Source organism: Paraburkholderia sp. UYCP14C, assembly GCF_004197395.1.
GTDB lineage: Bacteria > Pseudomonadota > Gammaproteobacteria > Burkholderiales > Burkholderiaceae > Paraburkholderia.
The window spans coordinates 1-53,262 of sequence record NZ_SELS01000057.1 but is presented as its reverse complement, the minus strand read 5'-3'; the positions used below and the strand labels follow the sequence as shown (position 1 = coordinate 53,262).

Sequence of the window (53,262 nt, the reverse complement as noted above, 5' to 3'; positions counted from 1 at the left end):
CCGCCCGCTGTCTACCAGCTCGCGCCCCGGATTCCGACCAGCTACTTTCCATAATCAACAACTTGGCATAATCGGCCATAGGAGACGCTCGGAGATAGGAGCGGTGCGTCGGCTCCAGGTTGGTTTGCTGCCATTCGCGACCCGGCGTCGGCTAATGGCTCTACTCACATCAATGAACGAGTCTTCCCGACCCAGGGTGTGTGGAAACACGCGCTGAACCACAATACGATGCGCGGATCTTACGCCACCTGGCGCGCTTGACTGTCTTCGGGGCCAATACGGCAAAGCTGCTCCGTTAAACGGCGCGGATATCGTCTCGCAGGCTCTTCTGGATCTGTTTTAGGACGTGCGGAGTGCTCACACGCCCGCCAACCGCATTGCCTTCATCGTCTTCTTGAACCCCAGGATTCTCAGCACCCGCATAAGGTTGTAGGCAAGCACGTTCAGGCTCATCTCGGTACCTACATTGGGCAGCCTGCGCGTCAGGAAGTGTGTGAGCCCATCCAGTGCTTGAACGTGCCAAAGACGTGTTCGACGTTCCTGCAGTTGATTCTGGACGACCGCGCGAAGCCTGACGGCGCGTGAAGTCTCGTTCACTCTTTCTTTGAAGCTTCGCCTCACGGCTGCCGTCCGGGTCCAGACCGGACCAAAGTGCTGAGGGATCTGCTCGTGGATGTCATCCATACGGGCAATGCCGAGTTCATTTGACGTTCCTCATGAAGGAACGCCTTTCCAAATAAGTAACACCGCTTAAGTAAAAACCCGTATAATGGTTTCCGCGGGTTGCCCCTGTGCGCACCCACGAACCACTACAGAAATCTCATATGAATTTGCTCATCAAAATGGCCTTCGCCGTTGTCCTTATCGCTCCGGTGCTGTCGCGTGCTGCCGACTCGCTTACGCACGCGCAGGTACGCGCGGAGTTGATTCAACTGGAAAAGGCAGGCTACAACCCTGCCGATGAAAGCGACTACCCGCAGAACCTGAAGCACGCACAGACTATCCTGGCGCAACAGAACGAAGCTAACACTGCGTACGGTTCGGATCCCGTCGGTGCATCGCAATCCAGCAGCAAGACGCAGTCGGGCGAAAAGTGAAGAGCTGCCCTGAATCAGGCAGTTTTCTTGTTTTCAGGAACTTGAGCTCTAACCCAGAAACAGGTGGTTAAAGAGGTCATTCCATTTGTTGCGCTCGGCCGCTGACATCGCAGGATCGACAGGCGTTATCTGGCTGTTCTGGAACGGTGACGGGATATTCCGATGCGTCGGGATGTAGTCCATATTCGCCAGAATGTTTTGCGCGTCCATCGAGAGCATGTAATCGTAGAGCAACATGCCCGCGGCCGGATGCGGTGCATGTTTGAACAGAGCAATGCCATTCGCTCGCGCAACGGCTGGCTCCAACAGAAACCAGTCGATAGGTGCATTTTTGCGCTTCGCCTGCATAGGCATGTAGTTGTAAGTCTCAAGCGCAAGCGGTACTTCGCCTGAGGCGACCATATTGTTCAGCAATGAGTTACCGTTGCGGACAGATACGCCATTAGTGGCAATCAATTCCTTGAAGAAGGCGATGCCTTTTTCGGTACTCATCTGCTGACAAACGGTTGCAAACCAGTCGGCGCTCTTCGACTCGATGCCGAGTTTGCCCTTCCATTTGGGCAACAGCAGATCCTCAAAGGAAGAGGGCAGATCTTCTTTTTTGATGGCGTTCGTATTGTAAGACTGAACCCAGACGGACAGCAGAGTAGGCGCCCACATGCGATGTTCGGGCACCGATCCTGGAACCAGGTCTGCGAACATGGGAGATGAGACAGGCTGTAACAGGTTCTCCTGTCGCAGATTATCGAGGAACGAAGAGCCGACATGCACGTTATCCGGCATATAGCGACCGGCTCGCGCTTCTGAAACGGCGCGTTGCACGACTTGCGCATCGCCGGCGCGCCAGATGTTGACCTTGACACCGTACTTTTTCTCAAACGGACTGAATAACGGCTCGAGGTCCGATTTCGCGATCGTGGTGTAAAAATTCACCTGCCCTTCTTTTTTTGCTGCTGCGAGAATCCGGGCTGCGCGATCCGATCCGCTATAGTCGGCCAGTGCAAGATTCGGCGAAATTACCTCGGTCGATCTGGCAGGGAACGACACGAATGCCGCGCTCGATGCGAGGCCCAAACTGGCTTTCAATATGGTACGTCGGGTAATCATCCTGTCTCCATGCTTGAAATAAGACGCCCCGGATGTGGCAGCATTCGGGACGGTCGTTTACGCATGCTCGCGTATCACTGATTCAGACCAATCGTGCTCGGTTATGCGCGGGCTTTGATCCACGTAACCCGTGATTTTCGGTGGACGCATGATCGAAGGAGGGCGCGGATACGTTCGCAGGAAAGCGCGACGTAATCCGATCGCTTCAATCACCCACTCATTTCCTCAAGTTGTCCGATCTGACAACGGAAATTCCTTCCCCGAATTCGGAAACGGCGCACGTCAATTTGACGCACGCTGAATCCCACTATGTGTAAATTAGTAATTTCCCTATGGCCGTCTATAATATTTGTAGGCTGATCTGAGAAGTCCGACGTTTACACCTCAGAGGTAGGACCATGAAACTCCTGATCAATGCTTTTTGCGCCGCTTTCATCCTCGTCCCAATGGTGTCGCATGCAGCCGAGTCCGTCACGCGCGCCCAGGTGATCAAAGAACTTGAACAACTGGAAGCGGCGGGCTACAACCCCGGTGTGGCCGAGGACAGCTATCCGGAGAATCTGCAGCAAGCGCAGGCAGTCCTTGAGCGGCAAAAGTACGGCCGGAACTGACCGCGTAGGACCCGAATACGCTATTGCTTGAGGGACGTCGCGCGCCTGGTCATACGAAACACCGACGCCGTTCCATGGCGTTTTGTACATCGCCATCACCGAGCAATCGCACCGATATCGGCCACGAGAGGCGGCCCGGTATTTGCACGTGCTCGTTCAGTCGGAAAGCTCCATGCATTAATGGAAAGAGGAATTCCTCCAGAAGCAGCCCGATTGTTCCAGCAGCAGACCCTCGTCGTGCAGCGCTTCCATTTCAGTTCGCCGATACACGGGGATATAGAGCATTTATTGTTTATTGCCCCAACTGTTACGTGATTTCAATTCTCTACCAGAATTCGACCATTTCTCTCCATGATCTTATTCGTGGAATTTCAGTTCCGCTATGCGGACCGGCGAACCAGTTTCGATGAATTAAATCTACTTGCCGCTAATATTGATGTCAATCAGGATTCGCGGTTTATCGGGTTAACCCCGTTCGGAATGGCTCGAACAGGTAGTCAGATACGAAATGTTCTGCACTTCGAATCGACTTGCTCGACGTCGCGTAGTAACAATGCTTGGTGGATGACTTGTGTCAGCGACTCTGAACGTCCCGGCTCTGAACGTCCCGTTTATCGGAAATAAAAAGGGGCGCCAAAGGCACCCCCAAACAACACCAGTAGAAGTATCAGGAATCAGGCTGAGGTGCTCGCCGCGAGTGGGGCACGCTTCTTCGGGTCACGTTGTTCGGGATACACGTATGGCCCGAGACGCATGATCGAGACCACGGCGATCGAAACAAAGACTGAAAACGTCCAGAGGGCGATCCGGTAGGAGTGGGTGAGGTCGAACGAGAGCCCGGATGCGAAGATCATGATGCCGGCGCCCCATCCCCACGCCATCCACATCGCACCACTGACGCGTCCAAACAGGCGCAGGTCGAAGTAGCGGCTGACGATGAACGTGATGATGTCTGCTTCCGCGCCGATCGAAATGCCGATCAGTCCGGCAGCAATCATTGCTGTATAAGAGGTTGCACCCGAGGCGAGAATGAGCACACCGACAAGCGTGAGCGCGAACGACATCGCGGCACAATAGGGCGCGTGAACCCGATCCATCAACCAGCCAGCGAACAGACGGCCAACCGCCGATGTAGAACCGGCGATCGACAGCATCGTTGCAGCAGCCATGACCGTCTCGCCGCGATCGGTCATCATCGGTACGAGCTGAGAGAGCAACGCGAGCAGCACACCGGACACACAGATGATTGAAAGTCCCAACAGACGGAACGTGTGATCGTTGAGGAAAAGTGTCCAGAGCGACGGTAGTTCGTGTCTCGCTGCATGGGTTTTACGCACAAGCTCTTCGTCGACGCCTGGCGGCATCTTGACGAGAAAGTAGAGCGCGGGAACGGAAAACACGGCCATCAACGCAGCGACGCCGAAGTAACCGGCACGCCATCCGAAGTGCATCAGCAGGTAACCCGCATAGTGCGGCATGAACATCGCGCCGACTGCCGTACCGCCGACCATCAAACCGAGCGCCAGACCACGCTGATGATCGAAGCGGGCACAAATGACTTTCGCATAGGGCAGCGCGTTCGTGCTGGGCGCGAACAGACCGACCGCAAGGAATGCCAGTGCGAATATCCATGGAGATGCCGGCAACACACCCACGAGCGCCGTGGACAGCGCAAACAGGATCAGAAATAGCAGGGTAGGACGACGCACCCCCATTTTGTCGATGAGCGAACCGAGAAGGATCGTTCCCGGTCCCATCGAAAACTCGAAGACAGTCAGGCCGAGGGACACCTGTGCGCGGCTCCAGTGATTCTCGGCCGCGATCGCCTTGATAAACATGCCGAACATGAATGCCGACAACACACCTGCACCGACAGAGAGACAGATCGCACCGCCGACTACCGTCCACCATCGATTAATGTCGCGTTTCAACATATTCTCCTTGCTACGCGCCGAGTGCGGAAAGCAGATCGTCCAGATAACCGGCGTTGGTCGGCAGAACCATCATCGTGCTGTAAGGGCGCAGCGTATCGGCCGTGCTGCCAGAAGCCTTCCCGGAGGGGCTGATCACGACGGACACAGTGACGCCATTCATGCGGTATCTCTTCGCCGCGACCGCAATCGCTTGAGCATCGTCACCTTCACGGCCCGCAATCACGACGGTATCAGGCGTACCGAGCCATTCGTCTAGCGCTTCAGGGTTTAGGTCGGCGTCCGCATCCGAGCATTGCAAAAGTGCAGCGAAATCGCTCGCCATCGAGAATTCCACATCGGCATAAGTGCGGCAGCTTGCGACTTCTGGATCGTTGTCCGTCAGTGCGATCACGCGAATGCGCCGTGGCGAGGAATTCGAAGTCTGGATTCTGTAACGCACTTCGGATGGGGTCTGGTAATCAGGCATAGCTTACTTGCGCAGATCGCTCGTGATGTGAATGGCACCGCCCGTGAGAGTGGCGACGCGCAGCAGTCCGGTCGAAGAAGAAATCGCGAGACGATCGAACGTCCGGATTTCCGTGCGGGACGGTTCAACTGCAACCGCAGCATTGAAGGAAGGGCGTGGGGGTTCGCTCTTGATGCGAACCCCCGCGCCGCTGCTTAGAAGCGATGTCGCAGCGTGAGCTTCACTGCGACCTGGGTCGGTGTGGTCGAGGCACCGAGCGATCCGATTGTTGCGACCGCCGCCTTGCCGGTCGAATCTTTACCTGCAGCTTCCTGCCAGACCCCGGCAAGCTGGATATCCGTGGCCTTGGACAGGAAGTAATCCGGACCCGCAATGACCTGGTGATAGTGTGCCGATCTGCCGGGCGCACGCACTGTCGTATAGTCGTAGGCAGCAGCGACCATCAACGTCGGCACGAGGCGATAACGGATGTTGGCTTCATAGCTGCTGAGCGTAGCCGAGCCGGTATTAGGCGTCGTAGAAGTCTTCAGCATGTCGCTGAAGATCGTGCGTGTGTAGATCAAACTGACCTGACCGCCAGTACCGAACCTGTAGCCAATACCTGCTGCGAAGATCTCCTGTGAATTCGCCGACAAAAAGCCACTGAATGAAGGCGATTTGCCCGGCGACGTGAATTTCGGATCAGCGGGTCCTACCGTGCTGTCGTAGACCGAGACAGCAGGGTTGTTGATATTCTCGTATGCAATCACGCCGAGAACAGGACCCGAAGCGTAGGTCATAGCCAGTTGATACCGGCGATTTGTCGCAAAGTTACCCGGCGTCCCGCCCGGTGCGAATACCCCATCGAATTTGAAACCCGCGAAAGTGGGCGAGATATAGCGAATCGAACTGTCCCACCGGAAATTCGCGTTCAGGTTATCGAAATCGCCCTGGTGGCTCCCGATCCACGCCCAGATGCCCGTTGCTCCCAGGGGCTCGCCCACATCATCATGCATCGCGTCGTATTGTCGGCCCATCGTTAGTCGGCCGTACGGCGTTTGCAGACCCATCCATGCGGATCGGCCGAAGAGACGTCCACCTTGCGAAAGCGTGCCTGCCGATGCGTCGAAACCGTTCTCCAGATCGAACACCGCCTTCATACCGCCACCAAGATCCTCTGCACCACGGAATCCCCAGCGGCTGCCGTTGGTTTGACCTTTGACCATGCCAAAGACCGAACCGCCACCCTGATTGTTAATGTAGTTGACCCCTTGGTTGATGACGCCGTACAGCGTCACCGAGCTTTGAGCGTGTGCAACGCCGACGAGAGCGGGGAAGACTATCAGCGGAAGTAATTTTGTTCTCATGTGTCTCCAATCCTGACTTTAAATGACAACCGATCTATATCCGGCTGTTCCTTGCATGCAAACAAGCCGTAGTCTGTCGAAACAAATCGCACAACCAATACAGAAATGCCATTTGTGCCGGCACGGGAATGACTACGGCACTGCATTTGAGATGTGACGCGGCGCTGACTGGATGCCGGTCGGACTTCAAAGCGCTAACATGTCGCCTCAAAACAGAACTACTGCCATTCGAGGCGAGGATCAGACAGGCGGAGCAACTTCCCCGCCCCGGCATTCATTACGTGCCGTTGAACACGCTATCGAACAACGCCTGGTTTTTAGCCTGGTTGTCGATGATGTCCTTGTTCGAAATGACCTGCATCGCCACGTCCGGCAGCTTGCGCTTGACCGTCGTATTCGTCACGGCCATATCGTGTGCCGCATACATGGCCTGACCATCCGTGAGCAGGAAGTCATAGAACAGGACCGCTGCGTTCGGATGCCTGAGCATGTGCGCGACGCCGACGCCGTTCGGCTGGGTGATAGCCGGTCCGATTGAGAACCAGTCGATAGGCGCACCTGCCTCCTTCATGGACTGGACTTTGTAGTTGTAGATGCCGAAAGCCATCGGCACGTCACCCGAGGCGACCAGATTCGCTACGAGCGTATGGCCGCGACGCACCGACACGCCGTTTTTGGCAACGATCTGCTTGAACAGGTCGATACCCGGTTGACCGCCGAGGTTGTGCACGGTTTGCGCGAACCACGGCAGCGAGTCCTGGCCTTCCACGCCGAGCTTGCCTTTCCACTTCGGCTCGAGCAGTTCTTGGTACGTCTTCGGAAGATCGGCCTTTTTGATCAGGTTCGTGTTGTACGCGACGGTGAACACGTTCAGGCGCGTCGCCGTCCACGCGTTGTTGTCCTGAATCGCGGCGGGAATCAGCGATTTCAGAACGGGCGAGCTGACCGGCTGCAACAGCTTTTCACGATACATCGCTTCGAGCTGCGGGCCGTTGGTTTCGAACACGTCGGCTTCGTAGCGGCCGGCACGGCCTTCCGAAATGGCGCGTTGCAGAATGCCGGAAGCGCTTGCGCGCCAAACAGTGACGTGTACGCCGTATTTCTGCTCGAACGCCTTGATGACCGGATCGAAATCATCGGGCGGCAGGGACGAGTACACCGTCAGTTTGCCTTCCTGCCTGGCCGCAGCGACCAGTTTTTGCATGCGATCCGCGCCGCTGTATTGTGCGACGGGTTCGCTCGATACATAACCGGCCGCGAGAGCCGGACTGGAACCGATGAACGTCAGCGTGGCGCTGAGCAGCCCAGCGATTGTTGCAAGGCGGAACATCTTGTTCATCACCTCTCTCCGAAGTGTTTGTTATCGCCGGGTACGTCGAAATGACATACCCAGCTTTTCAGCCGTGGCGATTTAACGGGTCAACGACAGAGATTCACCGACAGGGCTTGCGAGCGGCGGCAGCGTTTCGAGTTCCTTCTCGTACGCGCCGTCCATCTGCATCGCGAGGCCGATCTTTTCCAGCTCCGCCGAGAACGTCGAACGGATGACGGGATTTTCGTCCGCGTAGTCGATCTGGCAGCCGCCGATGCGACGCGAAATCCACGCCTTCGGCACGCCTTGCGAATTGCGCTGCGATACGACTTCGTGCTTGAGGGCGAGGTAACGCGACGGATTCGGGTTGGTGTTGAAGTGCTGGTGGAACTCGCCGTTGGCCGGCGTGATCAGCGAACCGGCTTGCCAGTCGTAGCGCTTCGGCTCTTCGCCTTCACGCCACATCATCGAGTAGCCCGAACCGCTCATGATGATCACGTGCGCGCCTGGGCCGTGCGAGTGCGCTTTCTTGTACGTCGAGGTCGGGAACTGCGAAATATGGCTATTCTGCGATCCGCGCGCCATGTTGAAGCGGATGTGACCGCCGCCGGCACCACGTTCAGCGGCACTGATGAGCGGCAGGTTCACCGCGTCAGCGACGAAGTTCGTGTCCATTAGCAGACCCTTCTGTTCGCCGCCGTTAGCGAAGTAGTCGGGCTCGCCGTTGAAACGGTTCTTGAAATCGTACGCGGTGCCGAAAATGAAATCGATGTCTTCGAGCGCGTTGATCGTGGGAGGGCCGTTCGTGACCGCGACGAAACGCGCGGCATCCTTGCCAGACGTGTTGTAGTGCGTATGCCAGCAGTTCAGCGGGATGGCGAAGAGGGCGCCCGCCTGCCATTCGAACGTGACTTCCGCGCCTGCTTCGTTGCGAACGGTAGTCGATCCCCGGCCGCTCAGGACGTAGATCATTTCTTCGAACAACTGGCGCTGCGGTGCGAGCGATTTGCCCGGCGGAATTTCGCAGACGTAGCAGTCGTTCGACGTGCGCGACGCTTCGTGGTTGATGTAAACACCCTTGCCGCCGCGACGCGCCCAATCCTTCAGATCGACCGTACGGAGGTCCGGGATGTAGTGACCGTCGATGATGTCCAGGCCTTGCTCGGCAATCCAGCGCGTATATGCCGTTTCCTTCTCGGTAGCGAATTTCTTCGCCATGTCCTCGGAAACAACTGCGTTCTTGCTCATTTACTTCTCCATTCAATGCTTGTTCTTACACGACAAGATAGCCCGCAGACCCGCAAGCTAACCGATTGAGGCACTCCTTAGACGGTTGCCGTGTTCTTCAGGTACTCGCGAATCTTCTCGGCTGTGAGCGTCACGGCCGGATCGTATTCCGGCGCGTCTTCGAGTTGCTGCAGATCGTTGAGGCCGCTCTTCCAGAAAATGCGGTTGATCGCGGAAATCAGGCGCACGGGGCGATCCGGATCTGCGTTGAAGTGCTGGTGCGCGGTGCCAGGCGGAATATAGATCACGTCGCCGGCTTCCCATTCGAAGCGCTTGACTTCACCGACCGGCTTCCACGCGTACTGATCGACGATTTCGACGTCGTAGTCCTGGTGCAGGTCATAGCCGCGACCTTCGAGCACGTACAGGCACTCTTCCGCCAGATGACGGTGCTTGCCCGACTTGCTGCCCGGCGGGATGATCTGCATGTACGCGTCGACCGTCTCCATGCGCGTGTTCATGCCTTCGTTCAGCAGGTGCTTGAGCAAGCCTTGACGCGACATTTCCCACGGCATGTTCTCAGGCCGCACGATCTTTGCGCGCTTGGCGTTACGCTCCGAGGCTTGTTCGGCGTTTTCCAGCAGGCCCTTGTAAAGCGCGCTATTTTCCTCGCCGGCCAGCCAGTTTCCCGATTCGCTCCATGCCATGATCAGTAGCCTCCTTCCGGATGATTGAAATCAGTTTCTTCCATGCGTGCGACGAAACCGGCACCGGTCGGAGACGGCTCGTCAGGGCGGGGTTCTACAGTCTTCTGGAACAGCATGTTCATGAACATGAACATCGGCTTCGTCTTGATGACGAGCGCACGCGCGGGTTTGTCCAGGCTGCGGTTGAAGTGCTGGTGCACGCAGTTGTTGTGCACGATCGCGATGTCGCCGGCTTCCCAGTCGTAGCGGATGCCGTCGTGCACTTCGTAACCGATGCCGTCGAGAATGTAGAACGCCGCTTCGTTCACGTGGCCGTGCTTCTGCGAATGACCGCCAGGCGAGTATTCTTCGAGGTGGATGTGGAACGTCTGCGTGATGCCGTTCTTCGGCTGCACATAGTGGCGGCTGAAGGTCTGGGGTCCCTTGCTGAACTTGACTTCTTTACCTTTGCGCACGCGCGGAACGGAACGCAGACGCTCCAGTTCTGTATTCAGGTTGTACGCGCCTTCGATGCCACGGACGAATACGCGATTCTTCACATTACCAGCGGCGCTGTGATGCGATTCTTCAGCGCGCTGATCTTCCTCATACATCGCGTTCGGGTCGATGTTTGCTTCAGACATAGTGCCTCCTTGTTGATACAGCGAAGTTATTGCGGGTTCAACGCGATACAGCGGGCCGGGTCGATGGTGACCCAGATCTTCGCGCCAACCGGCTCGCGATGCGACGGATGCGCACGTGCGAGCAGAATCTGTTCACCGACTTTGATCTGCAAATCAAGCGTTTCGCCAAGGAATACTTTTGAATAGACGGTACCTTCGAATACATTGCCATGTTCGATCGTCGGCTTGCTATCGAAGATTTCAAGGTTCTCCGGGCGCAACGACACTACGGCTTTTGCACCGACGGTCATGCCCTCACTGTGGTCCACCGTGATCGAACCGATCGCCGAATCAACGGTCAACTTCTGACCCTCCGTGGTTCGGACCGTGCCGTCGACAAAGCTTGTCGTCCCGATGAAATCCGCCACGAACCGGTTGGCCGGTTGCTCGTAGATGTCGCGAGGGCGCGCCTTCTGGACGATGTGGCCGTCTTTCATGATCGCGATTTCGTGCGACATGGCGAGCGCTTCTTCCTGATCGTGCGTGACGTAGATCGTCGTGACTTTCAGCTCGCGTTGCAGACGCTTGAGTTCGAAACGCATCTTGTCGCGCAGCTTTGCGTCGAGATTCGACAGCGGCTCATCGAGCAATAGCAGTTTCGGCTCCATCACGATCGCGCGGGCGAGTGCCAAACGCTGCTGCTGACCGCCGGACATCTTCGTTGCATCACGATCCGCTGCATGGTCGAGGCCGACTGCGGTGAGCGCGCGCATGACCTTGTCGGCAATCTGCTGTTTGGTGAATTTCTTCGTGCCGACTTCGAGCGGAAAGCTGCAATTCTTGAACACGGTCATGTGCGGCCAGATGGCGTACGACTGAAACACCATGCCAAACTGACGTTTGTTCGGCGGCACGAAGGTCTTGCGATCAGCATCGAAGACGGTCACGCCGTTCGCAGTGATTTTTCCGCCATCGGGTTTCTCAAGACCCGCGATCGAGCGCAGGGTAGTGGATTTACCGCAGCCGCTCGGGCCGAGCAGCGTGAACAGCTTGCCTTCAGGAACCTCGAAACTCACATTTTCGATGCCCGCGACCTTCACGCCGTGACTGTCGAGATACACCGTGTTCAGATTCTGAATATTCAGCATTGTCGTCTCAATAATTTGTGTTACGGCGAACTCAGACCGATTTCACGCCGAACTTGCTGCCCACCCACTGCGCGAACGAGACGAGCGCGAGCAGACCGATCACGAACATGACGCTCAATGCCGACAGTTCGACGTATTGCCCGTTTTGCCACAGTTCCCACACCACGACGGAAATCGTTTCGCTACCGGGGCTGTACAGAAGGATGGAAGCGGACAGTTCACGGATCGACACGATGAACACGTAAATCCAGCCGCCCATCAAACCCGGCTTGAGCAGCGGTAAAACGATACGAAAGAACGTCGTGCCCCAGCCAGAGCCACACATTTGCGCCGATTCTTCGAGTTCCTTTGACAGCTGAACCATCGAGGTTTGCGTATAACGCATCCCGTAGGGCATGAATCGTGTGACATATGCGATCAGGAGAATCCATAACGTGCCGTAGATTCCGATGTTCACGTTAAGGAAGAAGATCATGAATGCGAGACCCAACACGAGACCCGGAAAAACCATCGGAAGCGTTGCAAGGTTATCCAGCAGCCAACGGCCTCGAATCTTCGTTTTGATCACGATCCAGCACACGATGGCGGAAAGCAGCATCACACCCGTTGCGCACGAAAACCCGAGAAGCAAACTGTTGCCGACGGCTTCCTTGAGTTCCGGATAGCTGAATATGTAGCGGTACGAATCGAGCGTCAGGTGACGCAGAGCTTCCATGGACGGCGGCGCGTAAAACTTTTGGAAAGACGACCACAGCAGTACGAGCAGAGGCAGCACCACGATCACGAGCGCATACAGCACAAAGATCGCCGCGGTGAGGTAGCGCCATGCTCCGAGGTCGATTGCGCGTGCACGGAACGCTTTGCCGGTGACCGTCGTGAATTTGCCGCCTTTGGCAAGCAGGCGGCTCTGAATAAAGATGCCGACCGAAGTGATGAGCAGCAGGATGGTTGAATACGAAGCGGCCAGTCCAGTCGGCGTTGGATATTGCTGCAATGCCTCGTAGATCGATGACGTGAGCACCTGAATCTTTACCGGCAATCCGATCAGCGCAGGCACCTCGAACGATTCGACGGCCCGAACGAAGAGGATCAGCACTGTCGAGACGATTGCAGGCACTGCAAGGCGGAATGTGATGCTGAACGTCGTCTTGAACACGCTTGCGCCGCTCATGATGGCGGACTCTTCCAGCGACGGGTCCATGCCACGAAACGCTGCCGACATCAGCAGGAAAGCCATGGGGGAATATTGCAATCCATCGATCCAGATCATCCCGCCCATGCTGTAGATGTTGAACGGCGGATGCGAAAGACCCAACCCGTGCATCAGCGCAACGTTCAGCACGCCGATTTTCGGGCTAGCGAGCAGAATCCAGGCAATCGTGAAGAGGATAGCCGGATTGATGAGCGGAACGACCGTCACGACCGAAAAGAATTGGCGCAAAGGTGTATTGGTGCGCTCGTTGATCCAGGCAAGACCCGAGCCGATAACGAACGAAACGAGTGCGGCACCAATGGCGAATTCCACCGAATTGGCGAAAGCCGACCAGGAGTCGGCGCTGCCGAACGCAATCCGGTAATTGTTGAGGGTAAATACCGAAGGCGTATCTGCACCTTGCGGCGTCATGAAACTCTGCCAAAGCAGGAAACAAAGCGGAATCAACGCCAGTATCGCGACGATGAGGATTGCGCTGCCGACCACCAGCCATTTTGAATCGAGCCGCTTCCAGAATCGGGGCGGCGTATTGGTGACATCAAGTTGAAGCTCCACCAACTCTCTCCTCGCGTAACTTCATTTCGTGTGTTCCTATATACGGAACGGCGTTTCTATATACAGGTCAGCATGCGTATTGGGCGCGCCTGGTTGATATTTGTCAAGTTATAGAGGGTGCGGGTTAGCCCTAAGATGGACAGTTTTAATGGTTCCAGAGTGGCTTTGTTCGTTGTGCAACCGATCAGCGAGGCCATTCTCTCAAAGGGCCGATTCTTATATGTGGATGTGCGTTCCATTTTTGAGCTACTAACGTCGCGTTAGCTACGGTATGATCGCTGCACATACGCAACACAAACCGGAGACGCTTATGTCGAACGATGCAACCGTTCATTCGCTTGACGACCACCTATACGGTTACGATCCTGACCATGAGCACGGTGACGATGCTGATCATGATCACGACCACGATTTTCCAGAGTCCGAAACGAATCAGGAGGCCGTATGGCTGCTTGATAACGTCGTTCTGAACAGCGTAGGTATCGACATCGGTTCGTCGGGTACGCAGCTTGTCTTCTCACGCATCCACATGCGGCGCATCGCTGAGGAGCTTTCAAGCCGTTACATCATCGTGGGGCGCGAACCGATCTATCAGAGCCCGATTTCGCTCACGCCGTATCTGAGCGAGACGCAGATGGATACTCAAGGGCTCGAGCGCATCGTGGCTGCGGCGTACAAGGAAGCCAATCTCGGTCCGGACGACATCGATACGGGTGCGGTAATCCTGACCGGTGAAGCGCTACGTCGCGAGAACAGTGAAGGCATTGCAGATATGCTCGCCGAACAGGGCGGCGAATTCGTCTGCGCGACTGCCGGGCATCACATGGAAGCAATGCTGGCCGTGTATGGTTCGGGTGCGGCCAAGTATTCGCACGAGCATAAAAAGCGCGTGCTCAATGTCGATATCGGCGGCGGCACGACCAAGCTCGGTCTGGTCGATTCCGGCAACGTGATCGGCACGGCGGCAGTCCACCTCGGTGGACGATTGATCGTGACGGACCAGGAAGGGCGCATTACGCGCCTCGACCCGGCAGGCAAGGAACACGCACGGGCAGCGGGATTCGCCTGGGAAATCGGTAGTCAAACGACGCGCGAGCAGCTTGAACGGGTTGCCGACTGGATGGCACAGACGCTTGTGCGTGTACTGGGCGAGCGCTTCACCGCGGATGATCTGAATTCTCTGTTCCTGACCGATCCGATTGCTGATTTGGGCAAGCTGGATGGTCTGATCTTCTCGGGTGGTGTAGGCGAATATGTGTACGAGCGCGAATCGCGCGACTTCCTGGACCTCGGGAAACTTTTCGGCTCTGCGGTGCGTCGGCGCTTGCGAGAAAATCAAGTGCCCTGGCCGCTTCTGCCTGCCATCGAGTGCATTCGCGCGACCGTTCTCGGCGCTTCCGAATACAGCATCCAGTTGAGCGGCAACACCACTTTTATTTCGAATCCGCGCAATCTGCTGCCGCGCAAGAATATGCAGGTCGTGCCGATCGAAGAACGCATGCCCGAAGTGATCGACCCGGCGGCGGTCGTCGAGTCGCTGCGCAAGAGCTTCCAGCGCTACGACCTGAAAGAGGGTGAGCAGGACGTGGCAATCGTGGTGCGCTGGGCGGGGCCGCCGGAATATTCGCGTCTGGCTGCGCTCGCGCGCGGGCTGATTGACGCAAATCCATCGACCGTCGCTGCCGGCAAGCCGCTATACGTCATCGCTGATGGTGACATTGCCAATTCGCTCGGCAACCTGCTGCGCGAAACACTGGAAGGAAACGACCTTTTCGTGATCGATGGCGTTTCGCTGCGAGGGCTCGATTACGTCGATCTGGGCCGCATCCGTATGCCGTCGCGCACCGTGCCTGTGACGGTCAAATCACTCATGTTCAGCGAAGACCCGAGCCTGCACGGTAAGTCCGATACGTCCGAATGGCATACGCACGAGGATGGCACCGTACATCGTCATCATCACCACGTAACCGCAGGCAAGCATCAACATCACGACCATGCACACGCACACGGCCATCACCATCATCACGATCATGACCATAGTCACGGCGCTGATCACGGGCATCACCACCATGCGGATCACGCGCATGACCACTCGAGCAGTCACGACTAAGCGCTGAAGCAACACACGCCGTCACACGTGCAGATGCTCGTGTGGCGGCGCACTCTCTTCCATCAGCGGCATCAGATGCAGGTTGCTGTTGCGCACGCCACGCTGTGACGCAAGCGACCATGCGAACTGCTGAATCGTATCCACTTCGCCGCGCAGCACGATCACTTCCAGGCAATTGTCGTGATCGAGATAAATGCGACTGCTGCTAACGATCAGCGCGTGTTGTGCGTGATACGCATCCGATAGGCGCTGCGCGAGCTCGCGTACGCCGTGCTCAAAGACGATGGTCAACGTGCCGACACATTGCGCGTGGGCATCGGCCAACAATTCCTTTGAACGATGGGCGCGCAGGATGTCACGTAGCGCCTCTGAGCGGCTGTTGTAGGCGTGCCGCTTCATCGTGTCGTCTAGCCTCGCGAGCAGGAAATCGTCGATCGTAATCGTGATGCGTTGCATGTCGGCTATCCATTTCGCGGACGTTGTGTCTTGACACCACCTTAGCATAGCCCTCATTATTCTCACAGATCGTTCCGGATAAAGATATTTGGTTCCCATATACGGAACAAGCATTTTTCGACAAGAGTATGAGGATTCTTTGGATAAGTATGCGTGATGTGCGGTTCGCGTATGACGATCTTTCGGTGGAGACGTGAATGATGAGATTCCTGAAGTTCCTGTTCAACGATGCCGGCGCGAATATTCGAGGCCGAATCGCTGCGATGTATGCGCTGCTGGCCGTCTTCAATGTCGGAGCGTGGGCGTGGGCATTCATCGCGTTTCACGGCCAGTCGGTACTGCTCGGTACGGCCTTTCTTGCCTACAGCTTTGGGCTGCGTCACGCGGTCGACGCCGACCATATCGCCGCCATTGACAATGCGACCCGCAAGCTCATGCAGGAAGGGCAGCGGCCGGTGACGGTTGGTTTCATGTTCTCTCTGGGTCATTCAACCATCGTCATCGCTGCAACCGCTGCGATCGCAGCTACGGCCATGGCGTTGCAACATCGCTTCGAGGCGTTTCAGGAGATCGGCGGCGTGATCGGCACGCTGGTATCGGCCGGATTCCTGTTCGTGATCGCCGCAATCAATCTCATCGTGCTCAAATCCGTGTTCGCTACATTTATGCGCGTGCGCCGGGGCGAGCGTTATGACGAAGAAGATTTGAACCTGCTGCTCGCCAATCGCGGCCTGCTCGCGCGCATTTTCAAACCGATGTTCCGCCTGATTACGCGCGGCTGGCATATGTACCCGCTCGGGGTGCTCTTCGGACTCGGCTTTGATACGGCATCCGAGATCGGATTGCTCAGTGTTTCGGCTACCCAGACGTCACACGGCGTGCCTATCTGGTCGATCATGGTATTTCCCGCACTATTCATGGCAGGAATGTCGCTCATTGACGCGACCGACAGCATCCTGATGCTGGGCGCGTACGGCTGGGCGTTCATGAAGCCGATCCGCAAGCTCTACTACAACATGACGATCACGTTGGTCTCGGCGGTTGTCGCAATCGGCGTTGGCGGGGTAGAAGCACTAGGCCTGATCGCGGACAAGTTGCATCTGAACGGCGCGTTCTGGGACGGAATCGGTGCGATCGGAGATAACTTCGGGATGCTCGGCTATGCAATTATCGGATTGTGCGCGTTCATCTGGCTCGCTTCTACAATCGTCTACAAATGGCGGCGTTTCGATGAAGTAGAAGTGTAATCACGATTGGCGGAAAGGAACAATAAACGCCTTCGTCGTGGAATCGACCGTCATTGGCTTGATGGCAGCACTTGGCGCAGTCGGTTCGACCGCGCTGGCTCAAAACAGGGTAACCCTGTACGGTGAAATCGATGCTAGCGCCGTCTGGGTGAACAATGTCGGCGGTGGGCATGCATTTCAGTTGGCATCAGGTCTGATCGACGGCATTTTTTGCGGCATGCAAGGTTCTGAGGACTTGGGCGGTGGTGGAAATCAACGAAACGTGGCAAGCGGGCGCTGCGCTGTCACCTTGCGGCATGTACACGTACACGATAGGTACGGACGCGCATTGGAATCAGGCTGCACTGCAAGCCGATTACACGCTGTCGAAGCGCACTGATTTATACATTGAAGCGATCTATCAGTGTGCTTCGGCCGGAGCACCGGCGGTCATCAATTCGATCATGGCTTCGAGCGGGAGCAGCCAGTTGTCGATCGCGGCGGGCATTCGCCATCACTTCTGAGATCTCGACGCAAAAACGGGCAGCATCCGCAGCCTGTTTTCGTTCCGTCAGAGCGGCATGTAGAACACGGCCACGTAAACTAGCGCTACGGCCGACATCAGAATGTACGGATTGAGCTTGGTGAAATAGACGACGCAAGCGGCAATAGCCGTTGTCGCCCATGCGAGCGTAGTCGCGTGCATGGATTGCATCACCGCGATAGCCCCAGCGAAAATCAGACCAACGGCGACAGGTGCCAGCCCGCGCTCGATGGCGCGACGCCAACGCGTACCTTCGCTCTTATGCCAGAACAGCGTCACGGTCACGAATACCGTCGATGATGGGATATACATAGCGAGCGTCGCAACGATCGCGCCTACAAAGCCTTCCAGATGCCAGCCGATCAGCGCGGAAATGAGGGTGGTCGGCCCAGGGGATACTCGGGAGATAGCAAACAGGTCAGCGAATTCCTGACCCGAAAGCCAGTGGTAGACCGACACGCTTTGAATCTGGATATCGGCAATGATGGTCTGGCCGCCGCCGAACGACAACGCGGAAAGCGGCGCGAACAGAAGAATGATTCGCAGCAGGACGTTATCCATTTAGTTTTCCATAGCAGCGCAAAGAATACTGAGTGGCGCGAGTACTAGCACGACAGGCACGGTAGGCCAATGCAGCACACCGACCGCGACGAACGCGACGACGGCAAACACGTAGCGCAGCAGCTTGCGCTCGATGCGCACCGCGACCTTGGCGCCCATCGAGAACGTCGCGCCGACGCCGGCAGCGGCAATACCGAGCAGCAGGAAGTGCGTGAGCGGATAGCCCGAGAGATGCGTATAGAGCACTGCCAATACGAGCACGACGACAAGGGCCGGCGCAATCATGCCGAGCGCGCCGACAAGCGCGCCGAGCGGCCCGCGCAGACGCTGGCCGACATATAGCGAGACATTGACCGGATTCGCGCCGGGCATGACTTGCGACAGGGTCATACCAGCGACGAAGGCATCGTTATCCAGCCATTTGCGTTCCTCCACGACGGCGCGATAGGACCACGCGGCAGTGCTGCCGCCGAACGACATCACGCTGATCCGCACGAAGGTTGTGAATATGTCCCATAACGCGATTTTTTGCGCTGCGGATGAGGCAGCAGATTCTTCGATGGTAGACATGGCACGAAGTAGACAAGGGGTTGAGTTATGTTCCATATAAGGGAACTGCGTTCTGATGTAGCTCCTATTTGTAGCATGCTGTTCAGATGCCCGGCAATCGGTTTTTGCGCGATCTCTGCGCTCGTTGGGTTACGGAAAATAAAAAAGCGCCGTGCCTATGGGGACACAGCGCCTTGAGGGTAGAAGTTATCGTGAATAAAAAAGGGCACCAAAGGCACCCTAATCAACACCGGGAGATGTATCGGGAATCAGGCTGAGGTGCTCGCCGCGAGTGGGGCACGCTTCTTCGGGTCACGTTGTTCGGGATACACGTATGGCCCGAGACGCATGATCGAGACCACGGCGATCGAAACAAAGACTGAAAACGTCCAGAGGGCGATCCGGTAGGAGTGGGTGAGGTCGAACGAGAGCCCGGATGCGAAGATCATGATGCCGGCGCCCCATCCCCACGCCATCCACATCGCACCACTGACGCGTCCAAACAGGCGCAGGTCGAAGTAGCGGCTGACGATGAACGTGATGATGTCTGCTTCCGCGCCGATCGAAATGCCGATCAGTCCGGCAGCAATCATTGCTGTATAAGAGGTTGCACCCGAGGCGAGAATGAGCACACCGACAAGCGTGAGCGCGAACGACATCGCGGCACAATAGGGCGCGTGAACCCGATCCATCAACCAGCCAGCGAACAGACGGCCAACCGCCGATGTAGAACCGGCGATCGACAGCATCGTTGCAGCAGCCATGACCGTCTCGCCGCGATCGGTCATCATCGGTACGAGCTGAGAGAGCAACGCGAGCAGCACACCGGACACACAGATGATTGAAAGTCCCAACAGACGGAACGTGTGATCGTTGAGGAAAAGTGTCCAGAGCGACGGTAGTTCGTGTCTCGCTGCATGGGTTTTACGCACAAGCTCTTCGTCGACGCCTGGCGGCATCTTGACGAGAAAGTAGAGCGCGGGAACGGAAAACACGGCCATCAACGCAGCGACGCCGAAGTAACCGGCACGCCATCCGAAGTGCATCAGCAGGTAACCCGCATAGTGCGGCATGAACATCGCGCCGACTGCCGTACCGCCGACCATCAAACCGAGCGCCAGACCACGCTGATGATCGAAGCGGGCACAAATGACTTTCGCATAGGGCAGCGCGTTCGTGCTGGGCGCGAACAGACCGACCGCAAGGAATGCCAGTGCGAATATCCATGGAGATGCCGGCAACACACCCACGAGCGCCGTGGACAGCGCAAACAGGATCAGAAATAGCAGGGTAGGACGACGCACCCCCATTTTGTCGATGAGCGAACCGAGAAGGATCGTTCCCGGTCCCATCGAAAACTCGAAGACAGTCAGGCCGAGGGACACCTGTGCGCGGCTCCAGTGATTCTCGGCCGCGATCGCCTTGATAAACATGCCGAACATGAATGCCGACAACACACCTGCACCGACAGAGAGACAGATCGCACCGCCGACTACCGTCCACCATCGATTAATGTCGCGTTTCAACATATTCTCCTTGCTACGGCCGAGTGCAGAAAGCTTTGCTACGAGCGGCGTCAAACGCCGCTACCGCCAGATTTTGCAAGGATCGAGCGAATACCGCATGCCCCACCGGGGCAATCTCAACGGTGATAGCCGAGAGTTGCAGATATGCCGTCGGCGGCGCCGATCAAATGAGGCACCGCTGCACGCAGCGCCTTCTTCGTGAGACGTTGCGCAGGTCCGCCGAAACCGATCGCTGCGACCACATTGCCCGTAGTGTCACGCACGGGCGCAGCAATGCCGCGCATGCCGACTTCCGATTCCTCGTCATCGATCGCATAACCGTCGCGACGCACTTCCTCGAGCGTTTTCAGAAACACTTGCGTATCCGTGTTCGTCTTGGGCGTTTGCGCAACGAGTCCCTGCCTGATCGCGCGCGAAACGATATCCGGTGTGCTGAACGCGAGCAGTACGTGCCCTTCCGCTGTATAGCAGGCAGATTTGCGCACGCCGATATACGAGCGCATACGGATTGCCTGTTCGCTCTCCAGGTTGAACATGTAAACGACGCTCGTATCATCCAGAATCGCAAGGTGTACGGTTTCGTCGGTCTGTTTGCGCAACACGTGCAAGAACGGCAGCGCCTGTTTTGTCACGTCGAAACGTCGGCGCACGAGGCCGCCAAGGGTGAACAATTGGACGCCGAGGCGATAACGGCCGTTATCCGGGTTCTGTTCCAGCATTCCCTCAGCGAGCAACGCAGCGCACAGGCGATGCACGGTGCTCTTTGCGAGGCTCATGCGCTTGGACAATACGCTGATGCCCAGCTCGGGCTCCTCTTCGGAAAATAACTTCAGTAGCCGCAATGCCGCCGTGACCGATGACAGCCTGCGCGGTCCATCCTGTTCCGCTTCCGTTTCATTGTTCAGCATGGCTTTCGCGTCCAATTTACCCATCCTCCAAATCTCGCGCCCCATAGTCACGGACCGCAATCTTCTATTTATAAGCGCGACCGGACGTATTCCGGCGGCGCTCTCTCCCGACACATGCGGACTAACCCTAGGCCCGTCCCGTTTGCCTTGACTTTTGCATCTGATCAAAGGGAAACTCAATTCGTTCCATTATAACACGTATGGTTCCGTATATAGGAACATATTTTTGGGCGTAGGAGTTAAGGGTAGCACCACTTGTGCCGAATCCCAAAACTGATGTAGTGCACCCGATAGCCATAAAAATCTAATCAAGGAGACAGGCAGTGAGAGGCATCAGGATTATGGGCGCGGCGCTGGCCATGTGTTTCATGCTGGGCTCGGCCGCAGCGGTCGCCGCAGGCTTGCAGACCGTTCATGTGGGAATTGCGGATGCAAGCAGTGATGTCGTGTTCTTCATTGCCGACAAGAAAGGCTACTTCCGCGCCGAAGGCATCGACGCGAAATTCATTCCGTTCGATTCCGGAGCGAAAATGGTTGCCCCGCTCGGTTCCGGGCAACTGGAGGTCGCCGGCGGCTCTCCGTCCGCAGGGCTTTACAACGCCGTAACGCGCGGCATCGGTATCAAGATCGTTGCGGACAAGGGATCGACCCCGCCGGGCTATGGTTATCAGCCGTTGCTCGTGCGTGCGGATCTCGTCAAGAGCGGTCGTTACAAGACGCTTGCAGACCTGAAAGGCATGAAGATTGCCGGTAGCGCAACCGGCAGCGCTTCTACCTCCACGATGAACGAAGCGCTCAAAAGAGCAGGTCTTAAACCGGGTGACGTTGAGCGCGTCTATCTCGGCTTTCCTCAGCACGTGATGGCGCTCGAAAACAAGGCCGTTGACGCATCTCTGACAACCGAGCCTTCCGCTACGCAGGCTGTTCGCAGTGGTGCGGCCATCCGGGTGATGGGCGATGACCAGATTTACCCGAATCATCAGCTTGCCGTCCTGCTCTATTCGGACACGTTCATCCACGCTCATCCGGACACGGCCAAGGCGTTCATGCGTGCCTATCTGCGCGCGGCGCGCGATTACAACGATGCGCTCAAGGAAGGCAAGATCGCGGGCCCGAACGCGGACGAGGTGATTTCGATCCTGACTCAGTACACGTCAATCAAGGATGCCTCGCTCTATCGCAGCATCGTTCCTCAAGGCACGAATCCCGATGGCAAGCTCAACATCGCGAGCCTTGAGAATGACCTGTCGTACTTCAAGAGTCACGGCGACGTGAAGGGTAACGTCACGGTGTCCCAGCTCGTCGATCCGTCATTCGCGGAAGCAGCAGACGCGGCGCTTGGCCCGTACCAGCCGCGTACGAAATAACAGGAACGTGTTTTATGGCAACGATTGATTCACGCACGATAGAAGACGTGTCCGTGAAGATCCGGCTCAGCAATCTCACGAAATCGTTCGAGACGGCAGGCGGCACGGTGACGGCGCTCGACAATATTTCGCTCGAAATCCCTACCGGCTGTTTTTTCATGATCGTTGGGCCATCCGGTTGCGGCAAAACTACGCTGCTGCGTATCCTTGCGAATCTCGAATCTCCTACGAGCGGAACGGTCGAAATCACGTCGCCCGCTGAGAATCGGCCGGGGAATTCGATGGTTTTCCAGGGCGATTCGCTATTTCCGTGGATGACGGTGTTCAACAATGCAGCTTATGGGCTGACGCTTCGCGGTGTGCCAAAGGCGCACATTCGCGAGACGGTTGACTACTACCTTGATCGCACAGGCCTTACCCGGTTTGCGAAGGCTTATCCTCATCAACTCTCGGGCGGTATGCGGCAACGCGTTTCGATCGTCCGTGCGTTCGCGAACGATCCGGACATCCTGTTGATGGATGAACCATTCTCGGCGCTCGATGAACAGAACAAGCTTCTGTTGCAGGAGGAATTGCTTCGCATCTGGGATGAAACGCGAAAAACGGTGCTGTTCATCACACACAGCGTGGACGAAGCGGCGACGTTGGGGGACCGCATCATGATCATGACAGCGCAGCCTGGTCGCGCGAAACGCATCATTAACGTTCCTTTCCAGCGGCCACGTTCGGTGCTTGAACTGCGTGCACAACCGGACTACGGGGAATTTGTTTATTCAATCTGGGCCGAATTGCGCGAGGAAGTCGAGCGCGTGCGTTCGCGCGACCTCGGTGTGAGAGCATGAGTACTATTTTGAGCACTACGCCGTCAAAACGACGCAAAGTAAGTAAGGTGCAACGCGATCGAATGATCAGTATTGCGTCGCCCATTTTGCTACTGCTGCTATGGCAGGCCGCAGCGCAGACGGGTCTCATTGATGTGCGCTTCTTCCCTGCGCCCACGCAGATCTTCAGCACCTTTATCGCGCTCGTCAAGGACGGCTCGCTATGGGTTAACACCTCAGCGACGCTTCTGCGTCTCTTGTGGGGCGGATTGATCGGCGGCATTCCTGCACTGCTGCTCGGTGTTGCAACCGGTCTGTCGAAGCCGCTGCGCGCCGTATTCGAACCTCTGATTGCTGCAACCTATCCGGTTCCGAAGAGCGCGATCTTTCCGCTGCTAATGCTGATTTGCGGTCTTGGCGAAGCGTCGAAAATCGCGATGGTCGCCATTGGCGTCTTTTATCCGATGCTCATCAATACGACTACGGGCGTGCTCGAAATCAACAAGATCTATCTGGACGTGGGCCGCAACTTTCGCGCGAATCCATGGCAGGTATTTCGTACTATCGCACTGCCCGGCGCCGTGCCGCACATCATGAGCGGTATCAAGCTGGGTTTCGGTCTGGGCCTCATGCTGATCGCCATTGCCGAAATGATCGGCTCGAAAAGCGGTCTAGGCTACATGATCTGGAATGCGTGGGAATTGCTTTCGGTCGAACAGATGTATGTGGGCTTGATTGTTATTGCCATCCTCGGCTACGGCATCTCGCTGCTGCTGAACGAAATTGAACGCAAGCTGATTCCTTGGAAGTGAACATGATGAGTGAATATATGCAGCAGAAAAGAGAGCTCGTCGACGCAATCCTGATGCTCGAACGCGCCGAAGTGATCGACTTCAACGGTCACTTTAGCTGGCGTCTTCCGGGCCTGGACCACATGTTGATCAATTCGGGCGCATCGGTGCGTAGCGCATTGACCGTGGATGACATCGTGACGATCGATTTCGACGGCAACCTGATTGAAGGCGATGCAGTCCCGCCGATGGAGTTCCACATTCACTCGGAGATCTATCGCCAACGTCCCGACGTCAATTCGGTCGTGCATACGCACCCTACCTGGTCCACGCTCTTCAGCATGACCGGTAATGCCGTGAAACCGGTGATCATGCAGGCGTCGGTGCTCGGTGAGATTCAGCAGTTCCCGAAGACTGCTTCGATCAACAAAAAACCTCTCGGTGAAGAACTGGCGGAATGTCTCGGCGCACACCGCGTCGCCATGCTCAAATCGCACGGCGCGGTGATCGCGGCCGAAGGCATTCTTGAAGCGTTCGTGCTCGCGTTTTATCTCGAAGAGAACGCGCATCGTCAGTATCTTGCGCAACAAATCGGTGAGCCGATGGTTCTTTCGCCAGAACAGGTCGAAACGATCGGTCGTAACCTGTGGAAACCGAATCTGCTGCAAAAAGTGTGGGCCTATCATGCCGGCAAGCTCCGCGCGTAATGGAATCCGGCGTCAAACATGCACCGCGAACGCATACCGATCTATGTGATGACCGGCTTTCTCGGCAGCGGGAAGTCTGCGCTGCTTGCACGCTGGATGAAGGAAGTGCCGTTTTCGAACGCGGCACTTATCGTCAACGAAATTGGTGAAGTAGACCTTGATCATGCGACACCTGGATTTGCAGCCGATACGTCGACGCTGCTCGCAGAAGCGTGCGTATGTTGTAACGGACTGCCGGCGCTGAACGAAGCACTTGAAACGCTATTCTGGGCACGACTGCATCGCAGCATCCCACGCTTCGGAATGGTGGTGATCGAAACGACCGGGCTGGCTGATCCGGGTCCGCTTATCGCGTCACTGACACTGAATTCGCTCGTGAAAGAGCGCTATTGCATCGCCGGTACGTTCACGACGATTGCGGCGCATCACGCGGCCACCAAGCTCGCACGCTTTGACGAGGCGCGTGCGCAGTTGCGGGCTGCAGATGTGGTGATCCTCACTCATACGGATCTTGCAGACCAGGTAGAAGTCGATGCTACGGAATCGCTAATAGCCGACCATTACGCTGGCTCGCACATTCTGCATTCGGCTAACGGCAGTCTCCGGCTACATGACGCGCTCACGCCGATTTTTCGGCCTGCGAAGCGCGCTGAGCGCGCCGTCGTTCCTGACGTACCTCTTTCGCGATTGACTCGTACGCATGGGGCGATTACACATTTCGTCGCGATGGACGACGTGCCGGATAGCAGCGCACTGTGTACGCGCTTACGCGAACTGACATCGCAGTACGGCGAATCGCTTTTGCGGTTAAAGGGTTGCGTGCGGCTAAGAAATGGACGTTCGCCCGTCATAGTGCAATTCGTGCTCGGCGACAGGTTCGCGCAGATCGCGGAGGCGACATCAGCTATGGCAGGCGTGAAGAGCGGCCTGACCTTGGTCGTGAAGAGAAAGTAGAGGTCGTGCACTGACAAAGCTATTTGACGCCGCGGGGGAGGGCATGCGCCAGGCATCTTTTGAATGTGCCTGGCGCATCTATTTCATTCGCCATCCGTTTCGATCACGATCATGCCATCGTCGACGTGCGTCTTGTACGTCTTGAGGGGAATCATGCACGGCGGCGCGACAACTTCGCCGGTCTTGATATTGAACGAACCGTTGTGGAAATCGCATTCCACGGTGTCGCCATCGATATAGCCTTCTGACAACGAGCCCGGACCATGCGTGCAGGTGTCGTTCGTTACGAAATATTCGCCCTGGATGTTGAATACGGCGAGCGTCAGGCCGTTCTTTTCGACCTTGATCGCTTTTCCTTCAGCTACGTCTGCTGCGTGGCAGAGGTGAGCAAATGCACAAGCGTGACTCATAGGGAATCTCCATCGTTGACATGTTGTGGGTCCAATGATAACTTTGTTCTTGTGTTGTGAACAGCGTTCTGTATAAAAGAACGCAAGACGCAAGCAGATTGCAAGCGTCACTAAACTGCGTCGCGCGAGAAAACAGCAACCTTGAGGGACATACCATGTTGAGAAAAGAACAAAACGATCTCGTCACACAAACCGGTCCCGGCACGCCGATGGGCGAACTATTCCGTCGTTACTGGCTGCCGGCGCTTCTGTCGGAAGAGCTGGCGCAACCGGGCGGCGAACCGGTTCGCCTGCAACTGCTCTCGGAACGCATGCTTGCGTTCCGGGATTCGGAAGGCAAGCTGGGCTTGATCGATGAGTTCTGCGCACACCGTGGCGTGTCGCTATGGTTCGGCCGTAATGAGGAAGGCGGTATTCGCTGTCCGTACCACGGCTGGAAATACGACGTGACCGGTCAGTGCACCGAGGTGCCGTCCGAAGCGAAGGAAAGCGGCTACGCGCAAAGGATCAAGCTGAAATCGTATCCGCTCGTCGAACAGGGCGGCGTCATTTGGGTCTACATGGGGCCGGCCGATCAGCAGCCGCCTCTGCCTGCATGGGAATTCTCGACCGTGCCGACATCCCAGTCGTTCATGAGCAAGCGGATCCAGGAATGCAACTGGTTGCAGGCACTCGAAGGCGGCATCGATTCGAGTCACGTTTCGTTCCTGCACAGCGGTAGCCTCAACTCCGATCCACTGTTCAAGGGCGCGAAGGGCAACCAGTACAACCTGAACGACCTCTCTCCGGTGTTCGAGGTTCTCGAAGCGCCGGGCGGTCTGGCAATCGGCGTGCGGCGCAATGCGGAGGACGATCAGTATTACTGGCGCATCACGCCGTGGGTCATGCCTTGCTTCACGATGGTTCCTCCGCGCGGCGACCACCCGGTGCACGGCCACTTCTGGGTGCCGATCGATGATCACCATTGCTGGGCCTGGAGCTTCGATTACCATCCCACGCGCGATCTGACGCAAGCAGAAGTGCAGGCGATGAAAGACGGCAAGGGCATTCACGTGCGCTACGTGCCGGGCAGCAACTACGTTCCCGAGCAAAACAAGACGAACAACTATCTGATGGACCGGGCAGCACAGAGGGCAGGCACGACGTACAGCGGTGTCGAAGGCATCGCCATGCAGGACGCTTCGCTTCAGGAGAGCATGGGGCCGATCCAGGATCGTACGAGAGAGAACCTGGTGGGCACCGACAACGGCATCATCATGATGCGCAGCCGAATTATGAAGTCTGCACGTGCACTCGTCGAAAACGGCACGCTGCCGCCGGGCCGTGATCCGGAGTCGCAGAAGGTTCGTTCGGTCGCCATTCTACTCAAGCGTGAAACGCCGTTCAGCGAAGGCGCACGCGAGGCGATGATCGCGGAAGAAGGCAAGAAGCACCAATCGATCTGAGTTTGTAGTTCCGCTGTTCAAATGGGTATTCGTTCGATCCGTGAAAAATCTGGCGGTAACGGCGTAAGAAGCCGCGGTTCTTTCGTGTAAGCCACCAGCAAATAGGCGAAAAGTGCGAATACTTCGACATGAATGAGACTCTCGTGAATAACCAGAAACATCGCATCACGCTCGCGGGTACTGATCAGTCGTTCGAATGTGCCAACGATGACGTGCTGTTGCGATCGGCACTTCGTAACCACATCGCATTTCCGTACGAGTGCAACGTAGGTGCGTGCGGTAATTGCAAATTCGAACTGATCGAAGGTGACGTTGACGCCAAATGGCCCGAGGCACCTGGTTGGACAGCGAAGGATCGGGAGCGCCGTCGTTATCTCGGCTGTCAGAGCGTGCCGCGAGGCGATTGCACAATCAAGTTGCGTCCCAATCAGCACTACGCGCCCATCCATCAACCGAAGCGCGTGACGGGTACGCTCACATCGCGCCGCCCCGTTACGCACGACATCGGAGAGTTCCGTTTCGAGCTTTCGGATGACATGCGATTCGAACCAGGACAATACGCACTACTGGCGCTCCCCGGTGTTCACGGTCAACGAGCCTATTCGATGAGCAACATCGTTCACGGCTCGGATGCAAAGGTCCTCGATTTCCAGGTGCGCCGCGTACCGAATGGTCAGGGTAGTAATGCGCTCTTCGACAAACTGGCGACGGGCGAGCAGATCGAGATCGATGGCCCCTACGGTATGGCTTATCTGCGTCGGCACGTGAAGCGTGACATTCTGTGTCTCGCCGGCGGTTCGGGCCTTGCCCCGATGATATCGATTGCGCGCGGCGTGGCCGCAGACCAGGAAATGCAGGACGTCAAACTGCACTTCCTGTACGGCGGTCGTACGCCGCGCGATGTGTGCGGACGTGACATGCTCGAAGCGCTCGAGCGTTTCGGCAAGCATCTTCATTTCGACGCGGCCGTTTCGGATGCGGGTGGCGACCCATGGGACGGTCACACTGGCTATGTGCACGAACTGGCCGAGTCGTTGTTCGGTGACAGCCTGCGCGACATGGAAATCTACTTTGCGGGTCCTCCTGCGATGGGCCAGGCGATCCAGAAGATGCTGCTGGCGCGCAAGGTGTCGTTCGAACAGGTGCACTTCGACCAGTTCTATTGATATTTCTTCACTTCTTCAAGGAGACAGTGTGAGCAAGTTGCAGCTTTCAGTTGCGGTCGGCCCCTATGACCGTATGCGCCCGCTCGTCGATGGTGAAGTGCAGATCGAGGGTGTCGATCCGACGTTCATGTTGCAGGAACCGGAAGAGATCTTTTTTCGCGCGCTGCGTCATGCGGATTACGACATCTGCGAACTGTCGCTGAGCAGCTATTCGGTGAAGACCGCAGCCGGTACGTCGGCTTACGTGGCTATTCCGGTATTTCCGTCGCGAGCGTTTCGGCACACGTCGGTGTATGTGAACGTGAACGCGGGTATCAACAAACCGGAAGATCTGAAGGGCAAACGCATCGGCGTACCCGAATACCAGTTGACGGCCAACGTGTGGGTGCGCCTGTTCCTCGAAGAGGAGTACGACATCAAGGCGTCGGATGTCACGTGGGTGCGCGGTGGTTACGAAGACCCGACACGCGTCGAAAAAGTCAGCCTGAATCTGCCCAAAGATGTGGAACTGGTGAATGCTCCCGAAGGCAAAACGATTTCCGGCATGCTCGAAGCCGCCGAAATCGATGCGCTGATCGGCCCGCGCGCACCGTCGTGTTTCGATCGCGGCTCCCCGAACGTGAAGTATCTGTTCGATGATCCGCAGGCAGAAGCGGTGGCCTGGTATCGCAAAACGAAGCTATTCCCGATCATGCACACGCTCGGCATCCGGCGCACGCTCGTTGAACGGCATCCGTGGCTGCCGATGTCGGTGATGAAGGCCTTCGAGAAATCGAAAGCGATCGCGCTGCACCGCCTGACCGATACCTCGGCTACGAAGGTGACATTGCCGTTTATCGAGACTCAGCTTCGCGCCGCGCGTGAATTGATGGGTGACGATTTCTGGTCGTACGGTTTCGCCGTGAACGAACATACGCTCAACCGATTCCTGACGCAGCATTACGCGGAAGGACTGTCGAGCCGCCTGCTGAAAGCGCAGGATCTCTTCCATCCGGCGAGCCTCGAAAGCTTCAGCATTTAGTCGGTCTTCAAGAAAGCCGGGAAAATCCCCGGCGATTTTGTCTTCGATCGAGTGAAACCATCATCATGCAACAGCTCCTGCGGTCCTTTGTATCGCACCGCTTGGGCAACATTCGGTGCTGTGCTGACGGCGTTTATATTGCTGATCGAGCCTCATCATGCTGGCGTGGCCGCGTTGACTACAAGCGCAAGTTTCGCTGTTTTTGCAGCGTGCGTCAGTCTGACTCGTTTGATATAGCCGGAGTTGTTGTGGGACCTTTTTAGCACCATTATTTGTGGTTCATTGGCGATGGCGTTGATTTGAGAGAAATTGATGAACGCAAGAGATCTTACACACGTATCCGCAACGGCGGACATCGAAGTACCGGTGCGGGAAAGTGACACTAGCATGATCTGGTCAGATGCACGGTTGCTAGGTTTCACCCCGATGGATGACGTACACGAGGAATTCTACGAGGTAGTGCTACGGCTCGTGACCTGTACCGATACGAATGCGCTGGCCGCGATCGATGCATTTGAGAAACACGCGGTCAGCCATTTCGAGCAGGAAGACGAATGGATGCGCACGACGAATTTCCCGCCACGAGATTGCCACATCAAAGAACATGCGGCTGTTCTGAAATCGGTGCGCGAGGTCAGGGCGGCAGTCGAAGCGGGAAAGATCAACGCGGAGGTCGTTCATGATTTTGGTATGCATCTGTTTGGCTGGTTTCCCGGCCATGCTGACTACCTGGATTCCGCGTTGGCAGCGTGGATGACGAAACAGACGATGGGTGGAAAGCCAGTTGTGCTGCGACGGACCAAATAGCCTGTAAGGTAGAGCGGGTTTCGCGGCAAGTTCCTCGCGCGCTCCTGGTGACGAAGCCTCAGTGCAGGCAGGATGGAGAATATGATGGAAAGTGTAGGGCGGTCGTTGAGAGCAATGGTCTACGATTGGTTGTCGCCAGACCCCGAGCGAGGGTTCAGAGTCAGCCACTACGGACGATCCAGGATCGGGCGCTACGTTTGTGTCGTTGCGGACAATGGATCCGGCTCGAAGGCTTTGTTCTTCTATCACCACCGAGATGGGAAATGGTGTGTTTTTCCGCCCGAGCCTGAAAGGCCGGTTATGCAGGCCGGCAGATGATGCGAATATAGAAGCAAACTGCAATCCACTTTTTGACGCGCACGCAACTGCCGAACGAGTCCACAGGTTCGGCGGGTTGGCGATAGCCACGCCCTCACGCGGCTGCGATTCCATCTTACGCGCCAGCAGACGCGCACCGATACAGCGCTTGATGCGGGTCATCTGAGCCTGGACATACGAGCGCAGGCCATAGCGAGTCGTCCAGATCGCAGATGGCCGCTCGGATTGCCACAAGAAAAATCCAACGTTACTGCACCAGATCGAAATGATCTGGCGTGCATTCGCAACCAGAAGACTCATGACGCTCCATGTTTCATTGACGCTGCGAGCCCTAAGTGATATGTTTGACTTTGTAAGTAGAACAAGGTTCCGTATAAAGGAACGCGCGGCGTTCAGTAAAGTTTTGCGATCAAACCTGCAGGACCTGTGATGCTAGGAAACTTCGGGAAGCCCGATCCTCTATCGCTGTCCCATGCGGACCGCATTCGTGAGGCAGTGCGCGCGAACTTCGAGCTCGGGAGCGAAATCGTGATCATGGTTTCAGAGCTCGAGTGTCAGGCGCCCGGGTGTCCTCCGCTGGAGACCGTGGTTGCGTTTTGGACCGACGAGGGCCGTCATCGCTTTAAGGTCTTTAAACCGATGTCGGAATTCGATGACGAGGACTTGCCCTGGAAATGGTTGAGGCGCTCGCTAATCGTCCCTGAAGATTATGTTGATGGTTGTTGCTAACCGCCGTTGATAGGAGACTTTTTGAATGGCAACTCTGAAGACTTGCATCCAGACCTTTGGGCATACCGAGGCCCTGAAAACCGGCAGGGTTGACAGTGGTCCATGGGGGCTGGAATTCGAAGAAGTGCCGGCGATCATCCAGGCGTTTCGGCGGATGGTGCGCGGTACTGAGTTCGATGTCTCGGAGATGGCCATTACGACCTATCTGTGCGCACGGGCACACGGTAAGCCGTTTACAGCGCTTCCTGTTTTCATCGTTCGCGCGTTCCACCATGGCGGCATCCTCGTGAATCGCAATCTCGACATCGAGCACCCGCGCCAGCTGGAAGGCCGCAAGGTCGGTGTCAATCGTGGCTATACGGTGACGGCCGGTGTGTGGGCCCGGGCGGTGCTCCAACATCAATACGGTGTTGATCTTTCGAAGATCACCTGGGTTCTCTCGGGCGATGAGCACGTGGCAGAGTACAAGGCACCGAGCAATGTAGTGCCCGTGGAACCGGGCCAAAAGGTCGAAGATCTGCTGATCTCGGGGGAAGTGGCGGCGGCCGTCGGTCTCAAGGTCGAAAATCCGAATCTGGTACCCCTGATCCCCGATGCACAGAACGTGGCTTTCTCGGCCATGCGCGAATCGGGTTACTACCCGATCAACCATACGGTCGTAGTTCGCAACGAACTACTGGAACGGAACCCGGAGCTGGCGCCGACGCTCTTCAAGGCATTCGTGAATTCGAAGCGTCAGTGGCTCGAACGCCTCCGGCAAACGCAGGCCCAGGAACGTCAACGCGGTGACCAGTTCTATGGCCGCGTCATGGACACGCTGGGTGGTGATCCGCTCCCGTACGGTATCGAGCCCAACCGTCAGGCACTCGAAAGCGTCATTCGTTTTGCGTCGGAGCAGGGCATCTTGACCCAGCAATACGCGCTCGAGGATCTCTTTGCCGCCGGTACGCTGGACCTCGTGGGCTGAGCCTCCGGGCCACGGATCCCAAATCGAAATTGAAAATCGAATCAGATATGCAAGCTAACGATAAACAAGTCACGATTCCGGCGCTTCAACAGATGAAGCGCGATGGGCAGAAGATCATGGGCGTGGTTGCCTGGGATGTGCAGATGGCTCGCATTGCCGAACGTGCGGGCGTCGATATGCTCATCGTCGGTGACTCGGTGGGCGTCAACGTTTGGGGCCACGAGAACCCGCTCGAAATCACTTTGGACGAAATGATCATCGTATCCAGGGCGGTTCGCCGTGGCGCGAGGCGTGCATTGGTTTGCGCCGACATGCCTTTCGGTTCGCTCCAATGTGGTGTCCAGTCGGCGGTGGAAGCCGGTATCCGTCTGGTCAAGGAGGCAGGGGCCGACATGATCAAACTGGACGGCGCCGCTGACTATCCGGAAGCCATTGCCGCCCTGGTCAAGGCCGGTATCCCGGTGATGGCGCAGTTCGGCATCACGCCGCAAACGGCACTGAAATACGGCATTCAATACAGCAATGCAAACGGCGCCCTGGTCTCCGATGCCATGGTTGCCCAACTGGTCAAGGATGCAAAGATCATGGAAGCCGCGGGGGCCTCGATGATCGACTTTACGAACTCGGGCCCGGTAGCCGGTGAGGCAGTGTGCAAGGCCGTGGATATCCCTGTCATTGGTGGTTTCGGCGGCGGTCCCTGGCTCGATGGTCGCGTGCGCATGGCCCATGCTGCAATCGGCTACGGTGCGGGCAACCTTGACTCCGAACTGGAGCAATACGCAAATGTGGCGCGTACGACCCTGGATGCGTTCACCGAACTGTTTGCCGATGTCCGCGCCGGTAGGCAGATCAAGGGCACCCCGAAAGCCAAAGCCGCAGTCTGAACCTCAGGGAGCCACGCATGCCTTTCGTTACTGTTGATGGGATTTCCACGCGTTACGATGTGATCGGTGACGGGCCCGCGCTTCTGATGTACAGCCCGGGCGGCTTCAATGCCACTATCGAAACGTGGACCACGCTCGGTGTCTATGCCCGCGTCAATCCTCTCGACTATCTGAGCAAGCGCTTTAAGTGCATCGTCTTTGACCGTCGCGAGACCGGGCAGTCGGGCGGCCGTATCGAGCGCGTGACCTGGGCAGACATGGTTGCCCAAGGTCGTGGCCTTCTCGATCACCTGAGTATCGACCGCGCATTCCTGATGGGCGGTTGCATGGGCGTTTCGCCCGTCATCGCATTCGCGGTCCAGCACCCGCAACGCGTTTTGGGTCAAGTCCTCTACTGGCCTGTCGGCGGTGCCTGCTACCGGATGAGCAGTCATCAGCGCTTCTGCGAGCACCTGGCATATGTGAGCCAAAACGGCATGACCGCAGTGGTGGAACTCGCGTTGGCGACCGGCAAGCCGTTCGGTGCAGATCCCCGTTGCGGCCCCTGGGCATCTGTGATCCAGACGAGCAAGGAATTCGCGCAGGAATTTGCATCGTTCGACGCCGCGAAGTACCGCGCAATCGTGACCGGCATGGGTTGGAGCCTGTTTGACCGTGATACCGCACCGGGCGCCATGCCCGAAGACCTGCTGGGGCTCAACGTTCCCACGCTGATCATTCCTGGGCAAGACGCATCGCATGCGACTTCGGCCGCCATGTACCTGCACGAGTGCATTCCGAATTCGGAGTACTGGGCAGTGAACGCGGTCGATCAGCAGTCGGCCAATACGACGGAACGTCTGGATGCGTTCTTCAAGTCCGCATTCGAAAAGCAGGGCCTGGTTCGGGCCTGACACACCGAGACGGAAAGCGAATTGATATACGGCGGTTCCCTACCATGATTATCGATACCCACTGCCATTACACGACCGAACCGCTGGCCTTGCATGTGTTCCGCGACAAGCAGCTTGCAGGGTTGTTGGACCCGGCACGCAAGCCCAGGAGCACGGACCTGGGTGTCAGCGATGAGGAGATCATTGCCAGTGTTCAGCCGCAACTGAAACTGCAACGCGAACGCGGTTCCGATCTTACGATCTTCAGCCCCCGTGCCGCTGGTATGGCGCATCACATCGGCAACGAAGCAACGTCGGTCGAGTGGACGCGTCTGTCCAACGATCTCATCCATCGGATCGCCACGCTGCTGCCCGACAACTTTGTCGGTGTCGCGCAACTACCGCAGAACCCCGGTGTCAGCCCCGCGAATTGCATTCCGGAACTGGAGCGCGCGGTGAACGAACTCGGTTTCGTCGGCGTGAACCTGAACCCGGATCCAAGCGGCGGTAACTGGAGCGGGCCGCCGATGACGGACCGCCACTGGTATCCGATTTACGAAAAGCTGGTGGAACTCGACGTGCCGGCAATGATCCACGTCAGTTCGTGTTGCAATCCGAACTTCCACCACACGGGCGCGCACTACATCAACGCTGATACGGCCGTGTTTATGCAGTTGATTCAGGGCAACCTGTTCAAGGATTTCCCGACCCTGCGTTTCGTGATCCCGCACGGCGGCGGCGCCGTTCCCTATCACTGGGGCCGTTACCGTGGCATGAGCCTGGCAATGCAAAAGCGTCAGCTCGTCGAGCACGTGATGCAGAACGTGTTCTTTGATACGTGCGTCTATCACCTCCCGGGGATTGAGCTACTGACCCGTGTCGTTCCGGAAGACAACATCCTGTTTGCATCGGAAATGCTGGGAGCAGTGCCCGGGATCGATCCGGAAACGGGTCACGCATTCGACGATACCAAGCGCTATATCGATCAGGTTCAAGGCCTGAGCGAAGAGACGAAGTTCAAGATCTTCGAAGGCAATGCCCGTCGGGTCTACCCGCGCCTCGATGCACTGTTGAAAGCCCGTGAAGCAGAGGCACAGGCCGCGGCCGCCAGGTAGCAACGAGGGGAGCCCGTGGGGCTCCCCGTCAACAACAAAGGTAAAGACATGTCGCGTCTTAATGGTGTTATCCACGCCCTCGAAACGGGCGGCCACGCATTCTCCCTGTTCGCACCGTGCGAAATCGAAACCGCAACCGAACTCCAGGCATCGCCCTATGATTCGGTGGTCTTCGAAGGGGAGCACCGCGGCTGGGATATCAAGAGCCTGCGTAACAGCCTGCAATACCTGATGAACCGCGGCCAGATCGCAAAGGACGGCCTCGCCCCGGCGGTGACCCCGTTTGCCCGTGTTCCGGCTAACGGTTGCGAGATGAATCAGTTCCTGGCCAAACAGGCTCTGGACATCGGTTGCTATGGCATTGTGTTCCCGCACATCTCCACCGTCGAAGAGGCATACAACGCGATTGCCGCATGCCGTTACGCACGCCGGAAGGACAAGCCTCTTTACGAACCGGCGGGCATCCGCGGCGATGGCCCGATGCAGGCTGCGCGTTACTGGGGACTCTCGATGGCCGAATACTACGCTAAAGCCGACGTATGGCCCCTGGCTGCCGAGGGCGAGATCTTCGCCGTTCTTCAGATCGAAGACATCGCAGGGATCACGAACCTCCCTGACATGCTGAAGAACGTCCCTGGGATCGGCGCCATCCTGATCGGAGAGGGCGACCTGAGTCAGGAATTGGGCGTTCCCCGTCAGACCGAGCACCCGGAAGTGTTGGCCGCAATGGCGCAAGTCGTTGCCACATGCAAGGAACACAACGTGATTGTTGGACATCCTCACGTTACGAAGGCCAACGCACAACGTGTGATCGATGAGGGCTATCGATTTCTGATGGCAGCGGCACCGCGTAGCTTCGATACCGTGAATACCGTGCGGGCCCAGGTAGGACGTTGAAGCGTTGGTCGGCTAATCGGTTGATCCATCTGGCGACGGATTGCTCAAATGCACAGGGGCCGGACGGCAAACGGAATTGCTGCGGGTCAAACTTTTCTAAGGAGTATTAGAGATGGTGGATAAGGTTCTTGCGCAGGTTCGTGTCGGCCCGAGCGAACTGGAAATGCGCGAATTCGACATGCCGGAAGTGGAGGACGATTGCGCGCTGATGCGCGTCGAGGTCGCCGGCATCTGCGGTACCGACGTCAAGATGTACAAGGAGCAACTGAAGGGCGCGCCGATCATCATGGGTCATGAGAACATCGGTATCCTCGAAAAGGCCGGCCCCGAGTTCCTGAAGCGCACGGGCCTCAAAATCGGTGATCGCATTTTCCCGGAACACTACACCGCGTGCGGCCAGTGCGAACACTGCCACTCTGGCCAATACCGTCACTGCATCGGCACCGACTGGCGTTTCAACCCGAAGGGCATCCGCCTCGGATACACGGCCATCGACAACGACCACTCGCCGCTGCTGGGCGGTCTGTCGCAATACATCTACCTGCCCTCGAACGCAGTCGTCCACAAGGTTCCGGAAGGTCTGGATCCGGAACTCGCAGGTGTCGTGACCCCGATGGCAAACGGCATCGAATGGGCACTGTTCGACTGTAACGTTGGCTATGACACGTCGGTCCTGATCCAGGGCCCGGGCCAGCAAGGTCTGTCGCAAGTCGTTGCGTGCAAGCAGGCGGGTGCCTCCATGATCATCGTGACCGGCACGGCAAAAGATTCGAGGCGCCTCGAAATCGCGAAGGAACTCGGCGCCGACGTCGTGATCGACGTGACCCAGGAAGACCCGCTGGAAAAGATCCTGAAAGCAACCAACGGCCGTGGGGTTGATGTCGCTCTGGACTGCACGGCAGGCGCAGGAACGAAGGCAATTCTGCTCGGCATCGAAGCGCTGAAGCGCAAGTGCGGCACGCTGCTGATTCAAGGCGAGATGGCCGACTTCCCAAACTTCCCGATCGGCAAGGTGACCGTCAAGGCCATCACGATCAAGTCGGCTCGCGGGCACTCGTACAAGGCTTGCGAACTCGCATTGAAGCAATTGGCGTCGAAGCGTTTCCCGCTCGAAAAGGTCACCACGCATCGTTTTGCCCTCAAGGACGCAGACGTGGCTATCAAGGCGGTGGGCGGTGCAGAAGACGCGATCCACGTGTCGATCATGCCCTGGCTGTAAATCAGGAGCGAATTCGGGTCCCACGGGCCTGAGCTTGTAATGTTTCAGACCCAGGGGCGAGCTGGGTCCGGTGGGCGTTGGAGAGACATGAATGAAAAAGCCTATTCCGGTAACGGTTCTCACCGGTTATTTGGGGGCCGGTAAGACTACGCTGCTCAACCGTATTCTGTCGGAAGATCACGGCAAAAAGTACGCCGTGATTGTCAACGAGTTCGGTGAGATCGGTATCGACAATGATCTGGTTGTGTCATCTGATGACGAGTTGTTCGAAATGAACAACGGCTGCATCTGTTGCACGGTCCGGGGGGATTTGATCCAGGTGCTTTATAAGCTTCTGGCCCAGGCTCAGAACTTTGACGCAGTGATCATCGAGACTACCGGTTTGGCAGCCCCAGCGCCCGTGATCCAGACGTTCCTGGTCGATCCACATTTGCAGGCTCACCTAAAGCTCGATTCGATCATCACTCTGGTGGATGCTGTGCACATCCACCAGAGACTTGGAGATAGTCTGGAAGCCGTGGAACAAGTCGCGTTCGCGGATCAACTGATTATCAACAAGGTCGAGCACGTAGAGGAAAAGCGGTTGCATGGCATCGAGACCGCACTTCGGGTGCTCAACCCGTTTGCACGGATCTACAAGACATCACGTTGCCAGGTCCAACTCGACGCGGTGATCGGCCGTGGATCGTTTGACCTGTCCCGCGTTGAAGGCCTGGCCACGATGACGCAAGCTCCGGCTACTGCGCACGTCCACGATGCGCATTGCGGCCACGGTACTCACTGCGATCACGACCAAGGTCACGACCAAGGTCACGACCATGGACATGTGCATGGCGAACATTGCGGTCACGGTCATGACTACCACTGTCACGAGCACGCCCACGACGAAGATAACCACATCCAGGCCAATGGTATCCGTAGCGTCTCGTTGGCAACGAACAAGGCCCTGGATCTGTCCAGGCTTGAACAATGGCTTGGGAACCTGGTGACAGAGCGGGGCGCCGATATCTTGCGAACCAAGGGGATCTTCTACATCTTGGGATGCGAGCGCCGTTACGTATTCCAATCGGTCCACATGCTCATGGAGGGCGACTTGCAAGGCCCCTGGTCGGAAGCGGAGGCCCGCTATAGCCGGTACGTGTTGATCGGCCGCAACCTGGAGCGTGAGGCCTTGAGAGCCGGTTTCGAGGCCTGTATCCACGACTGACGCAAGACCGCGAACAACAAATAGAGAAGTGGAAAACCCAAAGATGCTCCGCCCCGCACCACTCGGACCCCAGACAAAACTGGTGCTACTCCGACACGGCGAATCCGAATGGAATGCTAGTTCCAGGTTCACCGGATGGGCAGATATCGATCTGACGCCGCAGGGCATGATTCAGGCCCAGATTGCGGCTGAGATGCTAAGGGATGCGCAATGGACTTTTGATTGTGGGTTTGCCTCGATGTTGACCCGGGCCCTGCGCACCTATTGGGTCGTGGCCAGGCACATCCATGCGGACCAGGAACGTCCGCTGGTCACCGATTGGCGCCTCAATGAACGGCATTACGGTATTTTGACCGGCATGACCAAAGCGGAAGTTTCGGCCCAGTACGGGCCTCTTCAGTTGGCGAATTTCCGCTTTGACGCGGATGCCCGTCCGCAGCCCGTGCCCCCAAAACATCAATACAGTCCCGAGTCGGATCCCCGCTATTCTCGATTCGCTCCCCAGTCATTGCCCCGTGGTGAATCTATTGGCGATGCGGCAATCCGTGTGCGTGCGGCATGGTCGGACCTGATCTTGCCGTGCATACTGGCAGGCAAGCGCGTATTGGTATGCGCTCACGGGACAACCTTGCGGTCTCTCATACAGATCATTGAAGGCCTCGAGGATGAGGCGGTGACGGCAATGAAGATCCCCAACGCCGAACCCTTGGCCTACGGCTAATGATGGGTTCGGCAGACCTCACGCTGCTGCGATTCCACCTTGCGCGTCAGCAGATGCGTACCGATTGAACAAGTCCCGGCAAACAGACTCGTCATAGTCAACCGGGGCTTCCGAACAAAGCCCCGGCGAGCTACTAAAGTTTGCGGTTACCTCTTCGGGAAGCGATGTCGGGCCGCGCGTGAGAGCCAGATCGTGGCCAGGCAACCGATGACCGACATGATTGCCGGCGCCCAGAAGATCTGCGCCATGTCCATGTGCATGCGGATCAGTTGACCGCCGGTCAACGGGCCTGCAATTGCGCCAAAGCGTCCCAGACCGTGCGCCCACCCCGTACCGGAGGCGCGGATCTGAGTGGGGTAGCAAGCGGCCATCAGAGCATTCGTACCCGACTGCGTACCCAGGATGAAGAGGCCGATGCCGAACACGCCGAGGGCGAGCGTCAGGGAGTGCGTTTGCTGCCCGAGGAACAGGGCCGCCACGGCTCCGAGCGCCATATACAGAGGCACGACCCAGAGACGCCCCCGATCCAGCATCAATGACATCAGAAGGCCCCCTAGAACGCCACCCAGGTAGTACATGGAGGCAGCGTGTTCGGCCTGATGCGGGTTCAGGCCCAACGAATGCAGAAGCGTCGGCATCCAACTGTTCATGAAGAAGTTCGCAAACAGGTTCGTGATCGACATCACCCAGATGAGTGGAGTAATGATGCGCAGACTGCCTTCAAAGAGTTGGCCGACGTGGAATTTCTTTTCCGCAAGGTGATGGATCTGAAACCTCGGATCGACCGGAATGTTCAACTCCGGACGGATGCGGCGCGCAAGCTTCACGATCTGCGGATCGTGCGGGTTACGCACGACCAGGAACTTGATCGACTCAGGCAAGAAGCAGTACGCGAGGAATGCGGTCACGAGCGGAGCCACGCCACCGATGGTGAAAATCAGGCGCCATTGCGTAGGGTGAATGATGCTTCCGAGTTGGCCCGGCAGAGCACCACCAAAAGTCATGCCAACAAACATCATCGTGATCAACAACGAGCGCTTACGCTGCGGTGCGTATTCGGCTGTCAGAGCCACTGTATTTGCAGGCAGGCCCCCGAGAGCAATGCCGGTAAAGAAGCGGAACACGATCAGTGTAGAAAAGGATTCGGCAGTCGCGCTAAGCAGGGTGAACGCACTGCAAAGCAGCGCCGCAGAGAGGACGGCCACACGCCGGCCCCAGCGGTCACCGATGTAGCCGAAACCCAGAGCACCAAACAGCATCCCGAAGAGGCCGACACTGAACAGAGGGGCCAAGGCGTGTTTCTCGATCCCGAACTCGCTGGCGATTCCAATTGCCGCAAATGCAGCGGCCGAAAGATCATAACCGTCACAGAGTTGGCATAGAAAGCCGATGAATACGACCGTCCAGATGAATGGGCCAATCTTTTGTTCGTCGACGAACTCCGTGATGCGAATCGTTTGTGAGCTTACTTCGTAGTTCATTATCGCTTATCTCCAGCGGCTGCCCGCGCCGTGCATACACAGGTGACGGAGTATCGGATGCAAAAGATACTTAGGGAATGGGGGGTTTACATACCACTTAATTCAAACTCATCAACTCACCCGAGCTGCGGACAATGCAATCGACCATGCCGGGATGGTCACTGCTTACGTGGGTTCCACCATCAATAGGGTGAAACACTGCATTTTTCCATGCCTGAATTAAGGGGTATACGCCGATGGGAGTGACCTCGTCACGTGTGCCGTGAATCAACGTTCCAGGAACGTCGTGCAATTGGTGTGCATTACCGGCTAGCTGATGCGGTGATAGAAATCCTTCATTCAGGAAGTAGTGCACGGAGATGCGAGCCATCGCCAATTCTTGTGCCTTCGTTTGTGCGTCCGTGTCGCGTTGCTGGTTTCGGTATCCGGCCAAATGTTCTTCCCACGCGCACCACTGGTAAGCCGCTTCGTATTCCTCTTCGGGGATGCCGCAATTCAATGCCTCTGCGTAAGCCTGTAGAAGACCTTTACGTCCTACGGCCCTAGTGCATCCGGAGAACCGCGCCCAGGCGTCAGGATGCAGGCGACCGGCGACCCCTCCATAAAGCCACTCAAGTTCGGTTTCGGTGCAAAGAAAAACGCCACGCAGCAGCAGGGCACGGACTCTGTGTCGGTGGGTTTGCGCATAGGCCAAGGCCACGGTAGTCCCCCACGATGCCCCGGAAACGATCCAGCGTTCAATATCGAGTAGGGTGCGCAGTTGCTCAATATCGGAGATCTGATCGTCCATCGTATTGTGTTCTACGCTGGCCGCAGGCGTAGAACGACCTGCCCCACGCGGGTGAATCAGCACAATTCGATAACCCATAGGGTTAAAGAATCGGGGATCCTGGCGGCCAGGGAAACCGCCTGGGCCCCCGCATAGATGCAGCAAGGGAATACCCATGGGGTTGCCATGGGCCTCCCAAAAGAGGCGATGACCTCCACTGACATCCATCCAACCGGATTCGCGTGGAGTGCTCGGGGGATAAAGATCGCGCAGATAGGGCATCGCCAGTCCCTTATGCGGTCGCGATTTCGGTCACGGGCTCGAATGCGGTTTGGCCCAGGCCGCTTGACGTCGGGAACACGAGAGATTTGATCACCACGGGTGCCGCTGAGGCCGTGGGAAGCAGTTCGCCGATGTCGACGAAATCGAATTCCTTGAGCGAGATCCCGTCAATGGAAACGATAGGCACCGGCAGGCCGCGTTCCCGCTTGAAGTGGATGCCGATCAGACCGCCGACATCGCCCTCACCGATCAGGACGACAGGTTGCCCGGCTTCGATCCGCTTGCGCATGGCGTTCATGACACCGACGACGAACGCGTCCATGCGGCGATAGAATGCCGTCCCGGCAAACCGGTAGAAGAGGGCAACGCTCTGCGTGTCCTCGTGCAGGTCCATCCGCTCGAGCGCTGTCGCAACTGCCTTTTCGATGTCCTTGGGGTCGAGTTGATCCGGCTCCAGATCGAAATCGAGGACCACCACCGGCAGATTGCGCAGAGGAAGAACCGATTGCGGTTCAACGTACACCGTGCTACCACTCACTTGAACCGTGTATTGCGAGGCGCCGACGACCGTGGCCCGGATACCCTCATCCGTTTCCCTGATTTCGGCTCCCGAGGCCTCGATGCGCTTGCGAACGGCGGCCGCCAACATCAAGCCCAGGTCACCGAATACCCGCGTTTCGCGGCCGTAGACGTATTCCGAAACACCACCGGAGAACGTGACGAGATCGGGAAGCCGCGCGCCTTCCAGGGGGGTGAGACGCAGCAACGAAGCAGTTGCCGGATCGAGTTCCGCGCCGTTCTTCATGGACGCCTCACACAGGCGCTCGGCCATGCGCTCTACGATGGTCTCCAATACGCCGGGGAGCGGGGGATAACCCACGGTCAGCGTGGCGCCGACCTCTTGGGCAAAACGTGCGCCTGCGGCTTCGACACGGGCAACCCGGCCTTCGTCGTCAAGCGTAATGATGCGCGCGCCGATGTCGATAGCAGTTACGCTTTTGACCTCGCCTTCTTCACAGATGGCGATCTTCGTGGTCCCGCCGCCGATATCGAGGTGCAGCACACGGGTACCTTGACGCAGTGCACGCAAGACGGCGCCGGAACCGAACGCCGCCAGCATGGATTCGAGGCCATCACCGGCCGAGACCGAAACGAATTTGCCCGCCTGCGCTGCAAACAGATCCGCGATTGCGCGTGCGTTGCGACGGCGAACCGCCAACCCGGTGAGGATCAGGGCGCCGGTATCGATCTGGTCGGGCGTGACCCCCGCCTTTTTGTATTGCTCATCGATGAACGCACCGAGCCGGGTTTCATCGATCGTCAGATCGTCAGAGTAGGGAGTAAGCAAGATATCCGATTCGTGGAGAATCGTACGTTCCGCAACGATGTAGCGCGTGGTCGTGCGTTCGAGAACGATGCGCGAAACGACCATGTGCGAAGTGGAGGACCCGACATCGATGCCCACGCTGATCAGTCGGATTTCGTCTTCTTCCTCGAGGCTCCGGCCGGTGTCGGTAAAGAAGATGCGACCTTCTTGCGGCTCACTGCTCATGCTTGTCTCCAGTACACAAAAGATAGGGCTGTGTCCCCACAAGAACACAGCCCTATGGACTAACTACGCGAACGCGTTAGACCACCGAGTCAGCGACACTCTTTTCCGGCTTGACGTACCACGACGGGTCCATCCGGCTTTGGACGCCGTTCTTCTCGAGGCGTGCTTCGTACTCTCGACGGATGTACGGATCTTCCATCCAGTAGGGGATAGCCGTGCCGCCAGAACCGACGTCCTGAGCCGTGTAGTCGTTGTGCTTCGAACCCGGGGCACCCGGATCGCGACCCGGGTTGTGCGGGCCGAACCATGCCGTCAGACGGAACGGGTCCTTGGATGTGCTGAAGTGCTGGTGGTACCAGCGTGCGCCGCCCGGCGCCGCGGTCACCATGCCGCCGTAACCGTAATCGAGGCGACGAACCTTGTCCGCGTGACCGTCGGCCCACGGGTTTTCGCCGCATTCTTCCGGCCACGTGTACGTATAGCCTTCACCCTTCAGGCAGATGAGAACTGCTGCCGACGTGTGAGCGTGAGCCTTCGAGTAGCGGCCTTGTTCGTGCTGGCCGATCCAGAAGTAGAAGCAGTTTTCCGTCATGAACGGCTCGACGCGGCGATATCCTGGCGAACGACGGTTGTCGAGCGGCAGGTCGCAGTTGACCGCATCGGTGATCAGGTTGGTACGACGGCGAGCCAGACCACGAACCGGATCCGTTTCGATCTCATCGCGCGGCTTGTAGAAGTCTTCGTCTGCGCTGAAGCGGTCACGGAACACGAACGGGTTGTTGAACACCGCTTCGACGTTGTTGATCTGGTTCATCACGTTCGGTGCCGTGTTGCCTGCGAGAAGGATCGCGCCCGAGTTCGAGCCGTCAACGATACGGAACCATGCGTTCATCGGAATGGAGAACATCGAACCGGCTTGCCATTCGAAGACGTGCTTGCGGCCTTCGCCTTCAAGCCAAACCTCGGTGGTTCCACGGCCTTCGACCACCCAGTAGATTTCTTCGAACATGTGCTTTTCGGGGTTCAGCGCGCCGCCTGCGGGCACTTCAACCACATAGCAGCCCCACTTCGTTTCCGTGCCCAACAGCTGGATGTAGTGGCCACGGCCGCCCTTACGCTTCCATTCCACCATCGGCAGATCGCGCACGTCCTTGATACCGATGTCACGGAAGACCGGAACGCCTTCGCTTTCCATGAAGATGTCATAGGGCGTCGGCTGCTTCTTGAACTCGCCAAAACCGGCTTTTTTGTGGCCAGCGGGTTCGTGCCAGTGGGCAAGGTCTTTTTCGTGCGGCATCGCTATCTCTCCTTATACGGGACGATCTTTTATGCAAAGGCGCATTCGCGTGTTCTTATATGAGGAACAGCGTATGCATATACGGAACGATATGATTGGATCACGATACCGTAAGAGGTGTCAATGAAGGATTGACTGATAGGCTTTGCCGTCGGGGTTTTTACGTAAGCAGCTCGCGTGATTGCTTTTCCCACGTGCTGGAGCCATCGTGGCGAGCATCATCTTTCGGTGAAGCCAGCGGGTTGACGACGCGAAGAACTTGCGCGTATCGTCGTGCAAGCCACTCGCCACAGCGAACCGGAGGCCACCCGGAAATGCCAATCAACGTCGCCAACTGTCGTACGCTCCCGACCACGGTGTCGACCGGCAACTTCAACGGCGGGGCGTTCGTGCCGCTGGTCAACGGCTTGCACCGTCACTACACGGCGGCGAACTGCCGGGTCAACCTGAATCCGGCGATGAATGTCGGCGTCGGCATTGCCGGCCTCGCGAGCCTGAATCCGCAGGCCGCGCCCGCCGGTGACACCTATTTCCTGCCATTCGCGACCGGCGAAATCACTTCGATGGTGCTCCCGGCGCCGGGCGGAGGAGCGGCGCCGCAGTCGTTTCTGACGACCAACCTGCCGGCTGCATGGTCTACGTCGACAGCGTGCACGGCGTACCGGGGTCCATCGTCGTCTACCACGCGAACAATCAGGCCAATGCGCCGGGCGGTCACCTGGGCGGCTTGCAGCCGACGCTGGAACTGCCGGCTTGCACCGCTTACCTGAATAACCTGTACAACACCGCACGCGGCCACCTTGCGGCGGCTCCGCACGGACTGAACCTGCTGCCGCTCGGCAACGTGGCCAAGCCGGCCTACAACGCCGGCGCGATGGCCGAGGTCAACCGCAAGCTCGGGCAGTCGCGAATGAACGTCGAGTTCACCGGCGGCACCATCGTATTCGGCCGCGTGAACGGCGCACATTGGGAACTCTTCTGGGCGACGTACGGCAGTTGCGAATATGACCGCCCCGCCTTGCGCCCAAAGCCTGGTTCGGGCACGGCCACCGAAATCCGACCGGCAGTACCAATCCTAACTACCGGGTGCTCGGTTCCGCGCAATTCGTCTAGCCGGGGTCCGGTCGGAAAAGCACGCGAAGCCCAACTCACGCTCGTCGAGCGAAGCGCTGCATTTCACACCGCACGCGGCGGCTCGGCAATAGGCACGCGCCAATCGGCCTTGCGGCAAAAGAAAGAAACTTCGGAAGTGCGCTTTCTCAATGGCCTGTCCCGTCGCGCACCATCGAGTCAGCCGCATTGCGCGGAAGAGGACGGATCATGCGGATCGAGCCGAGCGAAAGCAGACCCGCAACGAGGAAGGCAAACAGAAAATCCGCAGGTTCGAGATGCGTGCGACCGAGTATGGCGCGCGAAACCTGCAACGAGATATCGCCGAGCGCGACGCCTAAACCTAGCGATACCTGCTGGACGACGCTGCCGAGGCTCGTGGCGGCCCCCACGTCGGGGCTGTCGATGTCCGCATAGATCATCGTGTTGAGGGTCGTGAACTGCAACGCGGAGAAGAACCCGCTGACGAGTACCAGAATCCAGAGCGCCGAGGTTGGCGTCCCGGTCGTGAAAATGCCCAAGGCGGCAGTGGCGACAGCCGATATCGCCGCGTTGTAGAGAGGCACCGACCGGAAGCCTAACCGGCGAAGCGCCAGGGACGTGAACGGACGCATGAAGAGGCTTCCAAACGCGGATGCACACGTGACGAGACCTGAATGGAATGCGGTCATACCGAGCCCCACCTGCAGCGACAAGGGCAGCAGAAACGGCACCGCTCCGCATCCGATACGAAACAGCGATCCGCCGAGCACGCTGGCGCGGAAGGTGGGAATACGGAGGAAGCGCAAGTCGAGTACATGTTTTGGCGCCTGTTTCGCATACCACACGTCGAGCGCAAGCAGAATGACGCCTGCAAGCGACATTTCCCATGCAGTCGAGTCTTTGACGATCTGGCTATCGACGAGCGAGAGTCCGAGTAGAACGAACGTCGCGCCGGATGCGGAAAGCAGGGACCCGGCCGAGTCGAACGGTCCGGGATGCGGCTCTTTCGTGTTCGCGATGTAGCGACCGCTCAGATAGATGCCGGCGAGGCCGATCGGGACGTTGATGAAGAACATCAGTCGCCAGTGCAGGTGGGTCGCGATGAAGCCGCCAAGCAGCGGGGCAATGACCGGCCCGGCGTACCATGTCACGCTGAGATAGTTCATCGCACGGATGAACTGATGCCTGGGCACAGCGCGCACGACGATGATGCGCCCGACCGGCACCATCAACGCACCGCCGATGCCCTGGACGAAGCGCGCAAACGTGAACATATGCAGCGACGGCGATGCCGCGCAAATCAGCGACCCGACGACGAAAATGCCGATAGCCGTTTGGAAAACCGAAAGCGCGCTAAAGCGATCGGCTAGCCAGCCACAGATCGGAATGAATACCCCCAAACTGACGACGTAGCTGGTGACCGCGATTTTCAGCGCGACGGGGTCGCTGCCGAAGTTACGAGCCATTGCCGGCAAGGCTGTGACGATGATGTTTGCATCCACCGCCTCCATGAAAAACGCGCAGGCAATGATGAGGGTGGAAGCCAGGGCAATGAAGTCCGGCGTAGAACTGTTTTGACGTTTCCAGTTGAAGCGGCCAATCACGGGAGTGCCATTTTTGTCGATTCAAACCGCCTGTCGAGGCGTGGCACCGTGAATTAAAACGCTAATTGGACAAAACCCCCACGGTCATCCGGTGGTTTGTGCGGGCTTTGTGCCGAACTGCCTGAAATGGCCCGGCTTGAGCGCAATGACGGCCACGAGACTGAGCGCGACGCCGATATTACGTAGAGCACCGGTGCCAGCGGCGAGCCCGTGAGCGCAATGAGCCAGGTCACGAAAGTCTGTGCAAAGCCGCCGAAGATCAGCACGACGACGTTATTGACCACGGCGAGCGAGGTTGCGCGCGAGCGCTTGGGGAACATCTCGGCAAGCGTCGTGCAATAGACGCCGAGAAAGGTCGCGCTCACCACAGTGAAATGTTCATCTGAATGCTATCGATTCAATCGGGCTGAAACCGGTCCAGTTGTTGCCACTCGCCTTTCCAACAAAGCCGCCACTCGAACGGCCGGTTCGTTCGGGAACCTGCCTGATATCCTATGAGTGCATCTCGGCCTTAGCTGACATTCGGGCACCGGCGATTGCGCGGCAGCGACCGATCGCTTTTGCTGACGTTCGCGCGTCGGCGGCCGCCAATGTTGCGTATTTCGGCGAACGTGACCGCCGATTTCGGGAACGTGACCGATTCGGCGGGGTTGTGCGTTGCGCGGTGTTGATTGTAGATTTTCTTGTTAGTTCTGGTCGAGTTCGGACTCCAGGACGTTGGGTTTTGGGGATGATTTTCTGAGGGATTCACCGGTGAGCGTGATCCGGTGATGACGCTGCATGAGACGGTCGAGCATTGCGTCGGCGATGGTCTCGTCGCCGATCCATCCATGCCAGTGCTCAATCGGTAACTGGCTGGTGATGATGGTCGCCTTTCCCGCCGAGCGGTCATCGATCATCTCGAGCAGATCGTTTCGGATCATCGCATCGAGGGGAGCCATTCCCCAATCGTCCAGCAGGAGCACGTCAACGCGGGCGACTTGCAGCAGCCATTTTGTGAAGCCGCCATTGCCGTGCAGAACGCGAAGCTCCTCGCCAAGTCGCGGCACGCGCAGATACAAGGCCGAATGCCCGCGCCGGCAAGCGTATTGGGCCAGGGCGCAAGCAAGCCACGATTTCCCAGCGCCGGTTGGACCGCTGATGAGCAGGCTGTAGCCGGCTTCGACCCATTCACCGAGCGCGAGACTCGTGAGTGAGCGTGGATCGACGCCACGGCCAGCGCGCGTGTCGAGATCTTCAATGGCGGCTTGCGGATACTTGAGGCGCGCCTGCTTGAGCAGTCGGGTACGACGGCGATCGTCACGCCAACTGGCTTCCCGGTCGACCAGCAGTGACAGGCGTTCCTCGAAGCTCAGGCTGGCCGCAGCGGGCTGCGTCAGTTGTTCTTCCAGGCCGTCAGCGAAGCCGTCCAGCTTCAGGGTGCGCAGTTGCGTCAGTGTCTGTTGCATCATCATGGTGGGTCTTCTTTATTGGTAGTAGCCGGGGCCGCGTACATGCGCGTGGCTCGGGCTGATCCAGTCCGCAGGCGTTGCCACTGCAGCGCGGTCGCGGTTGTTGATCAGGATGTCACGCACGTGGCGGTAACGATGCACGCCCAACTCCAGTGCTAGCGCACAGGCGGCTTCGAGACGTTCGCGGCCATAGCGACGTGAGAGCGAGAGCAATCCGAGGCACGCCCGATAGCCGTGTTCCGGATGGCGTTGCTCCTGCAGCAGCCGGGTAACAAGCACGCCGGTTGCCGCGCCGATCTGCTGTCCCCAATGAATCAGCCGCTGCGGCGTCCATTCCAGATGAGCGCGGTGCGCCGCCGGCATGTGCTCGACGACGGTGGTGTAGCCGCCTGTGCGCTCGTTGCGTGCGTGGCTGGCGACACGGCGACCGCGATGCAGCAGTTCGACAGCGCCCGCCGTGATGCGCGCATCGAGCTTGAGACCGACCAGCGCGTGCGGCACGCTGTAGCGGTGTTTGTTGATTTCGACGTGATAGTCGATGTGAACCGTCACTGTCTTGAAGCGCGCGAGCTCATAGGGCTGCGCCGGCAGCGGCTGCAGTGCCGACGCGTCCAGCTGGGCGAATGCGCTGGCGCGACATCCCGGCAGTTTCTGGAACGGCCTCTCATTCAGGTTCCTGAGCAGCGGGCCGATTGCCTCATTGACCGAGTGGACCGACTCAAACCGGTGATGACGCAGGCGCGCCATGATCCAGCGTTCGACGACCTGGACCGCAACCTCTACCTTCGGTTTGTCCTGCGGACGATATACGCGTGCAGGAAGGAATGACGTGCCGTAGTGACGCCCAAAGTCCAGCACGGTGTCGCCGGCGCGAGGTTCATAGCGATCGGGATCGGCAATCATCGCGCGCGGGTTATCCGGCACGATCAACTGCGGCACGCCACCATAGAGGGTCAGCGCGCGAGCAATGCCGCCCAGCCAGTCCTCCATCGTTTCGGCTGGCGTCGCGCATGCGAACGTGTAACTCGATGCGCCCATGGCCGCCACGAAGATGTGCGCACGGCGTCCAGTCGTCAGCGGCAACGTGGGGCCGGCGAAGTCGACAAACAGCTTCTCGCCGGCGCGGTGAATCTGACGCATCGAGCGCTTCAGGCGTTTCGTGAACGCCTTGTAGTGCTCGCAGAACTGCGTATAGCGGTAGGTCTGCCGGTCCGCGAACTCGGCCTGGTACTCCTCCCACAGCAACGTCAGCGTCATACCCTTGCGACGCAGCTCCTGGTGGATGCGTCCGTAGTCGGGCTGGGCGTAGCCTGCCGGCCCCGTGGGCTTGCCGAGAAGCCGCCGCTCGAGGTCGCCTGCATCCATATCGCAGGCGCTTGCCCAGTCCAGCCCGGCGGCACCGGCCAGTCCTATGTACTTCGTGACCACGCCCTTGGATATGCCCAGTGACGCGGCGATCCGATCGTGCGAGAAGCCGCCGTCGAATTTAAGTCGTAAAACGTCCTTGATCATGCGCATGTTCATCCGGTGCGCGGGCATGCTCTCTCCGGCAAAAGCCGGCGAGCATAACCCGCGTATTTGATGTCATGCGCAACGCCAATCCCGCCTTCCGGTCCGCTCGGTCACGTTCCCGAAATGCCCGGTCACGTTGCCGAAATCGCCGGTCACCATCCCGAAACGGCCGGTCACGTTCGTCCGAAATACGCAAATGTCAGTCAAGCGGATCCGAATGCAGTCCGACACAGGCTTGCCGGCCGAAGAGCTCGCCGCCATTGCTGAACTTTCCATTCACACTAGAGAAACCATCACGTCTTGAAAAAGGTGGCGCGGTTTTCATACGCCCCCGATATTGATAGGCTTTGTCCCTCAAGCGAACCTAATCATCGCCTTGCAAGTGTCTTCCACAAGAGATTGGGATAACCCGCGCGCGCGGCTTCGGCCTCCATATCGAGAATGGGTTGATACTCACTTACCGGGAGTAAAACCAATCCCCTCAGGCGCAGGCGTCCGGCAAGTAGCGCGTGCGAAGCAATTACATCATTCAGCGCCGGACCAATCAGGCGAAGCGTATCGCGACCGAGGCTTCGGGATGCGATAAACGGCAGACCCGGCGCTGAGCGTGTAAAGCCAAGCGTGCGTAGCGGCTCGGTGAGCCCCGGCACGTCACGCGCAAATGCAAGCGTCACGCAGTCGATTGCTGCGATATCGGCGCGGTGCTCGCACACCGCGCGCAACGAAAGCAGATGTGAGCCGGTTCGAAACGCCCCGCTGAAAAAACGACCTCCGATCGCCAGTGGCGCGATGGCGTGAGGCAACGCATTCATTCCACTATGAGAATCGTCGTCATTGCACGCCGCGATTTTTCCTCGGTAATCCTCGAGCGACGACGTGCGGTCGGCCCGGCGAACCACAATCGCGCTGGAATAAAAGTGCCTTTCGCAGCCTGGTGCATCGAATATCGGCACCCCAAGCACATGCACATGCTCGGCCAAGCCATGCGTCAGCGGATAACCGCAAGTTTGCGACAGGAGTAAATCGCTCCGGCGCCAGATCGCATCCAAACTCCCCTCGTCAGTCGAGAGGATTTCGAGTCTCCCGCTCTTACTGTGCATGTCCAGGCGCTGATTCAATTCCTGCGCCAACTCGCGCCAGACTTGCGCAAGCTGCGGGGTTACGTTGTACATCGGTAACGCGGCGACCAGATCCGTGGGCATGACAGGCTCACAAGCAAGACGGCATGTTTTTGCTTTTGCCCTTTGGGCTTAGCGCAGCTTCGCGTCGGCGGTCAGCATTTTCGCTGACACGCGCGGCGCACAAGTTGTCTTAGCCGTGGCGGCTTCACCAAAGCCGCGAGATGGACCTTCTGGAGGGGCAATAAAGCTGGCGGGTGTAAATGCAAAGCGTCTCCACCATTCCAGATAGCCACTCACAATATAACCCTCGTTGCGCTGATCATACGCGCTCGCGTGACGGCGGTAGACGGCCGGAAGAGCAAACCATGGCACCGATGGTAAGTCGTGATGCACTGCATGCAGATTGTTATTCAAAAAGAGCAGTCGCCAGGCCCACGACGGATGGTTGATGACGCTGCGACGTTTCGGATCGGCGTGATTTCGGTGCTCCTGAAAAGACCGAACCAAAGCGATGGAGAGTGCCGGATATCCGACACCCACAACGAACAGCCATGCGGGAATGTCACATTTTCGATCGAGCCAGACGCATAGCGCGGCCAACGCCAGTCCGTGCGCCACCCACGCCGGCAGATCGCGCCAATCGCCGCTTGCAATGCGCCTGCTGGCGTCGCGAGCCGTCGATACGAGTGTCAAGGCCGGGCCGATCATCACGCGTCCCGAAAATGTCGCGCGCGCGCGCCAAAGCGTCCGAACGATCCGTGGTGCTTCGAGCCAGTCGCAGGAGCTGACAAGAAAACTTTCAGGGTCAGCAACCGGATCCGTCAGTGCCGTGGTGGCATGATGCTTCAAGTGCGAGCGGCGATAAATCGAGTAAGGAAACCACACCGCCAGCGGCGCGAAACCAAGAGCGGCATTGATGATGGGCGAGCGAGTCGGATGGCCGTGAATCAACTCGTGCTGCAACGACATGAACCAGGCGCTCACTATCGCCAGCAGCGGAATCGCGATCGGCAGCCCGATGCGGCTTGCTTGCATGGCGACGCCAAACCATGCCCCATAGACCGTGCAAATCAGTAGCCACGTCGGCCACTCCGTGCGCCAGGTCCACGATGCCCGTTCGGCAGCCACCTGCCCACGCTGCGCTTCATTCAAATAGGCCGCACTTTGCGCATGTCTGGACGCAGCTGCGTTCACATCGGCCGGAGCGAATCCTTCCATGATTGGTTCACCTTCAGGTACAACGGCCGCTCACGATAAAGGCGGCCCTCCCCCTTGGTGAACCAATGAATTCTGCTTTGCATTCGTTGTAACGCGCATTAGAGGGCCAAAAATGCGCATCCGGTGCATGAGACCTCGCATTCGCGGCCGCCGACGCGCAAATGTCAGCAAAGCGCCTGCGGATTGATATGACTTTCCGTGTCAATCGTGATCGGTTCTCGGTTTTGGTTCATCTGAATTTCCTGAGGGCGACGTAGCAG

The 53,262-nt window shown here is 57.8% G+C and carries 49 protein-coding genes and 2 pseudogenes; 24 read left to right on the top strand and 27 right to left on the bottom strand.

Going from position 1 to position 53,262, the window contains the following annotated elements; translation table 11 throughout:
* Positions 1 to 357 precede the first annotated feature (357 nt).
* A pseudogene (locus EVC45_RS34935) lies at positions 358 to 542 on the bottom strand (IS5/IS1182 family transposase); the annotation flags it as partial.
* A gap of 282 nt (positions 543 to 824) precedes the next feature.
* On the opposite strand from EVC45_RS34935, the gene EVC45_RS34930 reads away from it, so the two are divergent.
* Positions 825 to 1,097, top strand: coding sequence for a DUF4148 domain-containing protein (locus EVC45_RS34930; protein WP_129962704.1), 273 nt, complete (start codon positions 825 to 827; stop codon positions 1,095 to 1,097).
* A gap of 48 nt (positions 1,098 to 1,145) precedes the next feature.
* On the opposite strand, the gene EVC45_RS34925 is transcribed toward EVC45_RS34930, so the two are convergent.
* Entirely contained in the window at positions 1,146 to 2,204 is a 1,059-nt protein-coding gene (locus tag EVC45_RS34925) for an ABC transporter substrate-binding protein (RefSeq protein ID WP_129962703.1), read from the bottom strand.
* 398 nt (positions 2,205 to 2,602) lie between these two features.
* Between EVC45_RS34925 and EVC45_RS34920 the strand changes: the two genes are divergently transcribed.
* Complete coding sequence (locus EVC45_RS34920) at positions 2,603 to 2,815, top strand: DUF4148 domain-containing protein (protein WP_129962702.1); 213 nt, start codon at positions 2,603 to 2,605, stop codon at positions 2,813 to 2,815.
* Positions 2,816 to 3,489: 674 nt separating this feature from the next.
* On the opposite strand, the gene EVC45_RS34915 is transcribed toward EVC45_RS34920, so the two are convergent.
* From EVC45_RS34915 to EVC45_RS34875, 9 genes are all read right to left on the bottom strand, one after another.
* A complete protein-coding gene (locus EVC45_RS34915) occupies positions 3,490 to 4,749 on the bottom strand; it encodes an MFS transporter (RefSeq protein ID WP_248295375.1) in 1,260 nt (419 codons plus the stop codon).
* A gap of 10 nt (positions 4,750 to 4,759) precedes the next feature.
* On the bottom strand, positions 4,760 to 5,140 hold the full coding sequence (locus EVC45_RS34910) for a hypothetical protein (RefSeq protein WP_248295379.1): 381 nt from the start codon (positions 5,138 to 5,140) through the stop codon (positions 4,760 to 4,762).
* 269 nt (positions 5,141 to 5,409) lie between these two features.
* Positions 5,410 to 6,561, bottom strand: a complete 1,152-nt coding sequence (locus EVC45_RS34905) for a porin (RefSeq protein ID WP_129962700.1) — start codon at positions 6,559 to 6,561, stop codon at positions 5,410 to 5,412.
* Between the two features lie 277 nt (positions 6,562 to 6,838).
* Complete coding sequence (locus EVC45_RS34900) at positions 6,839 to 7,900, bottom strand: ABC transporter substrate-binding protein (protein ID WP_211193527.1); 1,062 nt, start codon at positions 7,898 to 7,900, stop codon at positions 6,839 to 6,841.
* A 72-nt stretch (positions 7,901 to 7,972) separates the two neighbouring features.
* The gene (locus EVC45_RS34895) at positions 7,973 to 9,121 is read right to left on the bottom strand and encodes a cupin domain-containing protein (protein ID WP_129962699.1); all 1,149 of its coding nucleotides are present in this window, start codon (positions 9,119 to 9,121) and stop codon (positions 7,973 to 7,975) included.
* A gap of 77 nt (positions 9,122 to 9,198) precedes the next feature.
* Positions 9,199 to 9,807: a cupin domain-containing protein gene (locus tag EVC45_RS34890; protein ID WP_129962698.1), complete on the bottom strand. Its 609-nt coding sequence runs from the start codon at positions 9,805 to 9,807 to the stop codon at positions 9,199 to 9,201.
* A gap of 2 nt (positions 9,808 to 9,809) precedes the next feature.
* On the bottom strand, positions 9,810 to 10,430 hold the full coding sequence (locus tag EVC45_RS34885; protein WP_248295378.1) for a cupin domain-containing protein: 621 nt from the start codon (positions 10,428 to 10,430) through the stop codon (positions 9,810 to 9,812).
* Positions 10,431 to 10,456: 26 nt separating this feature from the next.
* Positions 10,457 to 11,557, bottom strand: a complete 1,101-nt coding sequence (locus EVC45_RS34880) for an ABC transporter ATP-binding protein (RefSeq protein ID WP_129962697.1) — start codon at positions 11,555 to 11,557, stop codon at positions 10,457 to 10,459.
* Between the two features lie 31 nt (positions 11,558 to 11,588).
* A complete protein-coding gene (locus EVC45_RS34875) occupies positions 11,589 to 13,325 on the bottom strand; it encodes an iron ABC transporter permease (protein WP_248295377.1) in 1,737 nt (578 codons plus the stop codon).
* 310 nt (positions 13,326 to 13,635) lie between these two features.
* On the opposite strand from EVC45_RS34875, the gene EVC45_RS34870 reads away from it, so the two are divergent.
* Positions 13,636 to 15,435, top strand: a complete 1,800-nt coding sequence (locus tag EVC45_RS34870; protein WP_129962696.1) for an ethanolamine ammonia-lyase reactivating factor EutA — start codon at positions 13,636 to 13,638, stop codon at positions 15,433 to 15,435.
* 21 nt (positions 15,436 to 15,456) lie between these two features.
* On the opposite strand, the gene nikR is transcribed toward EVC45_RS34870, so the two are convergent.
* Complete coding sequence (nikR, locus tag EVC45_RS34865; protein ID WP_168991593.1) at positions 15,457 to 15,891, bottom strand: nickel-responsive transcriptional regulator NikR; 435 nt, start codon at positions 15,889 to 15,891, stop codon at positions 15,457 to 15,459.
* Positions 15,892 to 16,088: 197 nt separating this feature from the next.
* Between nikR and EVC45_RS34860 the strand changes: the two genes are divergently transcribed.
* From EVC45_RS34860 to EVC45_RS47105, 3 genes and pseudogenes are all read left to right on the top strand, one after another.
* Positions 16,089 to 17,138 carry a HoxN/HupN/NixA family nickel/cobalt transporter gene (locus EVC45_RS34860; protein ID WP_129962694.1) on the top strand — a complete coding sequence of 350 codons (1,050 nt, stop codon included), beginning with the start codon at positions 16,089 to 16,091 and terminating at the stop codon, positions 17,136 to 17,138.
* Between the two features lie 61 nt (positions 17,139 to 17,199).
* A pseudogene (locus EVC45_RS48025) lies at positions 17,200 to 17,331 on the top strand (porin); the annotation flags it as partial.
* 52 nt (positions 17,332 to 17,383) lie between these two features.
* Positions 17,384 to 17,641: a porin gene (locus EVC45_RS47105; RefSeq protein ID WP_248295376.1), complete on the top strand. Its 258-nt coding sequence runs from the start codon at positions 17,384 to 17,386 to the stop codon at positions 17,639 to 17,641.
* A gap of 47 nt (positions 17,642 to 17,688) precedes the next feature.
* On the opposite strand, the gene EVC45_RS34850 is transcribed toward EVC45_RS47105, so the two are convergent.
* From EVC45_RS34850 to EVC45_RS34835, 4 genes are all read right to left on the bottom strand, one after another.
* Positions 17,689 to 18,222, bottom strand: coding sequence for a chromate transporter (locus tag EVC45_RS34850; protein ID WP_129962692.1), 534 nt, complete (start codon positions 18,220 to 18,222; stop codon positions 17,689 to 17,691).
* Entirely contained in the window at positions 18,223 to 18,792 is a 570-nt protein-coding gene (locus tag EVC45_RS34845; protein ID WP_168991592.1) for a chromate transporter, read from the bottom strand. It abuts the gene before it with no gap.
* Between the two features lie 248 nt (positions 18,793 to 19,040).
* On the bottom strand, positions 19,041 to 20,300 hold the full coding sequence (locus EVC45_RS34840) for an MFS transporter (RefSeq protein ID WP_248295375.1): 1,260 nt from the start codon (positions 20,298 to 20,300) through the stop codon (positions 19,041 to 19,043).
* 113 nt (positions 20,301 to 20,413) lie between these two features.
* Positions 20,414 to 21,319, bottom strand: coding sequence for an IclR family transcriptional regulator (locus EVC45_RS34835; RefSeq protein ID WP_248295374.1), 906 nt, complete (start codon positions 21,317 to 21,319; stop codon positions 20,414 to 20,416).
* Positions 21,320 to 21,546: 227 nt separating this feature from the next.
* On the opposite strand from EVC45_RS34835, the gene EVC45_RS34830 reads away from it, so the two are divergent.
* The 5 genes from EVC45_RS34830 to EVC45_RS34810 all read left to right on the top strand — a co-directional run bounded on the left by EVC45_RS34830 (position 21,547) and on the right by EVC45_RS34810 (position 25,845).
* On the top strand, positions 21,547 to 22,572 hold the full coding sequence (locus EVC45_RS34830; RefSeq protein WP_129962690.1) for an ABC transporter substrate-binding protein: 1,026 nt from the start codon (positions 21,547 to 21,549) through the stop codon (positions 22,570 to 22,572).
* Between the two features lie 14 nt (positions 22,573 to 22,586).
* Positions 22,587 to 23,414: an ABC transporter ATP-binding protein gene (locus tag EVC45_RS34825; RefSeq protein WP_129962689.1), complete on the top strand. Its 828-nt coding sequence runs from the start codon at positions 22,587 to 22,589 to the stop codon at positions 23,412 to 23,414.
* A gap of 62 nt (positions 23,415 to 23,476) precedes the next feature.
* Positions 23,477 to 24,205, top strand: a complete 729-nt coding sequence (locus tag EVC45_RS34820) for an ABC transporter permease (protein ID WP_248295373.1) — start codon at positions 23,477 to 23,479, stop codon at positions 24,203 to 24,205.
* A gap of 2 nt (positions 24,206 to 24,207) precedes the next feature.
* On the top strand, positions 24,208 to 24,891 hold the full coding sequence (locus tag EVC45_RS34815) for a class II aldolase/adducin family protein (RefSeq protein WP_306770824.1): 684 nt from the start codon (positions 24,208 to 24,210) through the stop codon (positions 24,889 to 24,891).
* An 18-nt stretch (positions 24,892 to 24,909) separates the two neighbouring features.
* Entirely contained in the window at positions 24,910 to 25,845 is a 936-nt protein-coding gene (locus EVC45_RS34810) for a GTP-binding protein (RefSeq protein ID WP_129962687.1), read from the top strand.
* Positions 25,846 to 25,928: 83 nt separating this feature from the next.
* Here the strand turns inward: EVC45_RS34810 and EVC45_RS34805 are convergent, their stop codons facing one another.
* Positions 25,929 to 26,255, bottom strand: coding sequence for a non-heme iron oxygenase ferredoxin subunit (locus tag EVC45_RS34805; protein WP_129962686.1), 327 nt, complete (start codon positions 26,253 to 26,255; stop codon positions 25,929 to 25,931).
* A gap of 155 nt (positions 26,256 to 26,410) precedes the next feature.
* Between EVC45_RS34805 and EVC45_RS34800 the strand changes: the two genes are divergently transcribed.
* The 12 genes from EVC45_RS34800 to EVC45_RS34730 all read left to right on the top strand — a co-directional run bounded on the left by EVC45_RS34800 (position 26,411) and on the right by EVC45_RS34730 (position 39,623).
* On the top strand, positions 26,411 to 27,700 hold the full coding sequence (locus EVC45_RS34800; protein ID WP_129962685.1) for an aromatic ring-hydroxylating dioxygenase subunit alpha: 1,290 nt from the start codon (positions 26,411 to 26,413) through the stop codon (positions 27,698 to 27,700).
* Between the two features lie 128 nt (positions 27,701 to 27,828).
* Positions 27,829 to 28,866: a 2Fe-2S iron-sulfur cluster-binding protein gene (locus EVC45_RS34795; protein ID WP_248295371.1), complete on the top strand. Its 1,038-nt coding sequence runs from the start codon at positions 27,829 to 27,831 to the stop codon at positions 28,864 to 28,866.
* A 28-nt stretch (positions 28,867 to 28,894) separates the two neighbouring features.
* Complete coding sequence (locus EVC45_RS34790) at positions 28,895 to 29,887, top strand: ABC transporter substrate-binding protein (RefSeq protein ID WP_129962683.1); 993 nt, start codon at positions 28,895 to 28,897, stop codon at positions 29,885 to 29,887.
* Positions 29,888 to 30,199: 312 nt separating this feature from the next.
* Positions 30,200 to 30,694, top strand: coding sequence for a bacteriohemerythrin (locus tag EVC45_RS34785; RefSeq protein WP_129962682.1), 495 nt, complete (start codon positions 30,200 to 30,202; stop codon positions 30,692 to 30,694).
* Positions 30,695 to 31,766: 1,072 nt separating this feature from the next.
* Positions 31,767 to 32,708, top strand: coding sequence for an ABC transporter substrate-binding protein (locus tag EVC45_RS34765; RefSeq protein WP_129962679.1), 942 nt, complete (start codon positions 31,767 to 31,769; stop codon positions 32,706 to 32,708).
* A gap of 29 nt (positions 32,709 to 32,737) precedes the next feature.
* Positions 32,738 to 33,592, top strand: a complete 855-nt coding sequence (locus EVC45_RS34760) for a 3-methyl-2-oxobutanoate hydroxymethyltransferase (RefSeq protein WP_248295370.1) — start codon at positions 32,738 to 32,740, stop codon at positions 33,590 to 33,592.
* A gap of 17 nt (positions 33,593 to 33,609) precedes the next feature.
* Entirely contained in the window at positions 33,610 to 34,485 is an 876-nt protein-coding gene (locus EVC45_RS34755) for an alpha/beta fold hydrolase (protein ID WP_129962678.1), read from the top strand.
* A gap of 44 nt (positions 34,486 to 34,529) precedes the next feature.
* Positions 34,530 to 35,579 carry an amidohydrolase family protein gene (locus tag EVC45_RS34750; protein WP_129962677.1) on the top strand — a complete coding sequence of 350 codons (1,050 nt, stop codon included), beginning with the start codon at positions 34,530 to 34,532 and terminating at the stop codon, positions 35,577 to 35,579.
* Between the two features lie 15 nt (positions 35,580 to 35,594).
* Positions 35,595 to 36,476 (top strand): HpcH/HpaI aldolase/citrate lyase family protein, encoded by an 882-nt coding sequence (locus EVC45_RS34745; RefSeq protein ID WP_306770821.1) that lies wholly within the window; start codon positions 35,595 to 35,597, stop codon positions 36,474 to 36,476.
* 112 nt (positions 36,477 to 36,588) lie between these two features.
* Complete coding sequence (locus EVC45_RS34740; protein ID WP_129962676.1) at positions 36,589 to 37,695, top strand: zinc-binding dehydrogenase; 1,107 nt, start codon at positions 36,589 to 36,591, stop codon at positions 37,693 to 37,695.
* A gap of 91 nt (positions 37,696 to 37,786) precedes the next feature.
* Positions 37,787 to 38,902 (top strand): GTP-binding protein, encoded by a 1,116-nt coding sequence (locus EVC45_RS34735; RefSeq protein WP_129962675.1) that lies wholly within the window; start codon positions 37,787 to 37,789, stop codon positions 38,900 to 38,902.
* Between the two features lie 43 nt (positions 38,903 to 38,945).
* Complete coding sequence (locus tag EVC45_RS34730; protein ID WP_129962674.1) at positions 38,946 to 39,623, top strand: 2,3-bisphosphoglycerate-dependent phosphoglycerate mutase; 678 nt, start codon at positions 38,946 to 38,948, stop codon at positions 39,621 to 39,623.
* Between the two features lie 146 nt (positions 39,624 to 39,769).
* On the opposite strand, the gene EVC45_RS34725 is transcribed toward EVC45_RS34730, so the two are convergent.
* From EVC45_RS34725 to EVC45_RS34710, 4 genes are all read right to left on the bottom strand, one after another.
* Positions 39,770 to 41,104: an MFS transporter gene (locus EVC45_RS34725; protein WP_129962673.1), complete on the bottom strand. Its 1,335-nt coding sequence runs from the start codon at positions 41,102 to 41,104 to the stop codon at positions 39,770 to 39,772.
* A gap of 97 nt (positions 41,105 to 41,201) precedes the next feature.
* Positions 41,202 to 41,972 (bottom strand): alpha/beta fold hydrolase, encoded by a 771-nt coding sequence (locus EVC45_RS34720; protein ID WP_248295380.1) that lies wholly within the window; start codon positions 41,970 to 41,972, stop codon positions 41,202 to 41,204.
* A 193-nt stretch (positions 41,973 to 42,165) separates the two neighbouring features.
* Positions 42,166 to 43,707 carry an ethanolamine ammonia-lyase reactivating factor EutA gene (locus EVC45_RS34715; RefSeq protein ID WP_129962671.1) on the bottom strand — a complete coding sequence of 514 codons (1,542 nt, stop codon included), beginning with the start codon at positions 43,705 to 43,707 and terminating at the stop codon, positions 42,166 to 42,168.
* 76 nt (positions 43,708 to 43,783) lie between these two features.
* Positions 43,784 to 45,004, bottom strand: coding sequence for a cupin (locus EVC45_RS34710; RefSeq protein ID WP_129962670.1), 1,221 nt, complete (start codon positions 45,002 to 45,004; stop codon positions 43,784 to 43,786).
* A 314-nt stretch (positions 45,005 to 45,318) separates the two neighbouring features.
* Here EVC45_RS34710 and EVC45_RS34705 point away from each other — a divergent pair, with 314 nt between their 5' ends.
* Positions 45,319 to 45,774, top strand: a complete 456-nt coding sequence (locus EVC45_RS34705; protein ID WP_129962669.1) for a hypothetical protein — start codon at positions 45,319 to 45,321, stop codon at positions 45,772 to 45,774.
* A 489-nt stretch (positions 45,775 to 46,263) separates the two neighbouring features.
* On the opposite strand, the gene EVC45_RS34700 is transcribed toward EVC45_RS34705, so the two are convergent.
* From EVC45_RS34700 to EVC45_RS34670, 6 genes are all read right to left on the bottom strand, one after another.
* Entirely contained in the window at positions 46,264 to 47,649 is a 1,386-nt protein-coding gene (locus tag EVC45_RS34700; protein WP_306770825.1) for an MFS transporter, read from the bottom strand.
* Between the two features lie 104 nt (positions 47,650 to 47,753).
* Positions 47,754 to 48,065 carry a hypothetical protein gene (locus EVC45_RS34695; RefSeq protein WP_211193525.1) on the bottom strand — a complete coding sequence of 104 codons (312 nt, stop codon included), beginning with the start codon at positions 48,063 to 48,065 and terminating at the stop codon, positions 47,754 to 47,756.
* Positions 48,066 to 48,386: 321 nt separating this feature from the next.
* Entirely contained in the window at positions 48,387 to 49,154 is a 768-nt protein-coding gene (istB, locus tag EVC45_RS34690) for an IS21-like element helper ATPase IstB (protein ID WP_129962667.1), read from the bottom strand.
* A 12-nt stretch (positions 49,155 to 49,166) separates the two neighbouring features.
* Positions 49,167 to 50,690, bottom strand: a complete 1,524-nt coding sequence (istA, locus tag EVC45_RS34685; RefSeq protein WP_129962666.1) for an IS21 family transposase — start codon at positions 50,688 to 50,690, stop codon at positions 49,167 to 49,169.
* 341 nt (positions 50,691 to 51,031) lie between these two features.
* Complete coding sequence (locus EVC45_RS34675) at positions 51,032 to 51,865, bottom strand: phosphate/phosphite/phosphonate ABC transporter substrate-binding protein (RefSeq protein ID WP_129962664.1); 834 nt, start codon at positions 51,863 to 51,865, stop codon at positions 51,032 to 51,034.
* 48 nt (positions 51,866 to 51,913) lie between these two features.
* Entirely contained in the window at positions 51,914 to 53,002 is a 1,089-nt protein-coding gene (locus tag EVC45_RS34670) for a fatty acid desaturase (protein ID WP_129962663.1), read from the bottom strand.
* Positions 53,003 to 53,262: the final 260 nt, after the last annotated feature.

Bases quoted from the DNA above. Each gene is read 5' to 3' on its own strand.
- EVC45_RS34845 (WP_168991592.1), bottom strand. From the start codon at position 18,792: ATGTCTACCATCGAAGAATCTGCTGCCTCATCCGCAGCGCAAAAAATC.
- EVC45_RS34720 (WP_248295380.1), bottom strand. From the start codon at position 41,972: ATGGGTTATCGAATTGTGCTGATTCACCCGCGTGGGGCAGGTCGTTCT.
- EVC45_RS34825 (WP_129962689.1), top strand. From the start codon at position 22,587: ATGGCAACGATTGATTCACGCACGATAGAAGACGTGTCCGTGAAGATC.
- EVC45_RS34785 (WP_129962682.1), top strand. From the start codon at position 30,200: ATGAACGCAAGAGATCTTACACACGTATCCGCAACGGCGGACATCGAA.
- EVC45_RS34925 (WP_129962703.1), bottom strand. From the start codon at position 2,204: ATGATTACCCGACGTACCATATTGAAAGCCAGTTTGGGCCTCGCATCG.
- istB (WP_129962667.1), bottom strand. From the start codon at position 49,154: ATGATGATGCAACAGACACTGACGCAACTGCGCACCCTGAAGCTGGAC.
- EVC45_RS34675 (WP_129962664.1), bottom strand. From the start codon at position 51,865: ATGCCCACGGATCTGGTCGCCGCGTTACCGATGTACAACGTAACCCCG.
- EVC45_RS34765 (WP_129962679.1), top strand. From the start codon at position 31,767: ATGGCAACTCTGAAGACTTGCATCCAGACCTTTGGGCATACCGAGGCC.
- EVC45_RS34830 (WP_129962690.1), top strand. From the start codon at position 21,547: ATGGGCGCGGCGCTGGCCATGTGTTTCATGCTGGGCTCGGCCGCAGCG.
- EVC45_RS34905 (WP_129962700.1), bottom strand. From the start codon at position 6,561: ATGAGAACAAAATTACTTCCGCTGATAGTCTTCCCCGCTCTCGTCGGC.
- EVC45_RS34810 (WP_129962687.1), top strand. From the start codon at position 24,910: ATGCACCGCGAACGCATACCGATCTATGTGATGACCGGCTTTCTCGGC.
- EVC45_RS34820 (WP_248295373.1), top strand. From the start codon at position 23,477: ATGATCAGTATTGCGTCGCCCATTTTGCTACTGCTGCTATGGCAGGCC.
- EVC45_RS34930 (WP_129962704.1), top strand. From the start codon at position 825: ATGAATTTGCTCATCAAAATGGCCTTCGCCGTTGTCCTTATCGCTCCG.
- EVC45_RS34870 (WP_129962696.1), top strand. From the start codon at position 13,636: ATGTCGAACGATGCAACCGTTCATTCGCTTGACGACCACCTATACGGT.
- EVC45_RS34735 (WP_129962675.1), top strand. From the start codon at position 37,787: ATGAAAAAGCCTATTCCGGTAACGGTTCTCACCGGTTATTTGGGGGCC.
- EVC45_RS34715 (WP_129962671.1), bottom strand. From the start codon at position 43,707: ATGAGCAGTGAGCCGCAAGAAGGTCGCATCTTCTTTACCGACACCGGC.
- EVC45_RS34890 (WP_129962698.1), bottom strand. From the start codon at position 9,807: ATGGCATGGAGCGAATCGGGAAACTGGCTGGCCGGCGAGGAAAATAGC.
- EVC45_RS34795 (WP_248295371.1), top strand. From the start codon at position 27,829: ATGAATGAGACTCTCGTGAATAACCAGAAACATCGCATCACGCTCGCG.
- EVC45_RS34730 (WP_129962674.1), top strand. From the start codon at position 38,946: ATGCTCCGCCCCGCACCACTCGGACCCCAGACAAAACTGGTGCTACTC.
- EVC45_RS34900 (WP_211193527.1), bottom strand. From the start codon at position 7,900: ATGAACAAGATGTTCCGCCTTGCAACAATCGCTGGGCTGCTCAGCGCC.
- EVC45_RS34705 (WP_129962669.1), top strand. From the start codon at position 45,319: ATGCCAATCAACGTCGCCAACTGTCGTACGCTCCCGACCACGGTGTCG.
- EVC45_RS34850 (WP_129962692.1), bottom strand. From the start codon at position 18,222: ATGGATAACGTCCTGCTGCGAATCATTCTTCTGTTCGCGCCGCTTTCC.
- EVC45_RS34725 (WP_129962673.1), bottom strand. From the start codon at position 41,104: ATGAACTACGAAGTAAGCTCACAAACGATTCGCATCACGGAGTTCGTC.
- EVC45_RS34860 (WP_129962694.1), top strand. From the start codon at position 16,089: ATGATGAGATTCCTGAAGTTCCTGTTCAACGATGCCGGCGCGAATATT.
- istA (WP_129962666.1), bottom strand. From the start codon at position 50,690: ATGCCCGCGCACCGGATGAACATGCGCATGATCAAGGACGTTTTACGA.
- EVC45_RS34670 (WP_129962663.1), bottom strand. From the start codon at position 53,002: ATGGAAGGATTCGCTCCGGCCGATGTGAACGCAGCTGCGTCCAGACAT.
- EVC45_RS34800 (WP_129962685.1), top strand. From the start codon at position 26,411: ATGTTGAGAAAAGAACAAAACGATCTCGTCACACAAACCGGTCCCGGC.
- EVC45_RS34920 (WP_129962702.1), top strand. From the start codon at position 2,603: ATGAAACTCCTGATCAATGCTTTTTGCGCCGCTTTCATCCTCGTCCCA.
- EVC45_RS34805 (WP_129962686.1), bottom strand. From the start codon at position 26,255: ATGAGTCACGCTTGTGCATTTGCTCACCTCTGCCACGCAGCAGACGTA.
- EVC45_RS34895 (WP_129962699.1), bottom strand. From the start codon at position 9,121: ATGAGCAAGAACGCAGTTGTTTCCGAGGACATGGCGAAGAAATTCGCT.
- EVC45_RS34755 (WP_129962678.1), top strand. From the start codon at position 33,610: ATGCCTTTCGTTACTGTTGATGGGATTTCCACGCGTTACGATGTGATC.
- nikR (WP_168991593.1), bottom strand. From the start codon at position 15,891: ATGCAACGCATCACGATTACGATCGACGATTTCCTGCTCGCGAGGCTA.
- EVC45_RS34750 (WP_129962677.1), top strand. From the start codon at position 34,530: ATGATTATCGATACCCACTGCCATTACACGACCGAACCGCTGGCCTTG.
- EVC45_RS34840 (WP_248295375.1), bottom strand. From the start codon at position 20,300: ATGTTGAAACGCGACATTAATCGATGGTGGACGGTAGTCGGCGGTGCG.
- EVC45_RS34815 (WP_306770824.1), top strand. From the start codon at position 24,208: ATGATGAGTGAATATATGCAGCAGAAAAGAGAGCTCGTCGACGCAATC.
- EVC45_RS34710 (WP_129962670.1), bottom strand. From the start codon at position 45,004: ATGCCGCACGAAAAAGACCTTGCCCACTGGCACGAACCCGCTGGCCAC.
- EVC45_RS34915 (WP_248295375.1), bottom strand. From the start codon at position 4,749: ATGTTGAAACGCGACATTAATCGATGGTGGACGGTAGTCGGCGGTGCG.
- EVC45_RS34880 (WP_129962697.1), bottom strand. From the start codon at position 11,557: ATGCTGAATATTCAGAATCTGAACACGGTGTATCTCGACAGTCACGGC.
- EVC45_RS34885 (WP_248295378.1), bottom strand. From the start codon at position 10,430: ATGTCTGAAGCAAACATCGACCCGAACGCGATGTATGAGGAAGATCAG.
- EVC45_RS34740 (WP_129962676.1), top strand. From the start codon at position 36,589: ATGGTGGATAAGGTTCTTGCGCAGGTTCGTGTCGGCCCGAGCGAACTG.